The organism is Methylocystis silviterrae, from assembly GCF_013350005.1.
GTDB classification, from domain to species: domain Bacteria; phylum Pseudomonadota; class Alphaproteobacteria; order Rhizobiales; family Beijerinckiaceae; genus Methylocystis; species Methylocystis silviterrae.
This window is the reverse complement of the sequence record NZ_JABVWW010000004.1, coordinates 1-56,996: the sequence shown is the minus strand read 5'-3', so window position 1 is coordinate 56,996 and position 56,996 is coordinate 1. Positions and strand designations below refer to the sequence as shown.

Below are 56,996 nucleotides of genomic sequence, written 5' to 3'. Positions count from 1 at the left end.
CAGCTCGTCAAAAAGATGAACGACGCCGGCGTCTACCACTATTGGCAGCTTGCCGCGATGACTCCGGCGGACGTCGAAAAACTCGACGGCGAATTGAAGCTGAACGGCCGCATTGCGCGCGACGGCTGGGTCGATCAGGCGAAGGCGCTCCTCGCAGCCTGATCAATCCGTCAAGTCCAATGCTTAAGACGCGCGCGCCGGTCCAGTGGGCCGGCGTCGTCGCATGACTCCCTTAAGAAGGAATTTCAGCCATGGCTACGATCACCGCCGCCCTTGTGAAGGAACTGCGCGAGAGCACCGGCGCGGGCATGATGGATTGTAAGGCGGCGCTCACACAGACGGACGGCGAGTTCGAAGCGGCGGTCGACTGGCTGCGCAAGAAGGGCCTCTCCAAGGCCGCGAAGAAAGCCGATCGCGTCGCCGCCGAAGGGCTTGTCGCCGCGCTCGTCTCGGGGAATTCGGGCGTCGTCGTCGAGGTGAATTCGGAAACGGACTTCGTCGCCCGCAACGCCGATTTCCAGACGCTTGTGAAGAACATCGCCGAAGTCGCCTTAAAGAGCGGCGCGAGCAACGTCGAGGCGCTCGGCAAGGAAGCCTATCCCGGCGGCGGAACGGTGAGCGAGGCGATCACCAATGCGATCGCCGGCATCGGCGAGAACCTGACGCTGCGCCGCGCCGCCGCGCTCAGCGTCGGCGAGGGCGTCGTCGGCCGTTACGTGCATGCGCAGGTCGTCGACGGCCAGGGCAAGATCGCGGTGATCGTCGTGCTCGAATCGAAGGGCGACAAGGACGTGCTGGCGACGCTCGCGCGCCAGCTCGCGATGCATGTCGCCTCGGCCAATCCGCTGGCGCTTGACGCCTCGGGCCTCGACCCGGCGACGGTCGAGCGTGAGAAGAAGCTGCTTGCCGAGAAGAACGCCGGCAAGCCGGAAAACGTGCTGCAGAAGATCATCGACTCTGGCATCAAGACCTACGCCAAGGAGGTCTGCATGCTCGATCAGGTCTCGAACCATCCTGACCACGGCGGCAAGAGCGTCGCCCAGGCGGTCAAGGAGATCGAAGGCAAGGCCGGCGCGCCGATCGCCATCAAGGGCTTCGTGCGCTACGCGCTCGGCGAAGGCATTGAGAAACAGACGAGCGACTTCGCCGCCGAGGTCGCGGCCGCCGCGAAGGGCTGACGCCCGCCTCTAACGCAAAGCGTCGCCCGCGCGAAACAATCGCCGGCGGGCGGCGTTTAGGCTCCGGATGTTGGTTTTCGTCGCAGGGCGAAGATCGAGCAGAGGGAGCCGCACATGCGCGCCAAGAAGACCGCCGCCGACGCAACGATTCGCGGACCGCGCGTTGAGCGCGCGATCGACGCCGCGACCTCCGTGCTCGGCTTTGACGATGCGCCATCCGCGCGGGAACTGCGCGATCCGCGCGAGCTCTATCCCAGGCCGCCCTTCGAGAAGCAGACCCAGCCCTGGCCGGGTCTCGCCGGCCTCATGACGCCGCGTCCCGATCATGGCGAGGAAAGCTACCGAGGCTCGGGGCGTCTCCTTGGCCGCAAGGCGCTCATCACCGGCGGCGACAGCGGCATTGGCCGCGCCGCGGCGATCGCTTTTGCGCGCGAAGGCGCCGATGTCGCGATCAATTATCTGCCGGAGGAGGAAGCGGACGCGAAGGAGGTCATGGACCTCATGGGCGAGGCCGACGTCAATGCGGTGGCGCTCCCGGGCGACATTCGCGACGAAGAATTTTGCCGCAAGCTCGTCGACGATGCGGCGCGCGATCTCGGCGGCCTGGATATTCTCGTCAACAACGCCGCGCGCCAGCATGCGTGCAAATCGATCCTCGACCTTACGACCGAGGATCTCGACTGGACGTTTCGAACCAATCTTTACGCGCTGTTCTGGATCACCAAAGCCGCGCTTCCGCATCTCCAGCCGGGATCGTCGATCATCAATACGAGCTCGATCGTCGCTTTCGATCCTTCGCCGCAGCTTCTGGATTATTCCGCGACCAAGGCCGCCATTCTCAATTTCACCAGATGTCTGGCGAAGCAGCTCGCCGACAAAGGCATCAGGGTCAACGCCGTTGCGCCGGGCCCCTTCTGGACGGCGTTGCAGCCGAGCGGCGGACAATTTCCCGATCACCTCGCCGAATTTGGCGCCGACAAGCCGCTGGGGCGCCCGGGACAGCCGGCGGAAATCGCGCCGCTTTATGTTCTGCTCGCCTCCAGCGAAGCGAGTTTCGCGACGGGACAGGTGTTTGGCGCGACGGGCGGCGAAGTCGGGCCGTAATCAAGCGTCGTGAATAATGCCCCGACCGACGCGTGGCGGTTCGATTGCAATCGCGTGCGTCGGCGGCTCCCCTGGCGCGCTCCGGTGGCCTCATCCAAAGCTTGGGTGACGCGCCTCACTTGCCGGCGCCGCGTGGCCTCCGTATGAAGAACGCGCCCCGCCTCAGTCAGCGAGATCCGCCTCATGTCCGACCTCACGTCGACGCGACGATTCAAGCGTGTGGTCGTCAAGCTGTCCGGGGAAGCCCTGCAGGGTTCGGCGCCGCATGGTCTCGACGCCGTCACGATCGCCCGAATCGCCGCCGACCTCGCGACCGCCGCGGCGGCGGGACATGAGATCGCCGTCGTCGTCGGCGGCGGCAATTTCTTTCGCGGCATCAAGGGCGCCGAAACCGGCATCGAGCGCGCGCGCGCCGATTCGATCGGCATGCTGGCGACGGTGATGAACGGTTTGGCGCTGGAGCAGGCGGTCGAAGGGCAGGGGCGGCAGGCGCGCTGCCTGTCAGCGGTCTCGATGCCGTCCATATGCGAATCCTTTTCGCGCCGCGCCGCCCTGCATCATCTGGCCAAGGGCCGCGTCGTCATCGCGGCCGGAGGCACCGGCAATCCCTTCTTCACCACGGACACCGGCGCGGTGTTGCGCGCCGCGGAGCTCTCCGCCGACGCGGTGCTCAAAGCCACTCAGGTCGACGGCGTCTACACCGCCGATCCCAAGCGCGATCCCACCGCGGAGCGCTACGACCGTTTGACCCATGACGAGGCGATCGCCAAAAATCTGGCGGTGATGGATACGGCGGCCTTCGCGCTCGCCCGCGAGAACAAGATCCCGATTCTCGTCTTTTCGATCGCCGAGGCCGGCGCCATCGACGGGGCGCTTTCCGGTCGGGCGCGCGCCACCCTCGTTGCGCCGTAAGACCCTTTCGCGCCCGACGATAAATCGTGCAATAAATCTTGCGCCGCGGAGCCGGAGCGCCGGCGAAGGCGGCGGCGTGCGCCTTTTTGCCACGCCACGTTCGAAATTATAAGAAGCCGAGCCGCGCGAGAGTTCGTGAGAGCGGCGACAGATCAAAGACAGGTTGTGCACATGGCGGAAACTTTTGACCTTGAGGATATGAAGCGCCGCATGCAGGGCGCGGTCGCGACGCTCAAGCACGAATTCGGCGGGCTTCGCACGGGACGCGCCTCGACGAGCTTGCTCGATCCGATTCATGTTGAAGCTTATGGGCAGGTTTCGCCGCTCAATCAGGTCGCCACCGTCAGCGTGCCCGAGCCGCGCCTTCTTTCGGTGCAGGTATGGGACAAGGCGTTGGTCATCGCCGTCGACAAGGCGATCCGCGAGGCCAATCTCGGTCTTCAGCCGACGGTGGAAGGTCAAAATTTGCGCATCCGCATGCCGGAGCTGAACGAGCAGCGCCGCAAGGAACTCGTCAAGGTCGCGCATAAATACGCCGAGGAGGCGCGGGTCTCCGTGCGCCACGTGCGCCGCGACGGCCTCGACATTCTCAAGAAGTTGCTAAAGGATCACGCGATTCCCGAGGACGACGAGAAGCGCCACGAACAAGAGGTGCAGAAGGCGACGGACGAGACGGTGAAGGAGATCGACGCCGCGCTCGCCGCCAAGGAAAAGGAAATTATGCAGGTCTAGGAAGCTGCGGCGTCGTCCGGCGCAGGTCCTATGGCCGTTTGGAACTCGAATATGACCGAAAGCGACATTTTGGAGGCGCAAACGAACGCTCAGCGCGCGCGCACGGCGCCGCGTCATGTCGCGCTGATCATGGACGGCAACGGCCGCTGGGCGGCGAAGCGGGGCCTGCCGCGCTTCGAAGGACACCGGCGCGGCGTCGAGGCGCTGCGCCGCACGGTGCGGGCGGCGATCAAGCTCAATATCGGCTATTTGACCGTCTATTCCTTCTCGGCGGAAAACTGGTCGCGACCGCGCGAGGAGGTGGAAAGCCTTCTTACGCTGCTGCACCGCTTCATCCGCAACGATCTGGCGGAATTGCACGCGAGCAATGTGCGTGTGCGCGTCATCGGCGCGCGCGCCGACCTCGCGCCCGACATTTCGGACTTGCTGCGCGAGGCCGAGCAGATGACGCAGGCGAACTCCGGGCTCACCCTCGTCGTCGCGTTCAACTACGGCGCGCGGCAGGAGATCGCGGCGGCGGCCCGCGCGCTCGCGGAAATGGTGGCGCAAGGCCGACTGAGGCCCGAGGAGATCGACGCCGACGCGATCGCGCGGCGGCTGGACACCGCGGACATTCCCGATCCGGACCTGATTATCCGCACGTCGGGCGAGCAGCGGCTGTCGAACTTCCTGCTCTGGCAGGCGGCTTACGCCGAATTCGTCTTCCTGCCGATTCTCTGGCCGGATTTCGACGAAGCGGCGCTTTCGGCGGCGATCGCCGAATACGCCCATCGGGATCGCCGGTTTGGCGGGCTTGAGGCCGCGGCGCGCAGCGCCAAGACCGCTTCATGACGGCGGATCGAAGCGACCTAAGCCGCGCCGGGCAGTCTCCTGAAAAGCCGTCTGCCGGAGGCTTCGCCGACCTTGGGCCGCGCCTCGCATCCGCCGCGGCGATGGTCATCGCCGCTCTTGGCGCGCTCTATCTTGGCGGCGACGTCTTCGCGCTCTTCTGGCTGGCGGCCGCCTTCGCGGTGAATTGGGAGTGGCAGGGCCTGATCGGCGGCGACGGGCGCGCCGCCAGAATCGCCGTCGGTGGCGCGGCGGTCGCCGCCGCAACGGCGTTCGGACGCGTCTTCATGCCGGGCGCCGCCGCGCTCGCGATTGTGGTTTTTGCCCTTGCGGGCGCAGCGCTGGCGGGAGCCGAGCGTCGCCTCTGGGCGGCGACGGGCGTTGTCTACGCCGGCGCGCTTGCCTTCTCCGTATGCCTTTTGCGCGAGTCGCCCGATTTCGGCGCGGTCGCGATCGCCTTCCTGTTCGCCGTGGTCTGGGGCACCGATGTTTTTGCCTATTTTGGCGGCAGGCTGATCGGCGGACCGAAGCTTTGGCCGCGCGTCTCGGCCGGCAAGACATGGTCGGGCACGATCACAGGCGTTCTTTGCGGCGCATTCCTGGGCCTTGTCGCCGTCTATCTCGGCGCCGGCCCGCAACTTGCGAACTGGCGTGTGTTCCTGGTCGGACTGGCCGCCGCCGCCTTCTCGCAAGTCGGCGATCTTTTCGAATCTTCGGTCAAGCGCCGCTTCGGCGTGAAGGACTCGAGCCAGCTTATTCCCGGCCATGGCGGCGCCATGGATCGGCTCGACGGCTTCATCTTCGCCAGCGCCTTCGCGGCGGCGGTGGGCCTGCTGCGCGGCGCGCCGTCGGTGGCGGCCGGTCTTTTCTTCTGGTAGGGCGGGACCCAATGACATTAGCAAACGGACAGTTTCACGCGCACGCCCCGGCCCAGCCGCCGGCGCCGGTCCCGCGCCGCATCGTGCTGCTGGGCGCGACGGGCTCGATCGGCCGCTCGACGGTCGACCTTCTCGAACGCGATCCGGAAGGATTTTCGGTGTCGGCGGTGGCGGGCGGCCGCGATGTCGAGGCGCTCGCGCGCGTCGCCCGCGCGGTCAGGGCCGAATTCGCCGCCATCCGCGACGAGAGCGCTTATGCGGCGCTCAAGGCGGCGCTCGCCGGGACCAACATTCAGGTCGCCGCGGGTCGCGAGGCGATCATCGAGGCCGCGCTGCGCGACGCCGATCTCGTGATCTCGGCCATTGTCGGCGCCGCCGGCGTGGAGCCGACCTACGCGGCGCTCGCCGCGGGCCGCGACGTGGCGCTCGCCAATAAGGAATGTCTCGTCTGCGCCGGCGTGCCCTTCATGCGGAAGGCGGCGGAAATGGGCGTGCAACTGCTGCCGATGGACAGCGAGCACAACGCCATTTTCCAGGCGCTTGGCGGCGAGGACCCCTCCCGCATCGAACGCATGATCGTCACGGCGTCCGGCGGCCCCTTCCGCACCTGGAGCAAGGAGCGCATCGCCGAGGCGAGCGTCGAGGAGGCGCTCAATCATCCCAATTGGGCGATGGGCCCGAAAATAACCGTCGATTCGGCCGGCATGATGAACAAGGGGCTCGAACTGATCGAGGCTCATCATCTTTTCGGCATTCCGGCCGAAAAGCTCGAAGTCGTGGTCCATCCGCAGTCGATCGTCCACGGCCTCGTCGCCTTTTCCGACGGCTCGGTGACCGCGGGAATCGCCGTGCCGGACATGCGCACGCCGATCGCCCACTGTCTCGGCTATCCTGATCGGCTGACGACCCCGACGCCGCGCCTCGATCTGGCGAAAATCGCCACGCTGACATTCGAGGCGCCTGATTTTGAACGGTTTCCGGCGCTCAAACTGGCGCTCGAGGTCCTGCGCGCCGGCGGCGGCCTGCCGACCGTGCTCAACGCCGCCAATGAAATCGCCGTCGAAGCCTTCCTCGATCGCCGCATTTCCTTCGACGGGATCGCGCGCCATGTGGCCGAGGCCTGCGAGGCCGCGTTGCGCGACGGAACCGCAAATGCGCCCGCAACAGTTGAGGACGCCCTCGCGGTGGACCATATTGTCAGAGAAAGATCACGATCGGCCTTGGCCGGGCGTGCCGCTTCAGGCATGTTGCTTCAGTGATCATGGCGCGCGCCGCCGGCAGGCTTGGCGCAAGCGAGACCTGCGAGACAGCGCTTTGCTAGACCTCCTGACGACCTTCGCCTTTTATCTCATCCCCTTCGTGCTCGTTCTCACGCTGGTCGTGTTTGTGCACGAATTTGGACACTTCATCGTTGGCCGGTGGTGCGGCGTGAAGGTGGACGCCTTTTCCATCGGCTTCGGACCGGAGCTGTGGTCTCGGGTGGATCGTCTCGGCACGCGCTGGCGCATCGCCAGCATTCCGCTCGGCGGTTATGTCAGCTTCCATGGGGACGCCAACGCCGCAAGCGCGCCGGACCCCGAAGCCGTGCGCGCGATGCCCGAGACCGAGCGCGCAGTGACGTTCGCCGCGCAGTCGGTATGGAAGCGCGCCGCCATCGTCTTCGCCGGTCCTTTCGCGAATTTCGTTCTGGCGATCGCGATTTTCGCAGTTCTCTTCGGGGTTTACGGACGCACGATCTATGCGCCGCGCGTCGGCTCGTTGACCCCTGATGGGGCCGGCGCCGCTGCGGGCTTCATGGCCGGCGACCTGGTGCTGACCGTCGACGGCGCGCCGGTCGGCTCCTTTTCGAATCTGCAGGAAATCGTTTCGAGTTCGGCCGACAAGAAACTCATCTTCGTGATTCAACGCGGCGATCAGCAGCTGACGCTTCCGGTCGTTCCCGCCCTGCGCGAGGTCGAAAGCGCGATCGGCAAAATCCGAATCGGCATGCTGGGCATTCAGGCCTCGAAGGCCGCGGCCGACATCCGCCAGGAACGCTACGGGCCCGCCGACGCGGTGGCGATGGGCGTGCAGGAAACATGGACGGTCGTGCGCCGCACGGGAAATTACATCGGCGGACTCGTCACCGGACGGGAGAGCGCCGATCAGCTCTCCGGACCGATTGGCATCGCGCAAGTCTCGGGGCAAATGGCGCAGGCGGTCTCCAAGGTGGGCATCGCGCCGCTGTTGAGCCTCATCGCGATTCTCTCAGTCTCGATCGGTCTGCTCAATCTCATGCCGGTGCCGCTGCTTGACGGCGGACATTTGCTGTTCTTCGCGATTGAGGCGGCGCGCGGCCGCGCGCTCAACGAGCGCGCGCAGGAGGTCGCCTTCCGAGTGGGTCTCGCGATGGTCGGCGCGCTGATGATTTTCTCGACATATAACGACATCGCGCGACTCATTCAAAAGCTCACCGGCTCAGGCTCGTAGCGCAGGTTCCGAAAAAGTGGGCAGACTTTTTCGATGAGAACCTGCTCGCTATTTTGATTTTGAGCTTCCTTATCGATCACATGATTCGATGTGATCGGCAGGCGCTTGAGCGCGCACGCAGCCGATTGTAACTATGCGGCGCGCAGGACGCCGCGTAAGCGCGCCATTCCTGTCGTAATTTGGACATGATGACGCTTGCGGCGCCACGTCTTAACCATGCGCTGACCATGAATCGTGGCTTTAACGTCACGCCTTCGACAAATTGCGGAAACACCATTTATTCTGCATTTGCAGGGTCGGGCAAACCTTGTAGAAAGAATCGCTCAACGCTGGCGAAGCGCCGATCGTCGGCGAATTTACATGAGTTTCGCGCCGCGGCCCGGGCGGCGACGTTGCGACGAGGACCTGCACTATATGCGCTCAATCAGCGGCATTTGGAAATCATCGTTCCTGTTCGCGGTTGTGGCCGCTCTGCTGGCGTTTAGCGTTCCGGCGTTCGCCGCGCCCGACATCAATCGCATCGCATTTGAGGGCAACAGCAAGGTCAAGACTGACATCTTGCAGGAGCAGGTGCGCTCGCGCGCCCACACAGCATTCAACCCGCAGCTGGCCGAGGCCGACGTCGCGCGATTGACGGAAGTCTATCGTCGGTCGGGACGCGCTGCGGCGAAAGTGAGCTATCGGACGGTTGATCTGCCGAACGGACGGGTCGACCTGGTCTTCACCGTCGTTGAAGGCGACAAGACCGGCGTTAAGGAGATTCGATTCATCGGCAATGAGGTCTATTCCACACGCCGTCTCGTCGGCATGATGGAGACGACGGAAATGAACTTCCTGTCGTTCCTCAAGACAAGCGACGTTTATGATCCCGACCGCATCGCGGCGGACCTCGAACTCATTCGTCGATTCTATCTCAAGAACGGCTATGCCGATTTCCGCGTGATCAGCTCCGACGTGCAGTTTGATCCGACGGTCGCCGGCTACATCATCACCATCGTCGTGAACGAAGGTCCGCAGTATCGCGTGTCGTCCGTTGGCGTCGAATCCCATCTGCCCGACGTCGACGGCGCGGCGTTGAACGATTTGCTGCGGCTTGCGCCGGGCGACGTCTACAACGGCGACGCGGTTGAGAAGACCGTCGAAGCTTTGTCGCGCGAAATCGCCAAGCGGGGCTACGCCTTCACCCAGGCGCGCCCGCGCGGCGAACGCAATCCGGCCGATCAGACGGTGGCGATCCAGTTCCTGCTCGAGGAAGGACCCCGGGTCTATATCGAACGCATCAACATTCGCGGCAATACGCGCACGCGCGACTATGTCATTCGCCGCGAGTTCGATATCGGCGAGGGCGACGCCTATAACCGCGTCCTGATCGACCGCGCCGAACGCCGGCTGAATGGCCTCGGCTATTTCAAAAAGGTGAAAATCACCAATGAGCCTGGCTCATCGCCCGACCGCGTGATCCTGAACGTCGACGTTGAAGATCAGCCCACCGGCAACTTCGGCGTCTCTGGCGGCTATTCGACCAACCAGGGCTTCATCGCCGAAGTGTCCGTGTCGGAAAGCAACTTCATGGGTCGCGGCCAGGCGGTTCGCCTTTCGGTGCAGGGCGGCCAGATCGCCCGCGGCGTGACGTTCAGCTTCACCGAGCCTTATTTCCTCGACCAGCGCATCGCCGCCGGCTTCGACGTCTTCGTGCGTCGACAGGACGCTTATAACTACTCGATCTACAGTTCGACGTCCTACGGCGGCACGTTGCGCTTCGGCATACCGATCACCGAAGAGCTCAGCTTCTCGCCGCACTACTCGATCTATCAGACGACGATCTCAATCCCGAACGACAAGAATCGTCCTTACAACGACTGTTTGGTGCCGGTGTTTGGCTACACGCCTGGTTTCAGTCCGTTCTACCCGCAGTCCGCCGGCTATCCGAACCTCCTGGTCAACTGCCAATCGAACGGCGAAGCCTCGCTCGCGATCAAGGAGTCGCAGGGCGGGCTGCTGACGTCGCTCGTCGGCTATTCGCTGAACTACAGCACCATCGACAACTTCAAGAACCCGCATAATGGTTGGCTGGCCTCGCTCAATCAGGACGTGGCGGGTCTCGGCGGCGGCACGCGCTATCTGCGCACGACCGGCGACATTCGCTACTTCCGCGAGATTCCCTATCTCGATGACGTGGTCGGCATCGCCCGCCTGCAGGGCGGCGATCTGTCGACCTTCGGCGGCTACAAGCCGCGCATTCAGGACAACTTCAACCTCGGCCCCAGCCTGGTGCGCGGCTTCGCGCCAGGCGGCATCGGCCCGCGCGATTCGAACATTCTGACGAGCTTCAACAACAACCGCGGCAACTCGCTGGGCGGCTCCAACTATGTCGGCGGATCGCTCGAAGTTCAGTTCCCGTTCTGGTACCTGCCCAAGGATCTCGGGCTGAGAGGCGCGCTCTTCGCCGACGCCGGTTCGCTATGGAATTTCAGCGGTAAGACGAACTTCGCCAACAATATGCCGACGATTCCCGGCGTGACCTGCATCGGCGCCTATACGGCGCAGGCGGGCTTCGGCCAGGGCAATTGCGTGGTGCCGATCGCGAACAAATTCGCGATCCGCTCGTCGGTGGGCGCTTCGGTGCTGTGGAATTCGCCGATGGGACCGATCCGCTTCGATTACGCCGTCGTGACCTCGAAGGTCTATGGCGACATCACGCAGAACTTCCGCTTCAGCGGCGGCACCAACTTCTAATGATCGGAGACGATCGCCGGGCGAACCACGCCCGGCGGACGGCTCGTGGGCCGGCTTGGGCTGCCGCACAGGTCCTTGCAGCGTGAGCGCAGCGGCCTTCTTTCCGTTGGCGCGGCCCGCGCCGTTGAGCGAGATTGCGCAGATCTCCGGCGCAGAAATTCGCGGCGGCCCTGACGGCGCGCCCGGGGCGGGCGAGTTCGCGCCGCCGCCCCTCATCATAAGCGTCGCGCCGCTCGATTGGAGCAGGCCGGGCGACCTCTGCTTCTACGACAACCCGCGCTATCGCAAGGCGCTCTCGGAGTGCCGAGCGACCGCCTGCTTCCTGCGCGAGCGCCATCTTGACCTGCTGCCTAACGCCGTCGTCGCGCTTCTCGTCGACGATCCGCAGCGCGCGATGACGCTCGCGGCCGCGCATCTCTTTCCGGACGCGCTGCGGCCCGGCTCCTTATTCCAATCCAGCGGCGTTTCTCCGGGAGCGGCGGTGCATCCGCAGGCGCGACTCGAACCAGGCGTGGTTGTTGATCCCGGCGCCGTGATCGGGCCGGGCGCCGAGATTGGCGCTGGAACGATTATCGGGCCGCAGGCGGTGATCGGTCCGAATGTGCGCATCGGCCGCGACTGTTCGATTGGCGCACATGCAAGCCTCACGCATGCGCTGATCGGCGACCGCGTCGTCATTTACCCGGGGGCGCGGCTTGGGCAGGATGGCTTCGGCTTCGCGCCGACTCGCGAAGGCTATCTCAAGACGCCGCAGGTCGGTCGCGTGATCGTGCAGGACGATGTTGAGATCGGCGCCAATACGACGATTGATCGAGGCGCGTCGCGCGACACGATTATCGGCGAGGGAACGAAAATCGATAATCTCGTGCAGATCGGCCACAACGTGGTGATCGGCCGTTTTTGCGCCATCGTCGCCCAATCTGGACTCGCCGGCTCCTGTGAGATCGGCGATTTCGTCACGCTTGGCGGACAATCCGCCGTCGCCGGCCACCTCACAATCGGCGAAGGCGCAGCGGTTGCGGCCAAATCCGGGGTGATGCGCGACCTGCCGGCCGGGGCGCGGGTCGGCGGCGCGCCAGCGCGACCGTTGCGGCGGTTCTTGCGCGGCGCGGCGCTGCTCGACCGACTCGCGCGCAAGGACAAGCCGACGTAAGACAATCAAGACACATGGGATGGCGCTCGCCATGCCCTCGATAAGGAGGAAGAAATGCCCGAGGCCGCGGCCGGCGCGACTCTGGAGAGCGCTGACATTTTGCAGATCATGAGCCAACTGCCGCATCGTTATCCGTTCCTGCTCGTCGATCGCATCTTCGACATCCGCGGCGATGAATCATGCATCGGCGTGAAGAACGTCACGGTCAACGAGCCGCAGTTTCAAGGGCACTTTCCCGAGCGTCCAATCATGCCCGGCGTCCTGCTCATCGAGGCGATGGCGCAGACCGCCGGAGTCATCGCCATCCGCGCGCTAAAAGGCGCGGATCGGTCGCGTCTCGTTTATTTCGTCACGATCGACAATGCGAAATTCCGCAAGCCGGTGACGCCCGGCGACCGCGTCGAATTCCACATGGCCAAAACCGCGCAGAAGCGAAACATCTGGTGGTATTCTGGGCGCGCGATGGTCGACGGCGCGCTGGTCTGCGAGGCGCAGATCAGCGTCATGATGGGCGCTTAGCTTCACTGAGGCGAGTGCGACAATGAACCCTTCGGTTCATCCGTCCTGTGTCGTCGAAGACGGCGCGCGGCTCGGCGCCGGCGTCGCCGTCGGCCCCTTCTGTCATATCGGCGCCGGCGTCGAGATCGGCGACGGCGCGACTCTCCTTTCCCATGTCGTCGTCGGCGGGCGGACGCGGATCGGCGCGCGCGCCCGGATTTTCGCCTTCGCCGCCGTGGGACTGCCGTCGCAGGATATGAAGGCTGCGCTCACGGAGGGCGCGCTGACGATCGGCGATGATTGCGTCATTCGCGAAGGCGTGACGATCAATGCAGGCGCGGGGGAGGGCACGCGTATTGGGGCGCGCTGCGTATTTCTTGCCGCTTCGCACGTCGCTCACGACTGTCGGCTGGGCGACGACGTGATACTGTCCAATCAGGTTCTGCTGGGCGGGCACGTCGAGATTGGGGACCATGCGATGATCGGCGGCGCGACGGCGGTGCATCAGAATGTGCGCATCGGCGCGCACGCCTTCGTCGGCGGCCTCTCGGGCGTCGAAGCCGACGTCATTCCCTTCGCGCTTGCGTCGGGCAACCGCGCGCATCTTTTCGGCCTCAACCGCATCGGCCTGCAGCGGCGCGATTTCGCTCCGGAGCGCATCGAGCGTCTACGCCGGGCGTATCGCCTGCTCTTCGTGCGAGAGGCGCGCGCGCTGAGCGAACGCATCGACTGTCTGTCACGGGATTTCGCCGGAGACGCAGACATTGCGGCGATCATAGAATTTCTGCGCGCGCCCTCGACGCGGCCGCTTTGCGCGCCTCGCGCGCGCGCTGGATCGGCATGAGCGCGCCGCGCATCTTCCTTGTCGCCGGCGAAGCCTCTGGCGATCAGCTCGGCGCAGCGCTGATGCGGGCTTTGCGCGCCGCGCGTCCGGAGACCGTTTTCGCCGGCGTCGGTGGCGAGGCGATGGCGCGCGAAGGCCTCGTTTCGCTGTTTCCGCTCGAAGACATCGCGGTGATGGGCCTCATTCCTGTCTTGGCGCGGCTGCCGCGTCTTCTCCGGCGCATCGCGCAGACGGCGCGCGCGGTCATCGATCAGGCGCCGGATTGTCTCGTCATCATCGACGCGCCGGATTTTACCCATCGCGTCGCGCGCCGGGTACGGGCCGCCCGACCTGACCTGCCGATCGTTGATTACGTCAGCCCGACCGTATGGGCGTGGCGGCCCGGCCGTGCGTCCGCGATGCGCAACTATGTCGATTGCCTGCTGGCGCTGCTGCCCTTCGAGCCGCAGGCGCATGTTCGCCTCGGCGGCCCGCGATGCGTCTATGTCGGCCATCCGCTCGTCGAGCGTCTCGACGAGTTGGCGCGGCCCCTTCAGGAGCGCGGCGCGCGCTCGCTGCTTGTTCTGCCCGGGTCGCGCCTGGCGGAAGTGCGACGCATGACGTCGATCTACGGCGACGCGCTCGAACTTCTCTTGCGCGAACGCGCCGACTTCGAGGTCGCCATTCCCGTCGCGCCGAATGTTGAGAAGACCTTGTTGCGTGAGTTGCAGGGATGGCCGTTGACGCCGCGTCTGATTGGCCAGGCGGAGAAATTCGCCGCCTTTCGAAATGCGCGCGCCGCGCTCGTCACGTCCGGCGTCGCGACGCTGGAGCTGGCGCTCGCCGGAGTTCCGATGGTGGTCGCCTATAAGGTCTCGCGCGCCGAATCGCTGCTGCGCTTTCTCGTCAAAGTCGAGTCAATCGTGCTGCCCAATCTCATCATCGGCGAGAATATTGTGCCTGAATTCCTGCAGGAGGCGGCGACGCCGCGCGCGCTCGCCGAGGCGTTGAGGCCGCTCTTGCGCGAGAGCGCCGCGCGCGAAGCGCAGCTCGCGGCCTTCAAGCGCGTCCGCGAGCGCCTGCTCGAGACAGGCCGAACGCCGAGCGCTCGGGCGGCTGACATCATCCTCGAATATGCGTCGCGCGGTCGCTCTTAGAGCGTTCTGGGATCAGAAGGGAATGTCGTCGTCGAGTTGGTCGGAAAGCTTGCCGGCCGAGGCGGGACGCCGTTCGCTAGGACCGCGCTCCATCGGCGAGGAGCGGCCAAAGGTTCCGCCGCTCTGGCTATAGCCGCCTTCGTAGTCGCCCTCGCTGCGTCCGCCCTTGCTGTCGAGCAGAGTCAGCTCGCCGCGAAAACGCTGCAGCACGACATCGGTCGCCTTGCGCTGATTGCCGTCCTTGTCGGTGTATTCGCGAGTCTGCAGCTGGCCCTCGAGATAGATCTTGGAGCCCTTGCGGCAGTATTGCTCGGCGATCTTCCCGAGATTTTCGTTGAAGATCGACACATTGTGCCACTCGGTGCGATCTTTGCGCTCGCCGGTGTTTTTATCGCGCCAGGACTCGGTGGTCGCCACCGAAAAAGAGACGACGCGATCGCCCGACGGCAGCGTCCGCACCTCAGGATCGCGGCCGAGATTGCCGATCAGGATCACCTTGTTGACGCTGCCCGCCATATCGCTCTCCGCTTGTTGACGCGTGGCACTCTAGTGCAAAGGCCGGTCCTCGGGCGCGCCGGCTCGGCTTGTCCACAGCTGATGTGGCGCCAGGAGACCGTTAATGTTCAGTTTTTGTTCTAGAATCGGTCGTAACGTCATGCAAGCATAGCGGAATTTTGTTCTCTTTTCCTAAGCTTAGCGGTTACGCGCGTCTGCGGGCTCCCGGTCTCAATCGGTCGTGACGCCGATCGCGACATCGGAAGGATCAATCTTGCGTGCGAGCCCCGCCGTCAGCCGCGCGCGGTCCAGCTCGCCCTCCCAAGCGGCGACCACGATGGTGGCGACGCCATTGCCGATGAAGTTCGTCAAGGCTCGGCACTCGCTCATGAATTTATCGACGCCGAGCACGAGCGACATGCCTGGCGCCAGCTGCGGATCGACCGCCATCAGCGTCGCCGCCAGGGTGATGAACCCCGCGCCGGAAACGCCGCTCGCGCCCTTCGACGTCAGCATTGCGACGATGAGGATGGTCGCCTGATGGGACAGATCAAGCTCGACGCCCATCGCGCGCGCGATGAACAGCGTCGTCAGCGTCATATAGATGTTGGTGCCGTCGAGATTGAAGGAATAGCCGGTTGGCACGACGAGTCCGACGACCGACTTCGAGCAGCCGAGCCATTGCAGCTTCTCCATCAGAGCGGGCAGGGCGCTTTCCGATGAGGATGTGCCAAGCACGATCAGCAGCTCGTCGCGCAGATAGGCGATAAGGCTGAAGATGTTGAACCCGGCCGCGCGCGCGATGGCGCCCAGCACGAAGACGACGAAGAGCCCGGCCGTGAGATAGAACAGACCAACGAGTCCGGCGAGCGACAGAAGCGCGGCTGAGCCGTATTTCGCGACCGTATAGGCCATGGCGCCGAAGGCGCCGATCGGCGCGGCTTTCATGATGATGGCAATGACGCCGAACATGGCGTGGCCGACGTCGTCGATGATCACCCGCAGCGCGCGGCCGCGCTCGCCGAGCGCTAAGAGCGCGAAGCCGAAGAGCAGCGAGAACAGCAAAACTTGCAGAATGTCGCCCTTGGCGAAGGCGCCGATCGCGCTGTCGGGAATGATGTCGAGAAGAAAATCGACGCCGCCGCGCTTTTCGGCGAGCGCCGTATATTTGGCGATGGCGGAAGGGTCGGGTTTTCCGGCGAAGCCGGCGCCGACCTGCGCAAGATTTCCGATCATCAGGCCAAGCGCGAGGGCGAAGGTGGAGACGATCTCGAAATAGAGGAGCGCCTTCAGTCCGACGCGGCCGACCTTGCGCGCGTCCTCAATATGGGCGACGCCCGACACCACCGTGCAGAAGATGATGGGGGCGATCGCCATCTTGATGAGCTTGACGAAGCCGTCGCCGAGCGCCTTCACCCAGTCCTGCGCGGCGGCGTGCGGCGCCAGCCAGCCGAAGAGCGCGCCAAGGGCAATGGCCGCGAGCACCTGGACATAGAGGTGGCGGTAAAGTGGCTTGCGGGTAGCGGAGGGATTGGCGGTCATGAGGGTATTGGCGCCTGCCGCGCGTAACGGGAGCAACGCATACTTTAGTATCACCTTTCGCGTCGAAACCGCCTGTCATTGCGAGCGAAGCGAAGCAATCCAGCCGTCCGCCGCCGCCTCTGGATTGCTTTGTCGGCTGCGCCTCTTCGCAACGACGGTGGGGGATTTCCAAAGCGTATCGCTAGCGCGCTTCGAACGGATTGACGACGGCGATGTCGAGATCGACGAAATCCGCGACATTGCGCGTCGCGAGCGTCATTGCGTGGGCGGCGGCGATGCTCGCAACTATCGCATCCATGACGGCGAGCGGCTTGCCTCGCATTTTGCGTCTGCCACGCAAACGGGCGAAGGCCTGCGCCGCGCGTTGATCAAACGACAATATGCGGCCAGCGAAAATCTCAGCTTCGATCGCGTCGCAGGCTTTGGTCAAAACATCCTTCTTTCGCCCCTCAGGCAGCAGCGCCAGACCAAAACGAAGCTCCGCGATGACGGGCGTCGCGATGAAGAAATCGAGCTCAGAATAGGAGTCCATCCAGCGCCGCACGTTACCGTCGCCCATCGGCTTCATCATTTCAGAGACGATGTTCGTGTCGAGCAAGATCATTCGAAGTCTGGCGGGGCGCGGTCGCTTTGATCACGAGGCTGAATGAAATCGTCCGTCCAATCTTCTTGCGACACGAGACTTTTGAGTCGCGTTCCAAGTCCTCCGGCCGCTCGGGCGCGCTCTGGCCGGACAGCCTGAGACAAAGCGCGTTCGAGCAACAATTTCGCCTGGCTCGAAATGCTGCGCTTATGCCCGTGCGCCAGATCCTCGATCTGGCGCTTCATTTCCGGGGGAACGTCTCTCAACAGAATGTCAGGCACGCCAGCCTCCACATTTGATATCAATGATATCTCTATGCGGGCGCGATATCAAGGCTGACGTGCAAGCGAGCGGATCGAGCATCGGATGAGCTTCAGATGGATTTATGCTGCGGCGCGTGGCATTTGCCTTGCTCGGCGCCTAAATGACGCTTCCACTCTCCTTCCGGCCTTTGTGAATGGCGATCATCAAGCAAAAGGACGCGCGAGCGGGCGCATCAATAAACTCCAGCGCAGACTCCAAATCCATCTCCATCCGCGGCGCGCGCGAACATAATCTCAAGAACGTCGATCTGACGATTCCGCGCGACAAGCTGGTGGTGTTCACCGGCCTGTCCGGCTCGGGCAAGTCGTCGCTCGCCTTCGACACCATCTATGCCGAAGGCCAGCGCCGCTATGTCGAGTCGCTGTCGGCCTATGCGCGGCAGTTTTTGGAGATCATGCAGAAGCCCGACGTCGATCAGATCGATGGGCTGTCGCCGGCGATCTCCATCGAACAGAAGACGACATCCAAAAATCCGCGCTCGACCGTCGGCACGGTCACCGAGATTCACGACTATATGCGTCTGCTCTGGGCCCGCGTCGGCGTGCCCTATTCGCCGGCGACGGGCCTGCCGATCGAGAGCCAGACCGTCTCGCAGATGGTTGATCGCGTGCTGGCGCTTCCAGAAGGCTCGCGGCTCTATCTGCTCGCGCCGGTCGTGCGCGGCCGCAAAGGCGAATACCGAAAGGAGATCGCCGAATATACCAAGAAAGGCTTCCAGCGCCTCAAGATCGACGGCGCCTATCATGAGATCGCCGACGTGCCGGCGCTCGACAAGAAATTGAAGCACGACATCGATGTCGTGGTTGATCGAATCGTCGTGCGTCCCGACATGAGCGCGAGACTGGCCGACAGTTTTGAGACCGCGCTAGATTTGTCGGGCGGCCTCGCCGTCGTCGAATTCGCCGACGCGCCAAAGGGCCAGAACGTTTTGCTCGGCCCCGTGCAGCCGGCGGCGAACGTCTCGACGCATTACGCGCCGCATCACATTGTGTTTTCCTCGAAATTCGCCTGTCCCGTATCGGGCTTCACCATCCCGGAGATCGAGCCGCGGCTGTTTTCGTTCAACAATCCCTTCGGCGCCTGTCCAGTCTGCGGCGGCATCGGCCATGAGCAGAAGGTCGACGCCGACCTCGTCGCGCCCAATCCAAAGCTGACGCTGCGCAAAGGCGCGATCGCGCCCTGGGCGAAATCGACTTCGCCCTATTATCAGCAGACGCTCGAAGCGCTCGGCAAGCATTACAAGTTTCGGCTCGACGTCCCTTGGGAGACGCTTTCCGACAAGGCGCGAAACGTCATTCTCTACGGCTCGGGGGACGAGGAGATCCGCTTTTCCTATGACGACGGCTTTCGCGCCTATGACGTGAAGAAGCCCTTCGAAGGCGTCGTCATCAATCTCGAGCGGCGCTATCTCGAGACCGAAAGCGAATGGGCGCGCGACGAGATCGGCCGCTATATGTCGGCGACGCCGTGTCTCGCGTGCGAAGGCTTTCGCTTGAAGCCCGAAGCGCTCGCCGTCAAAGTCGCGCGCAAACATATTGGCGAAGTCTCGGAGCTTTCGGTGCGCGCCGCGCTCGACTGGTTTCGCGCGCTGCCCGACGCGCTCGACAAGAAGCGCAACGAAATCGCCTTCCGCATCTTGAAGGAAATTCGCGACCGGCTAAATTTTCTCGTCGACGTCGGCCTCGATTATCTGACGCTGTCGCGCAATTCAGGCTCGCTGTCGGGCGGCGAAAGCCAGCGGATCCGCCTCGCGTCGCAGATCGGCTCGGGACTGACCGGCGTTCTCTATGTGCTGGACGAACCGTCGATCGGGCTGCATCAGCGCGACAATGACCGTCTGCTCGACACGCTGCGGCGGCTGCGCAATCTCGGCAACAGCGTCATCGTCGTCGAGCACGACGAGGACGCGATTCTCGCCGCGGATTATGTCGTCGATGTCGGACCCGGCGCCGGCATTCACGGCGGCAAAATCGTTGCGCAAGGGACGCCGGCGGAGATCATGAACGATCCCGCATCGCTCACCGGGCAATATTTGACCGGCGAGAAGCAGGTGATTCTTCGTCACAAGCTGCGCAAGCCGACGGCCGGCCGTTGGCTCAAGCTCTTTGGCGCGCGCGGCAATAATCTTAAGGACGTCACGGCGGAAGTGCCGCTTGGCCTTTTCACCTGCGTCACTGGCGTCTCGGGCGGCGGCAAGTCGACGCTGATCATCGAAACGCTTTACAAGGCCGTGGCGCGGCGGCTTTCCGGCGCGCATGAGCACCCGGCGCCCTTCGATCGTTTGGAAGGCCTCGAGCAGATCGATAAGATCATCGACATCGACCAGTCGCCGATCGGCCGCACGCCGCGCTCCAATCCGGCGACCTACACCGGCGCCTTCACGCCCATTCGCGAATGGTTCGCGGGTCTTCCGGAGGCGAAGGCGCGCGGCTATGCGCCCGGACGCTTCTCCTTCAACGTCAAGGGCGGCCGCTGCGAAGCCTGCCAGGGCGACGGCGTCATCAAAATCGAGATGCACTTTCTCCCGGACGTGTACGTGACCTGCGACGTGTGCAAGGGCAAGCGTTACGATCGCGAGACGCTCGAAGTGAAATATCGCGAAAAGTCCATCGCCGACGTGCTGGACATGACGGTTGAGGAGGCGGCGAATCTGTTCAAGGCGGTGCCGTCGATCCGCGACAAGATGGAAACCTTAAAACGCGTCGGCCTCGACTACATCCATGTTGGCCAGCAGGCGACGACGCTGTCGGGCGGCGAGGCCCAGCGCGTCAAGCTCTCCAAGGAGCTGTCGCGCCGCTCGACAGGCCGCACGCTCTATATTCTCGACGAGCCGACGACGGGTCTGCATTTCCATGACGTCGCCAAGCTGCTCGAAGTGCTGCATGAACTCGTGGAGCAGGGCAATACGGTGGTCGTGATCGAGCACAATCTCGAAGTCATCAAGACGGCGGACTGGATCATCGACATGGGACCGGAGGGGGGCGACGGCGGCGGCGAGATCGTCGCGACAGGACCGCCGTCAGAGATCATCAAGGAAACGCGCAGCCACACGGGGCGCTATCTCGCTGAAGCGATGGCGCGAAAACCAGCTGCGGCGGCGCCGGCGAAACCCAAGAAAGCGCGAACGGTTTAAAAGCCCCCACCGGCACGTCTTCGCCTCAAAAGTAGGAGCCGCCTCGCAGCGCATGCGATGCGGCTCATGTTTGTTGTGCGGCGCGCTGCGTTGGGCGTTTAGTTCTTCAGCGGCGCCGAACGTTCGTCGCGTTCCGCATCCGCAGCGCGAATCGCCGCGTCATCTCCCGACGCGGCTTCCTCCGCGGCGCGTTTCTTGCCGGCCTCGAAGATGTCGCGCTCAGGCCGCGGCAACACCGGGCCCTCCGGGAAGACGAAGCCCAGCGACTTCGCTCCGGTGTCGTCGCCGACGACGACGACGCGCACAGCGCCGCCGTTCTTCAGGCGGCCGAACAGCACCTCGTCGGCGAGCGGCGTCTTGATGTGCTGGTGAATGACCCGCGACATCGGCCGCGCGCCCATCGATTCGTCATAGCCATGCTCGACGAGCCAGCTGCGCGCTTCGTCGGTGAGCTCGATCGTGACATTGCGGTCGGCAAGCTGCGCTTCGAGCTGCATGATGAATTTGTCGACGACGCGCTTGATGACGTCGACCGGCAGATGACCGAAAGGCACGATGGCGTCGAGACGATTGCGGAACTCCGGCGCGAAAAGCCGATTGATCGCTTCGCTGTCGTCGAGATCGCGGCGCGTGCGCGTGAAGCCGATCGGCGTGCGCGCAAGATCCTGCGCGCCCGCATTCGTCGTCATGATGAGGATGACGTTGCGGAAGTCGATCGTCTTGCCGTTATGGTCCGTCAGCTTCCCGTGATCCATCACCTGCAGCAGGATGTTGTAGAGATCGGGATGCGCCTTCTCGATCTCGTCGAGCAGCAGCACGCAATGCGGATGCTGGTCGATGGCGTCGGTCAGCAGACCGCCCTGATCGAATCCGACATAGCCGGGAGGCGCGCCGATCAGTCGGCTCACCGTATGGCGCTCCATATATTCCGACATGTCGAAGCGCACGAGCTCGATGCCGAGCGATGTCGCCAGCTGGCGCGCGGCTTCCGTCTTGCCGACGCCGGTCGGTCCGGAGAAGAGATAGCAGCCGATCGGCTTCTCTTGATCGCGTAGGCCCGCCCGCGCGAGCTTGATCGCCGACGTCAGCGCCGAGATCGCCTTATCCTGACCGTAGACGACGCGGCGCAGCGTCTCATCGAGATGCGCGAGAACTTCGGCGTCGTCCTTGGAGACGGTCTTCGGCGGCACGCGCGCCATGGTGGCGATCGTCGTTTCGATTTCTTTCAGTCCGATCGTCTTTTTGCGCTTGTTTTCCGCGACCAGCATCTGCGCCGCGCCGGTTTCGTCGATCACGTCAATCGCCTTGTCCGGCAGCTTGCGGTCATGAATGTAACGCGCCGAAAGCTCCACCGCCGCCTTCAGCGCGTCGTTGGTGTAGCGGATCTTATGAAATTCCTCGAAATAGGGCTTGAGCCCCTTCACGATTTCGATCGCGTCGGGGATCGAGGGTTCGTTGACGTCGATCTTCTGGAAGCGGCGAACGAGCGCGCGGTCCTTCTCGAAATACTGGCGGTATTCCTTGTAGGTCGTCGAGCCGATGCAGCGCAGAACGCCCTGCGCGAGCGCGGGCTTCAGAAGGTTCGAGGCGTCCATCGCGCCGCCCGAGGTGGCGCCCGCGCCAATGACTGTGTGGATCTCGTCGATGAAGAGAATCGCATTCTTGTGATTCTCGATTTCTTTCACGACCTGCTTCAGGCGTTCTTCAAAGTCGCCGCGATAGCGTGTGCCGGCGAGCAGCGCGCCCATGTCGAGCGCGAACACCGTCGCCCCGGCGAGAACCTCCGGGACCTCGTTGGAGACGATTTTACGCGCGAGGCCTTCGGCGATCGCCGTCTTGCCGACGCCGGGATCGCCGACCAGCAGGGGATTATTCTTTTGCCGGCGGCACAGAACCTGGATCGTGCGCAGCACTTCCGGCTCGCGGCCGATCAGCGGGTCGATGCGGCCGTCGCGCGCCTTCCTGTTGAGGTTGACGCAATAGGCCTCGAGCGCGCCTTCCTTCTTGCGGCTCTCGCCGTCGCGGCCCTCCCGGCCTTCGCTGCGCTCGCCGTCTTCCTCGACGCCGCGCGGACTCCGGCTGGCGTCCGAAAGCCCCGGACGCTTGGCGATGCCATGGCTGATGAAATTGACGGCGTCATAGCGCGTCATGTCCTGCTCCTGCAGGAAATAGACGGCGTGGCTTTCGCGCTCGGCGAACAGCGCGACAAGTACATTCGCGCCGCTGACGTCTTCGCGGCCGGACGATTGAACGCTGATAATCGCCCGCTGCACGACCCGCTGGAACCCGGCGGTCGGCTTGCATTCGTCCGCGTCTTCGTTGACGAGGTTGTCGAGTTCGCGATCGATGTAGTCGCGCAAATTCTTGGTCAGGACGTCGAGATCCACCGAACAGGCGCGGAGCACCGCCGACGCGTCGACGTCCTCGACGAGACTCAGCAGGAGGTGCTCGAGCGTCGCATATTCATGGCGCCGCTCGCGGGCGGACGCGAGCGCACGGTCGAGGGTCTGCTTGAGATTGCGCGAGAAGGTCGGCATGCGCTCGTCCTATTTCTTTTCCATGATGCATTGCAGAGGATGCTGATGCTTCCTTGCAAAATCCATGACCTGGGTGACTTTGGTCTCAGCGACCTCGTAAGTGTAGACGCCGCATTCGCCGACGCCGTGATTGTGGACGTGGAGCATGATGCGCGTGGCTTCCTCGACGGACTTGTTGAAATACTTACGCAGCACGATCACCACGAACTCCTGCGTCGTGTAGTCGTCATTCAACAAAAGCACCCGATACATATTGGGCTTGCGCGTCTGAGGACGCGTTCGCGTGACGAGCGCTGTTCCGGCCCCGGGACCGACGTCGCCTCCCTTGCGCGGCTCCTTGGCCGCTCGCGGCGCACTAGCCGCCATCGCTAGCGTTAAATCCTCCGCCGCCACGTCTTCACCCTTTCGATCCTTTTCATGTAGGTCGGCTCAGTGGTTCTTTTAGGGTCGCCTCGCAGAATCTGGGCCATTTCCACGGTGAGGGAAATCAAGAACATCGCTAGTTTTGAGCTTTCCCAGCGGCTTGGCAAGGGGTCGCGCGACGCGCCGTCGCCGAGTTTTGTCGAAAGCCGCATCAATAAAAAATTCACCTCCGCTAGATTAGCGTCACACCGCTAACCTTCAGGCATTCAAGTGCGTCGACCCCTCGAGCATCGCCGTTTAAGCAACCCCCGCGCCGGCCTTCCGGCGGGCGTCTGGAGTCTCGCGGCGCTGTCGATCGCCGCTTGTTTGTGCAGCGTGCTCGGCGCCAAGCTGCTCTCAAATATGTTTGAGCCTCCCGAAACGCGAGCGCCGGCGCGCTTTTCGAGGGGCGCAGAAGCCGATCTGCGCGGCCTTGCCAAGGCGGCGCCGCAACACGAGGCGCCGGCGCCGACAGAACAACGCGAGGCCGACGTCGACCGTTTGCCGACAGGCACGATCCCAGACAAGCGCAAAGGGCGGAAGGCGTTGACGCCTTGCGGCGAAGCTGGCGAATTCGCCGATCATTAGTTTTTTTGCGACCAACCCCCGTGTGCGCGGCCCGACGTGCGCATATATTTATTGACAATCTGGCAATTGCCCTTAAAGCATTCCCGTGGCTATCGCCCGCGCTTCTTTGCGGCGGACCGTCGGCGGGCCAGATAGCCGTTGCGGCGTCGACGGCGACTTCTCTCAACATCCACGCGCGCTTCTTTACGGCTAGCGCGCAAGCGGAATTTCCGCACATGCGGGCCGTAATTCAGGATAATTAATGACATTCGAAGAACTGGGCCTTTCCCAAAAGGTTCTCGCAGCCGTCCAAACGTCCGGCTATACGACCCCCACGCCAATTCAGGCGCAGGCCATTCCACCCGCCTTGCAGGGGCGCGATATTCTCGGCATCGCCCAAACGGGCACCGGCAAGACCGCCGCTTTCACCCTGCCGATGCTGAGCCGTCTCGAAAGCGGCCGCGCCCGCGCCAGAATGCCGCGAACGCTCATTCTGGAGCCGACGCGCGAACTTGCCGCGCAGGTCGAAGCAAGCTTCGCAAAATACGGCAAGAACCATCGTCTCAACGTCGCGCTGCTGATCGGCGGCGTCGCCTTCGGCGAGCAGGAAACCAAAATCATGCGCGGGGCCGACGTGCTGATCGCCACGCCGGGTCGCCTTCTCGACTTCTTCGATCGCGGCAAGCTGCTGCTCACCGGCATCGAAATTCTCGTCATCGACGAGGCGGACCGTATGCTCGACATGGGTTTCATTCCCGACATCGAGCGCGTCTGCAAGCTGGTGCCGTTCACGCGGCAGACGCTCTTCTTCTCTGCGACCATGCCGCCTGAGATCACGCGGCTAACGGAAGCCTTTCTGCATAATCCGATCCGTTGCGAAGTCTCGCGCGCCGCGACGACGGCGACCACGATCCGGCAGGTTCTCGTCGCTTCGCGGGGCCACGCCGACAAGCGTGAGACGTTGCGCAACCTCATTCGCGGCGCCGATAACTTCAAGAACGCGATCATCTTCTGCAACCGCAAGCGCGACGTGGCGACCCTTCATCGCTCGCTCGTCAAGCACGGCTTTTCCGCCGGCGCCCTGCACGGCGACATGGATCAGCTCGCGCGGATGGCCTCGCTCGACGCGTTCAAGACTGGCGATGTGTCGCTGATCGTGTGTTCGGATGTGGCGGCGCGCGGCCTCGACATTCCGGACGTGAGCCATGTGCTCAACTTCGACGTCCCGACGCACAGCGAAGATTACGTGCACCGAATCGGCCGCACCGGCCGCGCCGGCCGGTCGGGCGTGGCGATCACGCTCGTCACCGAAGACGACATGAAATATATCGACCAGATCCAGAGCCTCATCGGCAAGGCGATCGAGTGGGAGGGGCCGGGCTTCGACGCCTTGCCGCCGCCGATGGAGACGAGCCGCCCGCAAGAGCGCCGCGGCGAGCGCGCCGAACGCGGGCCGCGCCGGGACCGCGGTCGCCGGTCAGCCGCCGCCGAGCGCGACGCGCCCGTCAGCCGCCGACCAGCCGCCGCCGAACGCGAAACGCCTGTCAGCCGCCGGCCGCCGTCAGCCGCCGCAGATCGCGAGGCCCCCGTCAGCATCGGCCGGTCCCGCGGCGGCCGCGCCAAGGCTGATGGAGAAGGCGTACGGCCTCCGGCCTATGGGGCGCCGGCCGGGCCTCCGGCCGCAGAGCGCCGTGAGCGCCGCCCGCGCCATCATGAAGACGATGGGCCGCCCGTCATTGGACTGGGCGACCACGTGCCGTCCTTCCTGCTGCGCCCGGTGGCGCTGAGGCCGGCGAAGGTCGGCGAAGAATAGGTTTTTCCAGCAAGGCTTGCCCGATCAGGCAAGCCGGCGCCGCAGCGGCCTCACCCTTCGAACGGCGCCATTGCGCTGCGAATTTTCTCCGCCTGTTCAGCGAGCTTAGCGTCGTCCGCCATGGTCCCCGGAGGGCGCAAGGCGACGCCGTCCCAACGCGGCAACAGGTGGAAGTGCAGGTGATAGATCACCTGCCCGCCGGCGCTTTCGTTGAATTGATGCAGCGTCAGGCCGTCGGCGGCAAACGCCTTTTCGATCGCCTTCGCGACATGCTGCACGCGCTTCATCAATTGGCCGAGCGTTTCCGGCGAGACGTCGAGGAGTCCGCGCGCGCCTTCCTTTGGAATGACCAGAGCATGGCCCTCGGCGCGCGGCATGATATCCATAAACGCGAGCGAGACGTCGTCCTCAAAGATCTTATGCGCAGGGATTTCTCCGCGCAGAATCTTGCCGAAAATATTGTTGGGATCATAGGCGACGGCCATGGGCTGTTCCCTTCGAGCGCTTGCTCCTTAAAACCATTTTGGCCGTTCTGACGGGCGCTTGCGTCTCGAAGGACGTCGCTCATGGCGCGAACGAAGCGTCGCTTGAGGCGACAGTCCGTTCCCGCTGAAGAAGGCCGGCAAGGAAAGCAATTGCTCTTGAGGCCTGTCAATCCCCAAAGGCGAAGGCGCGGATATTGGTGAGGCGAAAATCGCTCGCGGGATAAACGCCGAGAATCTCCATTTCCTTGGAGAAGAACTGCAGTTCTTCGAGCGCGCGCGCCATCGCCGGCTGCTCGGGATGTCCGTCGGCGTCGGCGAGAAAGCGCGTCGCGGCGAATTCGCCGTCAACCATGTAGCTTTCGAGCTTGGTCATATTGACGCCATTCGTGGCGAAGCCGCCAAGCGCCTTGTAGAGCGCGGCCGGCACGTTGCGCACGCGAAAGATGAAGGTGGTGATGGTCGACCCCGCGCTCGGGGCCGCCCAATGCTTGGTCTTCGACAGCACGATGAACCGCGTCGTGTTATGCGCCTCGTCCTCAATGTTCTCCGCCAGCACGTCGAGATCGTAGATGTCGGCGGCGAGTCGCGGCGCGATCGCGGCCTTCGTCGGATCGCCCCATTCGGCGACTTCGCGCGCGGCGCCGGCAGTGTCTCCGGCGGTGTGCGCCGCAAGGCCGAGTTGGCGGATGGCGCGGCGGCACTGACCCAGCGCATGGACATGGCTGTAGACGCTTCTGAGCCCCTGCCGCGTCGCGCCCCTGGGCGCCATCAAGTGAAAATGGATCGGCAGGAAGTATTCGCCGACGATATGCAGACCCGAATGCGGCAGGAAATGATGAATATCCGCGACGCGTCCGGCGATGGAATTTTCGATCGGGATCATGCCGAGCGCGGCGCGCCCCTCGGTCACCGACGCGAAGGCGTCCTCGAAGCTTGCGCAAGGAAGCGGCGTCAGTTGCGGATAGGCCTGACGGCAGACGAGGTCGGAGTTCGCGCCGGGCTCTCCCTGATAGGCGATATATTGCGTCACTTTGGGTCCTGTTCGCGCGCCGTGGCGCGCAGCGCGGTCAAATCGCGTTCCGTATCCACCGATGGGGCGCCTTTGTCCAGCACAGCGGCGTCGATGCGCATGCCGGCCTCGAGCGCGCGCAACTGCTCGAGGCGCGCACGCAATTCGAGCGGAGAGGGCGGAAGCGCGACGAATCGTTCCAGAGCGGCGCGGCGAAAGGCGTAAACGCCGATGTGCTTCAATCGCGGCCCCGCGCCATAAGGCGCCGGGGCGCGCGTAAAGTAAAGCGCGCGAACCCGTTCAGGCGCGAGCGAGGCTCCGACGAGCTTGACGGCGTTGGGATCGCTGGCGTCTTCGGCGCGCGCCGGGCAGGCGAGTGTGCCGATGTCGACGGCTGGATCGTCGAGAAGCGCGAGCGCCGCTTCGAGCGCCCCTTCGGGAAGGAAGGGCTGGTCGCCCTGCAGATTGACGGCGGCGCCATGGCGGCCATGTGGGTCGAGCGCCCGCAAGGCTTCGCCGATGCGATCGCTGCCACAAGCGTGAGAACCGCGCGTAAGCGCCGCGTGTCCGCCGACCGACTCGATCGCGCGCGCGATCTCGGGAGAGTCGGTCGCGACCACGACAGGTCCGAGCGCTGCGGCGCATGCGCGCTCCCAGACATGGACGATCATGGGCCGACCGTCGATTTCGGCGAGCGCCTTGCCGGGCAGACGCGTCGAGCGTAGACGCGCCGGAATAATAACGATCGGCGCGAGCGCCTGCACGGCGCTAATAGGCGTTGCTGTCCTCGGCCATCCAGCCCTTTTCGCTCTTCACGAAATGCAGCGTGCCTTCGCTCGTGTGCACTTCGGCCTTGGCGAATGTCCGGTCGTCGTCGAGGCCGAGAAAGGCGCAGGTTCCGCGCTCGCGCTCATCAGCGCATTTGGCTTCGAAACCCTCGGGAAACAGAATTTCAGCCTCATACATCAATTCGTAAGCGTCGACGTTCTCGCGCTTCACTTCGCGGCCCTGCACCTTCTTGAAGGACACGAGCTTGGCGTCCACGCCATTCTTCTCCAGAAGATTGCGCAACACCTTCGCGCCCGTGGCGTCGCCGGGCATATGATCGCCGCAAGCGGAAAGCGTCAGGGCGATCGAGACGCCGGCCACAAGCCCAAGAACAAAGCGGAATCCAGAAGCCATCTACTCCTCCGGCGCCGCGTTCATCGCAGCGCGATGTTATTTGTTTCGATATCGCACAAACGCTTCACAACTCAGCGTCTGTGAAAATTCATATCAGATAGTTGCATTTTTGTGCAGCCGGAGTAACGTGACTGCGCCAAATGAGTTGCGCGTCTGGCGGCGTCGAAGGGCCTGTAAGAAGACCCATGGCGTGCGTAAGCGTTTGATGCGTATTCGGCACAACTTTGAATACCCTGCGGAGTGCTCAGGTCCGCCGCATCTCCTGGGTCCGTGGGGTTGGCCGACTGGCGGTGGTTGGAGTGGCCTCCTTGAAGCCATCGTCAGTCGGCCGCCTTCCCCAAAGCGGTTTATTCTCCAGCCAAAAACTCTCGGAGCGTCCCCCTGCGGCGACGCTCCTCCTGGCTAGACCAGCGGTTGTGACGAACGCCTTGGCAAGGCGCGCGCTTTATCTGCGCGCGCTTACTTGATCTTGGTTTCCTTGAATTCCACGTGCTTGCGCACGACGGGATCGTATTTCTTGAAGACGAGCTTTTCCGTTTTGGTGCGCGCGTTCTTCTTGGTCACGTAGAAATAGCCCGTATCCGCCGTGGACAGGAGCTTGATCTTGATCATGGCGGACTTGGCCATCGCTCATCCCAGTCTATCAGAGAAATGAAATCGTCCCGGTCGCTGAGCGCGCCGGGAGCGAATTGGCCGGCAACATACGTGCGGCGCGAACGATGTCAAGAAGGCGCGCCGGGCCAGTCCTGAGCCCAGAGCGATTCGAGCCTCGTCAAGAGGATGCGGCAAAGAACAGCCATAATTTTGTTGGTTAATCCACAAGAGAAGCGGCGTGTGGCTGGAACGACTCCGGCGAATTGCGCGGCAATACTCGGGCGGGAGGAAATATCTCGTAAGTAGCTGGTGCTCGCGCGCGTCGTCGAAGCGCAGCGCCTGCATGTATCGACGTGAAGAAGTGCTTCCTTCGTCTTCACGCGAACGCGCTTGGAGTGAGTAGTATGAGCGTAACACTCGAAAAGCGGCGCAAAGTCGCGGAGTTGGAGAATTTTGAACGGCGGATACTCCAAGAGAAGCGGCGCCTCTTAAGAGAGCTCGAAAGCTTGGAAAAGCCCTTCCGCAACACGCGCGCGATGGCCTGGATCAAGGATTTTTCGAGCGACGTCGCTGGCGAGTGGCGCGCGGTCCAGGGCGCCGCATCATTTAGAGCGCCGATCTGGTTTTATGTCGTCGCCGGGGCCATCCTGCTCGGAGGCGTCGGCGGCGTCGCGACTCTCGCGCTAAGAGGCGCGCCCGCGCCGCGCGCCGATGGCGCGACGCTGCGTCAGGTCGAAACGCCGACGACGCCTGTGCGGATCGAGCCGCCGCCGGCGCCCGTGACTGAGGCCGCGCAAGCCGTCGACGTCGCGCCATCCTCGGCGCTTACGGTTAGCGCGCCGCCGGACACAATTGCGTCTCCCGCGCCGTCGACGCCCGACTCCAAGGAGCTGAAAGAGCGGCTTCTGGAGGCACAGGCCGCGGCGGAGCCCCTGCCCGAGCCGCTGCCGCCGCCCCAAAAAACCGACGTTCCCGCCGCCGCGCCAGCGCTCGGCGCGGCGACGGTTCCGCCGCTCGGCGCGGCGCTGCCGAAAACCGCCTTCGACGACGCGCCGCCAGTTGATGCGGCCGCGACGGCGGAGCCGGACGAGGAGGCGCCCGCGACGCGCAAAAGTCAGCGCGAGGACGAGCCCGCCGACGAAGGCCGCCGCGCAAAATGCTTTGTAAAGGTCGATGGACGGGTTCTCTTCGAGCGCAGCTGCATGCTCCGCCAGCCCACGCGCTCGACGCTGACGCTCAACGCCGGAGACGACGCCGTTGTTCTGACGCAAGATCATGGACGGACGTGGACGGCGAGCCTTGGCGGCCGCAGCCTCGGCAAGGTCTATCGGACCGGGGCGTGCTGGGGCCGGCGTCGCCAAGTCTTCATCTGCGCGAAGGGCGCCTGAAGCGCGCCGGGCCTATCGGCTTTTCGCTCACGTAGAATAATCGGAGGGCGCGGCGCGCCCGCCGGCAACTTTGGATACAATGGCAGCCCCGCCGAACGTTAGCGGCGGGGCTTTTGCGTTTTCTCAAAGGCGTGAATTCAACTTTTTCAATGGAGGCCAGGTTGAATTTCAAACATCATATCGCGACCGCTTTCGCGCTCGCCGCCATATTGTTTTCAGGCGTCGCTCTGGCGGAGGAGTCAGAGGAGAGGGTTGTGAAGGAGGCGATCGCGCTCTTTCGCGCCTTTGGAGTCATGCACCCTAAAGGGACTCCCAATTCATTGCCGCGCTGCTTCTATGTAGCGAGCTGGAAATCCGGGAGCATTCCCGAAGGTTACTCGCGTAAATATTTCGGGATCAAAGCGCTGGCGGGACTTACGGCAGAGGCTCCTGAAAATGAGGTCAGAAAAATCTTCGATCCCGAAGGTCAGCAGCCTGACGCTTTTTGCACCGAGGAAGAGTTTCAAGAACATTTGAATGCTGTGCGCGACATGTTGAAGGACGAGCATAAGCTCGCGGACAAGAGTTGGATTTTTGAATCATCCCGTGTTGGAGAATATAGGACTCGTGATGTATTGCATAAAGAATTTAGTTTTCCAGTGTTCGACACAAAATTCCGCAGGGCTGCGTTCCTTGTAAACATCTCAGAAAGCTATTTCAGACGTTCGAAGGACGGCGGCATAGGGCGCGGCGCGCCCGAATTCCTTTACGCGGTGGTAATTTTCGAAAAGCGCAACGGCGTTTGGCGAGAAATCGAGACATCGGTTCTCGGGCAAACGTAAGTCTCGACCGTCAGACTATCATTTGCGGCGCGCGGGCTTCCGCTCACGTTCCTTTTTCGCCCGCGGTGGCGGCGCGCGGCGTTCGCCGCCGCTCACGACTTCGAAACGCAAGGCGCCGGCGATCGGCGCCGCCTCGATCAGCTTCACTTCTATAATATCCGCCAGCCGGTAGCTGACGCCGGAGCGCGAGGTGAGCGCATGGGCGGCCTCGTCGTAGGCGTAATATTCGCGGCCCAGCGTCGCCGCCGGCACGAAGCCGTCGGCGCCTGTCTCGGCGAGGCGCACGAAAAGCCCCGATCGCGTCACGCCGGAAATGCGCGCCTGAAAGCGCGCGCCGATCTGGTCGGCGAGATGATGCGCGATGAGCCGATCGACGGTCTCGCGCTCAGCCGCCATCGCGCGCCGTTCGGCGGCCGAGATGCGGGCGGCGATCTCCGCGAGTTCGCCAACCGGCATCTCCGGCAAGGCGCCTTCGCCGAGCTTCAAGGCGCGAATGAGCGCGCGATGCACGATCAAATCGGCGTAGCGGCGAATGGGCGACGTGAAATGCGCGTAGCGACGCAGATTGAGGCCGAAGTGCCCGTAATTCTCATGCGTGTATTCCGCCTGCGCCTGCGTGCGCAGAATGATCTCGTTGACGATGTTCTCATGCTCCAAGCCCTTCACGCGATCGAGGATCACATTGAAATGCGCGGGGCGCAGCGCTTGGCCCTTGGCGAGCTTGACGCCGATCGTCGCGAGAAATTCCGAAAGCGCCGAGACCTTTTCGCGCGAAGGTTCATCATGCACGCGATAGATCAGCTGCTGGCGATGCTGCTCCAAGGTTTCGGCCGCCGCGACGTTGGCCAGAATCATGAATTCTTCGATGAGCCGATGCGCTTCGAGCCGCGGCGGAATGATGACGCGGTCGAAGGAGCCGTCTTTCTTCAACAGGATCTTGCGCTCGGGCAGATCGAGATCGAGCGGCGCGCGCAGATTGCGGGCGTGCTGCAGCGCCTCATGCGCGGCGTAAAGCGTCCGCAGCACCGGGGCGAGCAGCGGCTTCGTGGTTTCATCCGTGCGGCCCTCGATCGCGTCCTGCGCCTGCGCATAGGCGAGCTTGGCGTGCGAGCGCATCATCACGCGATGAAAACTATGGTCGATCTTCCTGCCCTTGCTGGTGACGCGCATGCGCACGGCGAGCGCCGGCCGATCTTCGTTGGGCCGCAATGAGCACAAGTCATTGGAGATGCGCTCGGGCAGCATCGGCACGACGCGATCCGGGAAATAGACCGAATTGCCGCGCTCCAAGGCGTCGCGGTCGAGCGCCGAGCGCGGCGTCACATAATGCGCGACGTCGGCGATCGCGACCGTAAGGACGAAGCCGCCGTCATTGTCCGGCGCAGTGTCGAGCGCGGCGTGAACCGCGTCGTCGTGGTCCTTGGCGTCCGGCGGATCGATGGTGACGAGCGGCAGATCGCGCCAGTCTTCGCGGCCGTGCAGAGACGCGTGCTGCGCGCGCTCGGCCTCCGCCGTCGCCTCGGCGCGAAACACATCCGGAATGTCATGCGCGCGCAGCGCGATGAGGCTCACCGCCTTTTCGCCCGTCACCGAGCCGAGCGTTTCGCGCACGCGGGCGCGCGGCGCGCCAAAGCGCGTCTTGCCGATGAGATCGATCGAGACGAGGTCGCCGTGCTTGCCTGCGCCGATGTCGGCCGCCGCGACGGCGAGTTCGCGTCCCGCCTGCTTCTTGTCGATGGGTTCGATGCGGCCGGCGCCATTCGCCTCGATATGCAGCACCCCGAGCACGCGTTGACGCTGGCGCGAGAGGAGTTTGACGACGCGTCCGACATAGGGCGGCTCGTCCGGTCCGGCATCGCGGTCGGGCTCGGCGCGAACCAGCGCGCGATCGCCGACGCCGGGCAGGGGCTCGCCCGGCCTTGCGCGGCGCGGCGCGTGGATGCGGATGCGCGGCGCCGGCCCCAGCTCGTCCTCGTCCCATTCGACAGGCGCGGCGATCATCTCGCCGTCGCGGTCGCGCGCGATGATGTCGACGAGCGCGACCGGCGGCAGCGTCCCCTTGCGGGTCACGCGCTTGCCGCGCTTTTCCAGAACGCCTTCTTCGGCGAGTTCGGCGAGCATGCGCTTAATCGCGATGCGGTCGTCGCCGGCAACGCCGAAGGCGCGGGCGATTTCGCGCAGGCCGATCTTGCGCGGCCCGCCCGCCTCGGTTTCACGGGCGATGAAGGCGAGAATGTCTTCGCGAGAGGGGGCGTGTTTTTCTCTATCTTTTTTTGCCAAAGGCTCGCTCAAACAGGGCGGAAGTCGTCAGGCTATCGTCGTCACTCTGGATTCCCGATCGCGCGCGCAAGCGCGCGTCGGGAATGACATCCGTCAGTTCGACCGGATTCCTTGTCAAACATATAGGATGCCGGCGCCGAAATCGAAACGCCGCGCCAATCCTACTTCGCTGCGGCCTTCTTCGCCGCGGGCTTTTTTGCAGCCGGCTTTTTCGGCGCCGCCTTCTTCGCGGACGCCTTCGCCGCCTGTCCTACCGGTCGCGAATCCTCGAAGGGCGTCGCGTCGCTCTCTTCGATCGTCTTCCTGGTTTTCGGCGCCGCTTTCCTTGCCGACGCCTTTTTGGCCGGCGCTTTTTTCGCCGATTTCTTCGGCGCGCCGCCCTTGGCTTCGATCAATTGCAGGGCCTCTTCCAGAGTCACGTCCTCGGCCGAAGCGCCCTTGGACAGCGTCGCGTTGATCTTGCCCCAATTGACGTAAGCGCCGAAGCGGCCCGGGCGCACCGTGACCTTGCCGCCCTCGGGATGCTCGCCCAGCAAGCGTCCCCCGCCGCCCGTCGCGCCGCCGCCAGCAGCCTTCTCGGCGAGAAGCTCGAGCGCCTGTTCGAGCGTCAGCGACGCCTGATCGACGGCGCGCGGGATCGTGGCGTTGACCTTGCCCCAGTTCACATAAGGACCGAAACGGCCGGCCTTGACGGTCACCGATCCGCCCTGAGGGTGATCGCCCAGCACGCGCGCCGGCTCCGAGGACCCGCGCGAGAAGCGGGAGCCGCCCGATTCCTTTTGCACGATGAGATCGATGGCGCGGTTGGCGCCGATGCTCAGCACGTCGTCGTCGCGGCCGATATTGGCGTAGGTCTTGCCATGCTGGACATAGGGCCCGAAGCGCCCGATGCCGGCGACGATCGGATCGCCGCTCGTCGGATGTTTCGCGACTTCACGCGGCAGCGCGAGCAGGGCGATGGCCTGCATCAGCGTCAGATCGTCAGGCCTGATGCTCTTGGGGAGCGAAGCGCGTTTGGGCTTTTCGCCGCCTTCTTCCTGCTCGCCTTCCTGCACATAGGCGCCGAAGCGGCCATCCCGCAGCGTGACTTCCGCGCCGGTTTCGGGATTGACGCCTAGGACCTTCACGCCCGGCCTCGCCGCGTCGGCGGCGTCGCCCGTCGGCGGCGATAGCGTGCGCGTGTAGCGGCATTCGGGATAGTTGGAGCAGCCGACGAAGGCGCCGAATTTGCCGACTTTCAGCGAGAGCTGACCGCTATTGCAGGCGGGGCAGAGCCGAGGATCGCTTCCGTCCTCCTTCGGCGGGAAGACGTGGGGACCCAGCAGCTCGTTGAGGCTGTCGAGCACCTCGCTGACGCGTAGATCCTTGGTGCCGTCGACGGCCGCCGAGAAATCTTTCCAGAAGTCCCGCAGCACCTGCTTCCAGTCGATCTCATTATTGGAGACGAGGTCGAGCTTTTCTTCGAGGTCGGCGGTGAAGTCGAATTCGACGTAGCGCGAGAAGAAGCTTTCGAGGAAGGCGACGACGAGGCGTCCCTTGTCCTCGGGCACCAGGCGCTTCTTGTCGATCCGCACATAGTCGCGGTCGCGCAGCACGGCGAGCGTCGAGGCGTAGGTCGAGGGGCGCCCGATGCCGAGCTCCTCCATGCGCTTGACGAGCGTCGCTTCTGTGAAGCGCGGCGGCGGCTCGGTGAAATGCTGGGTGGCGTCGATTTTTTCGCGCGTGCACGGCTCGCCCTGCGCCATCGCCGGCAGGCGACCGCCGTCGTCGTCCTCGCCGTCGTCGCGGCCTTCCTGATAGAGTTCAAGAAAGCCTGGGAAGCGAATGACCTGACCCGTCGCGCGCAGCTCCAACGCGCGGGCTCCGGCTTTGGCGTCAATGTCGACGGTGGTTCGCTCCATCTCGGCCGACTCCATCTGGCTGGCGATGGTGCGCGTCCAGATCAGCTCATAGAGCTTGGCCTGCTCGGGTTCGAGATATTTGGCCACTTCCTTGGGCAGTCGCGTGGGGTCGGTCGGGCGGATCGCCTCATGGGCTTCCTGCGCGTTCTTGGCCTTCGTCGTATATTTACGCGGAACCTTGGGAACGAAACGGTCGCCGTATTCCCGGCCGATGACGCCGCGCACGCTGGCGACCGCCTCGGGCGCCATGTCGACGCCGTCGGTACGCATATAAGTAATGAGACCCGCCGTCTCGCCGCCAATGTCGACGCCTTCATAGAGCCGCTGGGCGATGCGCATGGTGATCGCCGGCGCGAGCCCGAGCTTTCGCGACGCCTCCTGCTGCAAGGTGGAGGTCGTGAAGGGCGCGTAAGGGTGGCGCTTGACGGGTTTCGCCTCGACCGAGCGCACGACGAAGGCGGCGGTCTCCAGCGCCTTCCTGAAGTCCTCGGCTTCCTGGCCCGCGCCAATGTCGAGCCGCGAAATCTTCTTGCCGTCGGCGCCGACCAGTCGCGCCGTGAAGGGTTCGCCCGCCTTGGTCTTCAGATGAGCAACGAGCGACCAATATTCGCGTGCGACGAATTTCTCGATTTCGAGTTCGCGGTCGCAGACGAGGCGAAGCGCGACGGACTGCACGCGGCCGGCCGAACGGGCGCCGGGGAGTTTGCGCCACAGCACCGGCGACAGGGTGAAGCCCACGAGATAGTCGAGCGCGCGGCGCGCGAGATAGGCGTCGACCAGCGCCTGATCGATCTCGCGCGGATGCGCCATCGCCTCTTGGATCGCGGCCTTGGTGACCGCATTGAAGACGACGCGCTCGATTTTCTTGTCCTTGAGCACGCGCTTCTTGTTCAAAATGTCGAGCAAGTGCCAGGAGATGGCCTCTCCCTCACGGTCGGGGTCGGTCGCGAGGATGACTTTGTCGGCGCCCTTCACCGCCTCGGCGATGGCGGCGACGCGCTTTGCGCCCTTGGCGTCCATTTCCCAGACCATGAGAAAATCCTGGTCGGGATCGACCGATCCGTCCTTGGCGGGAAGATCGCGAACATGGCCGTAGCAGGCCAACACATTGAAATTCTTGCCTAAATATTTGTTGATCGTCTGCGCTTTGGCCGCTGATTCGACGATTACGACATTCATTTCGTGATCATTCCAGGAGGCGCGCCGGCTTGGCGAGCGGCGGAAGATGGTCAAAATGGGCGCCCCCTGTCAAATTGGCTAGCCCAGGGGCCTGAAGGAAAGCTGCGCCATGGAAACGCCGATTAGGTCCCTGTCGGCCGCAGTCGTGGCGGCGGATGTCGCCCCTCGAGCCAAGCGCTCGAGCTACCCTGACCCGTTCGCGGCGCGGGTTCGTGGGCGCGAGAAGCGGTCGCTTGGCGACTTTTTTGGCCTGACCAATTTTGGCGTCAATCTCACGACGCTCGCCCCCGGCGCGCAGTCCGCGCTGAAGCATCGCCACAGCCGGCAGGACGAATTCGTCTTTATCCTCGATGGAGAGCCGACGCTGCTGCGCGACGATGAAGAGATCCTCCTGCGCGCTGGCATGTGCGCGGGATTTCCGGCGCGAGGGCCGGCCCACTGCCTCGTCAACAGAACCGATCGCGACGTCGCCTATCTGGAAATTGGCGACCGGTCGGCTGGCGACGCGGCGAGCTATCCCGACGACGACCTCGCCGCGGCGCTCGGCCCGGACGGCCACTGGGTCATGACGCATAAGGACGGCCGCCCCTATTGACGCGCGTAATCGCGCGACTTGGCTTGCTCGCCATGACGCCCTCCTGTATGAGCGAGCCCACGCGGCGCACGCCGTGCTAAGGCCTCGTGGCGGAGTGGCTACGCAGAGGACTGCAAATCCTTGTACGGGGGTTCGATTCCCTCCGAGGCCTCGCCTTTCTCACGCGAGAAATTGGCGCCGTCAATTTGAAGGCGCGCGCTTAGCGATAGCGCAGATGGAGCGGACCGCGCGGCCGACACGCGCTGCACCTGGGTTCGTTTTCTTCGCAGTTGCGGTATAGTTGGGGCGACTTCACATCGAAGAGGGTAATAATGCTGAATGCGTTGATTGCGGATGCGCAGGCGCGGCTGGACCAGGCGCGCCGCGAGTTGAAATCCGCCGTTCTTGATTTCGACGTCTCGGATGACAGGCTCCTGGAACTGCGGGCGTCGGCGCGCCGCGTCTATGACGAACTCAGCGCGCTTGACCGCAAGAAGCTGAAGAGAGGCATTTTCGGCTTTCTGAAAATCTGGTGACCGCTATGCGGCGCGTCGGCTCTTTCGTCGGCCGACGCGCGCTCCATAATTAATTTAGGAGCGCGCGTTCATCGCGCCGCAGAACGAGGTCGCCAGATGATTAGTCCTGAAACGCCTCCCGGCGCCGAGGTGGTTTGCGTAGATGCGACTGCGGGCCCCTATGGTCGTTGCGAGGGCTTGGCCCGTGGCGCCATTTACACGGTCGCGCGGATCGCTCGCGGCATCGATGGCGGTCACGTCGTCATTCTTGGGGAAGTTTCGCCCTGGCGAACCTATGCGCCGCCCTGGGGCGTCGTCGAGGTTGGTTTTGAGCTTCGTCGCTTCCGTTATCTCGATATCCCTGACGAACTGACAAGGCTGCTGCACGAAACGCAGTTGGAGGACGTTTAACCTTCTCGCGTCATTGCGCCGCCGGTCCGTCCTGCGGCGGCGGATCCAGTCGCGGCAGCAGCGGAGCGGCCGCGTCGGAGCGGCGGATGAAGGCTTGCGCGTCCAGCCCCAACGCCAATTCGTCCCAGGGGCCGGCGAGGTCGAGGGCGATGCTTGGCGCCGACTCGGCGGTCAGACCGGCGCTGTCGGCTTTGCGCGCAACGGCTCTGACCGCGAGACTGCGCTCCGGAAGGCGCGCCGAGCCGCCGAAGGCAAGCGTAAAGCCGGGTCCTCGCGCGACGCCCTCGGCGATGTCGGCGACGCCGTTCTCTATCTTTACGGTGGCGCTCGCGGCGTCGAGCGTCGAGCGGCCCGAGCGGATGTCGACGGCGCTCGATAGAGGCCGCGTCTCCAATCGGCGAAGCGCTTTCTCGAGATCGACGCCGGATATCTCGCCGTCGACGAGAGCGACGCTGGCGCGGCCGTTCAGGCTCTGCATCAGCGTGGCCATCCGATCGCCCGTGCCGTCGACCGCGAGAGTCGCGTTAAGCGCTCCCGCCAGAACAGGTTTTCCATAAGCGTCCCAGAGCAGCGGGCCTGCTTCGACCGCCGTAGTTTGCGCATCGGCCCGCAGCGCCAGCCCATCGGGCCCAGGCGCGATCGAGGCCCGAAACTTGAGTCCGCCGCGATAGGCGTGCGCCTGCGTTATCGCGAACTCCGCGGCGCCGTCGCGCAAACTGACTTCGATGGCGGCGTCTTCGACCTTGAGCCGGCCAAGCCTGGCGTGGCCGACGGCGAGATGCAGATCAACGTCCGCGCCGGAGAGGTCCGGGAGATTGAACGGCTGATCACTCCACTGTCCGTTCGCGGCGACAAGCGGCGGCGCGTCGGCGAGAAACGGCCGCAGTGAGAGGAATTCGCTTTGGAGCGCCGCCGTCAGCGTTGGGCGGCCGTCCTCTTTCTGCAGGTCGATATCGCCGCGAAACTCGTTTCCGTCGACAAAGAGACGTGCGCCCTTGAAGTGCGCCTCTCCGGGCGCGAGCGTCGCTTGCGCGGAGAATTGCGCGTCATTGAAGGGGCCGGGCAGGGGCGCGGCGACGCCGAAGAGCTGCAGCGCCTGTTGCGCCGAAGGCGCGCTGGCCGCTGCGCGCCCCTCAAAGCGGGCGTTGGCTCCAAGTTGTCCCACGCCTTGCGCTTCAGCCCGAAGGCTCTTGCCGTCAAGCCGGGTCGTCACAACGGAGGGTTCTCCGCGCAACAACGCTCCCGGACGCGCGACCCATAAGATCGCCTCGAGCCGTTCGCCGTTGAAATCGAACGCGCCGGTCAGGGCCGCCGCCTCGCCGATGCGGCGCCATTCAAAATTCGCGTTGATTCGCTCCAGCGCATAGACGCGGTTGCGGTAGGTGATTCGTGCGTCGCCGTCGACGATCGACACCACCCCAAACCGCACATTATCGGCCGCCGCGGCTTCGAGCGTTGCCGGCTTTGCGGCGGCCGCTCGGGCGGCTGCGCCGGGCGCGCCGGCCGGCTTTCTGTCAAGATCGATGTGGGCGCGCGGCCGTACGAGCTTCACCGACGCGACTCTGAGGCGCCCCGCGATCAGCGGCAGAACGTCGACGTCGCCGCGCAGCTCGCTCGACTCGATGAGCAGCGCGCCATTGCGGTCGGCGAAGGCGACGCCCTCGACCGCGATGCTTGGACGCGGAAAGAGCGAGAAGCTCGTTCGGCCGCGCGCGGCGACATAAAGCCCCGAAGAGCCTTGGAGCTGATCGGCGACGGCGTCCATGAGAGCGCCGGGCGAGAACAGCCACGGCGCAACAACGGCGGCGATCGCCGCCAGGGCTGCCCCCGCCGCCAAGGCCGTCGCCAACAGCCGAAGCGCAGCGCCTGAAGGGCGGCGCGCTCTCAGCGATTCGGAGGGCTTGTCGGTTATGGCGGAGGGCTGCAGCCGCGTGCTCCTGAAGCGAGTCTTGAGACGTCGCTTGTCGCGGCCAAGGGCGGCGATATAGTGGCGAAAGATAGTGACGAAAAGGCTGGGCCTAGCGCTCTTCGGCGCGCGACAGTTCGCTGCGGAGCGCGGTCAGGATTTCCTCGACGTAGAACGGTTTTTCGACCATGGCGTGCTCAAGATGCGCCTCGGGCAGTCCTGCGCGCCCGCACCCCGTCGTGAAAATGAAGGGGCAGCCGCGGGCGGCGAGCGCGTCGGCGACCGGATCAATCTTCTCGTGGCCGATATTGACGTCGAGCAAGGCCAAATCGACTCCGTCCTCGCGGGATAGCCGCACCGCTTCGTCGACGCTGCGCGCCATCCCCGCGATAACTAAGCCGAATTCGGCCAGGGTCTCTTCCAGCGCCAGCGCGATATAGGGATCGTCTTCGACAATCAGCAGCCGTCGCCCGAGCAAAGGATCGCTCGTGCGCTGGGAGTCATCTCTCGGAGCGGCCGAGGACGAAAGGCCGGAGCTTGAAACCGACATGGGTAAATGGTGGGGCGGAATGCCGCAGTTGTCTAGCTTGCGGGCGGCTTTTGCAGTGAATTTGCTGCGAACATGGCGAACGCCGCCCAGACGGCGAGAGCGCACCAGCTCAAGATCGTAAGCCCGCCGCCGATCGGCGCGGCGAGAGGAAACAACTTCCCCGATAAAAAGACCCGGGCGGCAAGGTCGCCCGCGAACAGCGTGACCCCCGCCTGGAGCGCCAGCGCGATAGCCGCGAGCCAATTCGCCTTTGGCCGCGGCGTCGTGCGTATAAGCGCCGCGAGGCCGACGCCGGCGGCGGCGTGGATCATGAGAAATTGGCTTGCGGTCGCGAGAAAAGGACTCGCGTCGGCATGGGCCGCGGCGGCGGCGAGAGACACGCCGGCCGCTCCTTGAAGAGCGGCGATAGTCGCGATGGCGAACGACAGTCTCAAAGGCAAACTCCGTTTCGCGGCTCCGCTGGATGGCGCTCTCAGCCTTAAGGAGAGTCGCAGGCGTCATCGCCAAATTATAGACATCGAGCAGACTCGACCAGCGTTCTTCATGGCGGTTCGACGCGTTCGTCGCATCGCAGATGGGTTCGCTTGTCGCGCGCGTCTCCGCGCCGAGATCGAAGTCGCGCACCCGCCGCGGGTCGAGATCGCGCTTTCAAACAGCGCGCCGACGTCGTGGTCAAGCCGAAGCGCCGACGACATCAACTGTGTCCAGGCTTTCGTCCATACAACCGGTCAGGAGAAGGCCTCGTCTGCATGAAACGTGAGATGCGCGTTATCGACGGCGCGCGCGCACAGCGGCCCAACTCGGCGGCGACATAAGGCGGCGCTCTCGCAAAGCAGGCCGCGCTTTCCTATATTGCCGCATGAAAGTTTGCGGGAGAGAAGAATGAGCGCAATGGGCGTCGTGATTTGTCTGGCGATCGCCGCCTCGGCCGGCCTTGGCTTGTATCTGCGCATGCGGCAGACGGCGACGGTAAACGCCCATCGCGATCAGGTGCCGGCGGATTTCGCGCACGAAGTCACGCTCGACGATCATCGCCGCGCCGCCGAATATACGATCGCAAAAACAGAATTTTCCGTCGCCGAAACGATTTTCGACGCCGTGATTTCTATCGCGTGGCTAGCGCTGGGGCTCGCGCCGCTTTATGCGGCGATCGCCGCCTTCGTCGAACCTGGCCTCGTTCGCAGCGTTCTTTTCGTTCTCGTCTTCGGCGTGATCGGCAGTTTGATCGACATGCCCTTCGCCGCAGCGCGCGCCTTCTGGCTCGAAGAAAAGTTTGGATTCAACCGACTGACGCCGCAAAAGTTTCTCGTCGACCAAGCAAAGTCCGGCGCGCTGGAACTCGCCATTTCGACGCCCTTGCTCTTCGGCATGTTCTGGCTTCTGGGCGCCGCCCCCGACACATGGTGGCTTATCGCCTATGTCGTCTTCATCGCCATCGCGATTGCGATGACAGTGATCTATCCGACCGTCATCGCGCCGCTGTTTAATAAATTTTCGCCGCTTGAAGACGGCGCCATGAAGCGGCGCATGGAGGCGCTGCTCGCCAGATGCGGCTTCGAGTCGAAAGGCCTTTTTGTGATGGACGCCTCAACGCGCTCCACGCATGGCAACGCTTATTTCAGCGGCTTCGGCAAGGCCAAGCGCATCGTCTTTTTCGACACGCTGCTCGAGAAACATTCGCCCGACGAGATCGAATCGATTCTTGCTCATGAACTTGGCCACTTTAAATTCGGCCATGTGCGGCAGATGCTGGCGCTGGCGGCCGCGATCGCCTTCGTCGGTTTCGCTGTGCTGTGGTGGGCCTTCGGCTCGGATGTCTTCGCCGGCTGGTTCGGCCTGCCGAACGACCCCGGCGTGGTGCTCGTCGCGCTGCTGCTTGCGCGAGAGCCGATCTCGCATGTCCTGTCGCCCTTGCTGGCGTGGCGGTCGCGCCGGGCGGAGTTCGAAGCGGACGCCTTCGCCCGCGATATCGTCGGCAAGGAGCCGATGATCTCGGCCCTGACCCGGCTGACGCGCGACAATCTCGCAACGCTGACGCCCGACCCGCTCTACGCCACTTTCTATTTCTCGCATCCGCCCGTGCCGGTGCGGGTCGCGCAATTGCGCGCGACGGCGTAGCGAGCGCGACGCCCGTTGGCCGCGACTTCGTCACGGCGGCGATCCCTTCGCTGTGATCGACGACTGCGATAACGCCGTCGCAGTGAACGACGACCGACTTGTCGGGCGGCTAAACGCGATGGCGTTGCGATGCGGTTGGTGAGAAGCCAATCGCGCAAAGCGCTTACGGCGGTGCATCGTCAATTTGGTCGGTTGGTCTCCGGCGGATCTGCGCTTGTAAAGACCAAGGCCCGGAGCGTCGAGCTTGCCGGCGGTCTATGCCCGTGCGAATGAAAGCATCGCCGATGGCGGTCGCCGAGGTGGAACCAAGAGGTCGGAGCGTGAAAGCTTCTCGACGCGAGTTCGCCAAATTTGTCACCGCGAGCGGCATTGCGCTCAGCCTGTCGCGTCTCGCCCTAGCGAATGAACCCGGTTTCGCCGCACGCGAGACGCTGCCCGGAAGACAACGCTGGAATCCGGCCGCCACGGGCGCAGGTCGGATTGATGGAGTCGCCAAAGTCACAGGGGCGAAGCTGTACGCGTCCGATTTCCGCGCCGCGGATCTCCCGGGATGGCCGACGCATGCCGCGCACGCCATGCGCGCAGATCTTCAAGAAAAACATCCTCGCCAAGCATCCAATTATTCTGGGACTGTTTTCCGGCGCCGGCGGGCGATTTATCCTTTATCGCCCCGGCATGGCGCCGATCGTCTATCAGTTGCTGAAATCGGTTGGCCACAGCACCATGGCGTTGGCCGAAGTCGTCGTTCCGTATCTGAACAGTCCCAAGGACACGACATGGCGCGGCGCGTTGGCGGCGTATAGGAGCCGCATGCAATCCGCGCTCGACACGCTTGACGCGAGCGGAATGCAAAAAGACTGGCGAACAAACAATCGAAGCATTCTGCGAAACAATATCGCGTTCATGGACGAGTGCCTGAAGAACAACGCGATCTCAGCGGAAGGCCTGCAAAAATTCGCCAAGACGCAGTCGCCGCTGCTGAAGAAAAATATTGCTTGGGCGGCGCAAACCCAGGTCGCCCATTGGATGGATGTCATCGGCGGATGGAAAGAGACGTTTGGCGCCGACTGGGACAAAACCTATGCGGCCAGCAATACGATCTATGTCGCCCGCCAGAACAACGTCCTGTTTAGCGTGCTCGCGCAGTTCTTCGGCCCCGAGGCCATCAATGATCGCTTGATGCTGATCGAGACGATATCCTTCACCACGACGCCCGACGATATGCTGGACTCGCTGACGCGCATCATCGCCGACCGCTCGGTGGGCGCCGCATTCTTCGGCAACTACCACCTCATGGATTTCGAATTGATCGGCGGAGACGCGCGGCAAGCGATCATCGAGGAAGACGCGAAGCGCAAGATGAATGTGGTCCTGCCGCCGCAAGCGCCGTTCGGCTCGCGTCAATGGCCGACGCTGATCACGCCGGGGCCCGGCGCTAAGAGCTTGAGCGATCTTCCGTGAATTCGAATCCTGTAGCCGCGATCACGGCTCGAAAGGCTCCTGAACCTCGTTTTGTCGCAGGAGTTGCGCTCCTTTTTGCCGCTCTGCTTCCCCTCGAGAGCGGCGCGCAAGATCGCATTGATCGCGTCACGGGTTTCGAGCGCGAAGCGATTCACACCGCCGCCTGGCCTGGCGGCAAAAAGGTCGCAGTCAGCTTTGCGTTCTTCGTGGAGGAGTTCGGCTTCGGCAAAGGTCCGATCTTCCGTCCAGATCTTGCGTCGCGAAAGCCTGACCTCGTGAACGAGGCGTTCCGTCAATATGCGATCGACTGGGGCGTTGTCCGCGTCGGCCGGCTATTTCAAGAACTGAATGTGCCGCTCACCATCGTGGTGAATGCGGAGTTTTTCGGCAGGCGCCCATCGGTCTGGAAGGAGTTCCGTTCGATGCTGCCGAATGCGCCGATCATCGCGCACGGCATGAAAAACACAAGCCGCATGTTGTCGCTCCGGAGTGGGATTGCTGCGCAGAAGGCCTACATTCGCCGCACATTGGATCTCATCGCCGAAGCGGACGGCGTCAGGCCGACGGGCTGGTCGAGTCCGAGCGTCTACGCCAATCGCGACACGATGCGGGCGATGGCCGCCGAAGGCGTCGCCTACACGCTCGACCAGATGGATTCGGATGTCATCTCACGTTTGAAGACGCCGGAAGGCCCGCTCATCCTGCTGCCCTATCCGGCCGTAACTGTCGACATGGGGCAATATCTGGCGCGGATGAAAACGACCAGAGAGATCGAGACGCTCTGGTTAGACTATGTATCGGAACTGGTCATTGAGGCTCGCGCCAACCCCGCGCGAGGCGCCACGACTGGGGTCATCGGAATTCATCCCTTTGTCGTCGGCACGCCTGACGGAGCCTTCGCGCTGCGGCGCGTTCTTTTGCGCCTCAAGGCCGACGACGCTGTATGGCTGGCGGACGCCGACGCCATTTTGAAGGCGGCTGGCCTGAGATGAGCGAGGGCCGTGGAATCGACGGCCTTCACGCGCATTCTCTCGCGTGATCCCGACCAATCGCCTGGAACAGGCCGATACGCCGTTTGGCGCGCCCAAGGGGAATCGAACCCCTGTTTTCGCCGTGAAAGGGCGACGTCCTAGGCCTCTAGACGATGGGCGCGGCTGCGCGGCCGCATTGCGGCGGCGCGAGGGCGTGTATAGAGGCGCGGGCGGCGCAAGACAAGGCCGTCCGGCGGCGCCAGATCGCCGCGCATGGCCTCGCGTTTGCACCCCTTCGGGCGAGGCCCTAAAGCATCGCAGCAATGCTCACGATCAACGATCTCGTCTACCGGCTTGGCGGCCGGCTGCTGTTCGACCACGCCGGGGTGTTCCTCCCGGGACGCTCCCGCGCGGGCTTTGTCGGCCGTAACGGCACCGGCAAGACCACGCTGTTCCGGCTGATCAGCGGCGAAATCGCCCCCGAAAGCGGCGCGATCTCGATCCCCGCCCGCACAAGGCTCGGGCGCGTCGAGCAGGAGGCGCCGGGCGGTCCGACGGCGCTGATCGACTTCGTGCTGGCGGCGGACCTTGAGCGCGCCGACCTGCTGGCGCGGGCCGAGGCCGCGCATGATCCGCACGACATCGCCGACATTCAGACGCGGCTCGCCGACATCGACGCCCATTCGGCGCCCGCCCGCGCCGCCGCCATCCTGCACGGGCTGGGCTTCGACGCCGCGGCGCAGCGCCGGCCGCTGTCGGAATTCTCCGGCGGCTGGCGCATGCGCGTCGCCCTGGCGGCGGTGCTGTTCGCGCAGCCCGACCTGCTGCTCCTCGACGAGCCGACCAATTATCTCGATCTCGAAGGCACGCTGTGGCTGGTCGATTACCTGTCGCGCTATCCGGCGAGCGTGATCGTCATCAGCCACGACCGCGATCTGCTCGACGACGTCGCCACTCATATTCTGCATCTCGAGCGGGGAAAGCTGACGCTCTATAAGGGCGACTACTCCTCCTTCGAAAAACAGCGGCGCGAGGCGCAGCTCCTCGCCGTCAAGGGCGCCAAGAAGCAGGAAGAGCAGCGCAAGCATCTGCAGGCCTTCGTCGACCGCTTCCGCTCCAAGGCGACGAAGGCGCGCCAGGCGCAGTCGCGCCTGAAACTCCTCGCCAAAATGCAGCCCATCGCGGCGATCGTCGACGATTCGGTCCTGCCGATTCATCTGCCCTCGCCCGAGAAGCCGCTGTCGCCGCCGATCATCGCGCTGGAGAAAGCGGCGGTCGGCTATGGCGATCGAATCGTGCTGTCGCGGCTTACGCTGTCGATTTCCAACGACGATCGCATCGGCCTGCTCGGCGCCAATGGCAATGGCAAGTCGACCTTCGCCAAATTGCTCGGCGGGCGGCTTTCGGCCTGCGCCGGCGAGATGGTGCGCGCGCCAAAGCTCGAGGCGGGATTTTTCGCGCAGCATCAGGTCGACGATCTGAATGAGGACGAGACGCCTTACGCCGTCTTCGCGCGGCTGATGCCGGGCGCCCCCGAGGCGCGTATTCGCGGTCGCGCGGCGCAGACCGGATTTTCCGGCGCGCGCGCCGAAACCCTCATCGCCAAGCTTTCGGGAGGCGAAAAGGCGCGGCTGCTGCTCGGCGTCGCCACCTTCAACGCGCCGCATCTCCTCATCCTCGACGAGCCGACGAACCATCTCGACATCGACAGCCGCGCCGCGCTGATTGAGGCGATCAACGATTACGAGGGCGCCGTCGTTCTGGTCTCGCATGACCGCTATCTGCTCGAGGCCTGCGCCGATCGCCTGTGGCTGGTCGACGACGGAACCGTGCGCGCGTTTGACGGCGACATGGACGACTATGCGCGGCAGGTGCTCTCGAAATCGCGCGACGATGAGCCAAGGCGCGCGCCGGCTCAGGAGGCGGCGAAGCAAGAGGCGGCAAAGCAGCAGGCGCCAAGGCGTCGCGACGCCGGGCAGGCGCGGCGCAAGCTCGCCGCCGCCGAGGAACGCGTCGAGAAATTCACGCAGCTGATCGCCCGCGTCGACGAGGCGCTCGCCGCGCCCGACGCCTTCGCGCGCAATCCGCAGGAAGCGGCGCGGCTGGCATCACAGCGCGAGGAATTGGCGCAGGCGCTCGCCGCCGCTGAGGAACAGTGGCTGGAACTCGCCGCCGAGGTTCAAGCTTAGGGGCTCTTGGCCGTCGCGTCGCCGAATTCTTGCGCCTGTCGTCGGTGGAGCGGGCGGGGAGGAGTAGGGAAGCGCTCAACTTTCGCAACAAACTTGTGCACGCCGCAAGCGAGCGAAAAACAAGGGGTCAGCGAATGTTGTCTTGAGATATGCACTGCCCGGCTCCAGTGGAGAAGCGAAGCTATGTCTCGACTTCTCGTAGCCGAGGCCAAGTGACGGCCCAGCCTTTCGTCCTCACACGTTCCTCGTAGACGCTGCGCTTCTCATCAGAGAACCTTGGTGTTGGTCGCAGAACAAGGTTGAGCAGATCATCCATGCCAAACGGAGCGGCTATTTCGCAGCCACTAAGTCCGTGCCGACGAGCGGCGATTGCCGTCGCCGTCTCTGGCCAGTAGCGCATGGCGTCAACTGCGGAAGCGTAGGGATCATCGCCGTTGCGGGTATGCATCCGCGCTTGGTTCTTCACTGACCACGAGACTGATGGTTCTGCATCGCACAACGCCGCCTCATAAACCCGGTCTTCGGTAGGGTCGGCTCGTTCAGGATCAAACCAGATGACGTCAACATCGCCGGTCAGCGCAGACGCGGGGCGTTGATGTAAATGATCCCAGATGACGTTTCTGACGAAGCCAGCACCTATCCAGCTATCGGGCAAATCAAGGCCGCGAACTACTTCCAGAAGCCGCCAACGCAGCGGATCAGAGCGAAGTATGGAAGCAACATCGACTACTACCATAATCACGAACTTAGCATCCCAGAGCGCACAGGGGAACGCCCGGTTCGGCGTCGTCTAAAGCCCGAAGCGGCGATCATTCGGGTGGTTCAAAAATCTTGAATTCTGTAACAGCCCCACCCCGGCAATGAAGCTGCAGGGTAACCAGCTCCGCGAGCTTGGCTGCGACGTTTGCCATCGGCTCTTCTGCAGTGCTCAGGCCGCTACGCGAGCCGAGCAGGGGGCTGACTTCGCGTAGAGCTCTTTCACAGCGCTTCCGCCTCAGCGGCGAATTCCAGCCACTGTTCCTCGGCGGCGGCCAGCGCACGCGCCAATTCCTCACGCTGCGACGCAAGGCCCGCCCCTCCTGCGGATTGCGCCACTAGGCCTGAAGGTCCGCCAGCGGCATCATGAAATTGAACGAGCGGCGGAGGTCGGAACGACCACCAATATGTTTCCGCCGGAGATGCTGCATCGCGTCGCTTCGTTGAAGTTGCGGTCCGTCACGGTCTAAGGCCGAAATCTCGCCGCGCCATCCCTTCTCCCGCTTGCGGGAGAAGGTGGCCCTCGCGTTAGCGAGGGTCGGATGAGGGCGGTGGCCGCAGCGCCGCCATGATATCCAGCAACGCCGCGCCGCAGATGACGCGTTCGTTCGTCAATCTCAGCACGCGCCACCCATGGGCCGCGAGAAATTCGTCGCGATGGCGGTCGCGCTTGCCTTTCGGGCGCTTCGTGCGGTCGGCCGTCGAGTTCGACGATCAAACGCCTTTCGAGACAAGCGAAGTCCGCAATGAAAGGTCCGATCGGAACCTGTCGGCGAAATTTTTCTCCACCGAGGCCGCGTCCGCGAAGATGCCGCCAAAGCAATTCTTCGGAGGTTGTCATGACGCGGCGAAGCGCGCGGGCCTGTCGGAACCGTTCTATTGGCGTATCATCACGCATAATCCGCCCTCATCCGACCCGGCTTCGCCGGGCCACCTTCTCCCGCAAGCGGGAGAAGGGAGAACCCCGAAATCAATAATCATGGGGCTCGGGGAGGATATTTGTCATCGAACAGGAATGGTAATTTGCTCACAAGCGCGGGCGCTAGGTCAATGTGCCAAGTCCGCAAACTCGGGATGGCGCCGCAAGTAATCCGCGACGAAGGCGCACTCGCCCTGGACCTTCAGGCCGCGAGTCCGCGCGAATTGCAGCGCGTTGCGGATGAGTTCGGAGGCGACGCCCTGACCGCGCAGCTTTGGCGGCGTCTGCGTTGAGGTGAAGACCATCACGTCATTGTCGATGCGGTAATAGGCGAGCGCCGTCTCTCCATCGATGTCGAGTTCGAAGCGACTGAACTCGGGATTGTCGCGGACGCTTCCCCAGGGATGTCTGGTCGCAGGCTCTCCTTTAGCCTCGCCCATAGCCTCGCCCATAGCCTCGCCCACAGCCTTGCCCACAGCCTTGCCCATGTCGGCCTCCTCAAGAGTTCATGCTCCCGAAATGGGCGCGCGCCGCCCGGAAGAGAAGGGCGCCTGCCGCTTGCGTTTTCGGCCGCGCCGGGGTTCAACAGCCTCGCCCGCGCCGTTTGCTCGGGCGGCGGACAGGCTATGCTCGCCGCTCCCCGATTCGCCCAACCGGATTCGACATGCGCCTTTCCCGCTATTTCCTGCCCATTTTGCGCGAGACCCCGAAAGAGGCCGAGATCGTCTCGCACCGGCTGATGCTGCGGGCGGGCATGATCCGACAGGAGTCGGCCGGCATTTACGCCTGGCTGCCGCTCGGATTGCGGGTCTTGAACAAGATCAACGCCATCATCCGCGAGGAGCAGACCCGCGCCGGCGCCATCGAATGTCTGATGCCGACCATTCAGTCCGCCGATCTGTGGCGCGAGTCGGGCCGCTATGACGCCTATGGCAAGGAAATGCTCCGCATCGCCGACCGCCATGACCGCGAGATGCTTTACGGCCCGACCAACGAGGAGATGATCACCGAGATCTTTCGAGCCTATGTGCGCTCATACAAGGATCTGCCGCTCAATCTCTTTCATATCCAGTGGAAGTTCCGCGACGAGGTGCGGCCGCGTTTCGGCGTGATGCGCTCGCGCGAATTCTTGATGAAGGACGCCTATTCCTTCGATCTCACGGCCGAGGCCGGCCAGCATTCCTACAACAAGATGTTCGTCGCCTATCTGCGCACCTTCGCGCGCCTGGGCCTGACCGCCATTCCAATGGCGGCGGAGTCGGGCCCGATCGGCGGCAACAGCCATGAGTTCATCATTCTCGCGTCGACCGGCGAGAGCGAAGTCTTTTGCCACAAAGATTTTCTATCCTTCGCGCCGCCGCCCCCTTCGATCGACTTCGACGATGCGGCGGCGTTGCAGGCGGTGGTCGACAAATGGACCAGCCGCTATGCGGCGACGAGCGAGATGCATGACGCCGCCGCCTTCGACGCCGTTCCCGAGGACGCCCGGGTCGCGGCGCGCGGCATCGAGGTCGGCCATATTTTCTACTTCGGAACCAAATATTCCGAGCCGATGAGGGCCGTCGTCAACGGACCGGACGGCAAGGAGGTCGTCGTGCAAATGGGTTCCTACGGCATCGGGCCGTCGCGCCTCGCCGCCGCCATTATTGAGGCGGGACATGACGACAACGGCGTGATCTGGCCAGAATCCGTCGCGCCGTTCCATGTCGGGGTCGCCGATCTGAAAGTCGGAGACCCGGCGACGGGCAAGGTCTGCGCCGATCTCGTGGCGCAGCTCGAGAACGCGGGACTGGACGTGCTGCATGACGATCGCGACGAACGCCCCGGCGCGAAATTCGCGACCCTCGATCTCATCGGCCTGCCCTGGCAGGTTCTGGTCGGGCCAAAGGGCCTGGCTGAGGGCAGGGTGGAGGTGAAGCAGCGCAGCACCGGAGAGCGGGAGCTTCTCGCGCCTCAGGACGCCGTCACCCGCATCGTCGCCGCAATGAGACAGGCTCAGGCATGACCGAAGCGGCGCAACCGGCAAGAGGCGCCGGCGCGGCGCAACCGGCAAGAGGCGCCGGCGCCTTTTCGGCCTTTGAGCGGATGGTGGCGCTGCGCTATCTGCGCGCCCGTCGCGCCGACGGCTTCGTCTCGGTCATCGCCGGCTTTTCGTTCCTCGGCATCATGCTGGGCGTCGCGACGCTCATCGTCGTCACTTCGGTGATGAACGGATTCCATCGCGAGCTGATGGACAAGATCATCGGCATCAACGGCCACGCTTTTTTGCAGGCGGTGGAGACGCCGTTCACCGACTGGGATCGGGTCTCCGCGAAGACGGCGAAGCTGCCCGGCGTCCAGCTTGCAATTCCCATGGTCGAGGGCGCGGCCGGCATATCGACTCAGTTCGGCCAATCGGGCGTGCTTGTGCGCGGCGTGCGCGAGAAGGACCTGACGCGGCTCCCCGGCGTGGCGGGCAACGTCAAGAGCGGCGCGCTTGCCGGATTCGATAAGGCCGGCGGCGTCGCCATCGGACAGCGGCTGGCGGAGACGCTCGGCGTCGGCGTCGGCGACCCGGTCAGCCTGCTCATCGCCAAGGGGGTGCAGACGCCCTTCGGGGTGGCCCCGCGCATCAAAGCCTACAAAGTCGTTGCGATCTTCTCGATCGGCATGTCCGAATTCGATAGCGTCTTCGTCTATATGCCGCTCACCGAGGCGCAGCTCTTCTTCAACAGGGAGAATGAGGCGACGGTCGTCGAAGCTTTCGTCGCTGATCCCGAGAAGATGGACGATTTTCGCATCAACGTCGAAAAGTCCATCGACCGGCCGCTGATCGTCACCGACTGGCGCCAGCGCAACAAAACGTTCTTCGACACGCTGCAGGTCGAGAAGAACATCCTTTTCATCATTCTCGCTTTGATCGTCGTGGTCGCGGCCTTCAACATCATCTCCGGGTTGACGATGCTGGTGAAGGACAAGACGCAGGACATCGCCATACTGCGCACGATGGGCGCGACGCGGGGCGCGGTCCTGCGCGTGTTCCTGATCATCGGAGCTTCGATCGGCGTCGTCGGCACGCTGGCCGGCTTTGCGCTAGGTCTGGCGCTGGCGAAAAATCTCGACACTATCCGCGTCGGGGTCAATAAGCTGTTCGACGCCAATCTCTTCCCCGCGGAGTTCTATTTTCTCTCGCGGCTGCCGGCGATCGTCGACCCGCGCGAGGTGACGGCGATTGTGGTCATGACGCTCACGCTCGCCGTTCTCGCCTCGATCTATCCAGCCTGGAAAGCCGCATCGCTCGATCCGATCGAAGCGCTGCGGCACGAGTAGTCGCGATGAGCGAGGCCGTTCTCGAACTCCGCAGCATCGCGCGCCACTATCGCGAGGGCGAGGCGCGGCTCGACATTCTGATGGACGTCAATCTGTCCATCTACCCGGGCGAGACGGTCGCGCTGCTGGCGCCGTCTGGCGCCGGCAAGTCGACGCTCCTCCATATCGCCGGACTCTTGGAGCGCCAGGACGGCGGCGAAGTGCTGATTGCAAATGCGCCGACGTCGCGCATGTCCGACGCCGAGCGCACGCGGCTGCGGCGCGCCACCGTCGGCTTCATCTATCAGTTCCATCATCTGCTGCCGGAGTTCTCGGCGCTCGAGAACGTGGCGCTGCCGCAGATGATCAATGGCCTGAGCGGGAACGAAGCGCGCCTGCGGGCGCAACAGCTGCTCGACTATTTGCGGCTGGGACCGCGCGCGTCGCACCGGCCGTCGGAGCTTTCCGGCGGCGAACAGCAGCGCGTCGCCATCGCCCGCGCCGTCGCGAACGCGCCGCATCTTCTGCTTGCCGATGAACCGACCGGCAATCTCGATCCGCGCACCGCGGAGCATGTTTTCGGGACGTTGTTGGCGCTCGCCCGCAGCACCGGACTGGCGGCGCTCATCGCGACTCACAATATGGAGCTCGCGAAACAAATGGACCGCCGCGTAACCTTACGCGACGGTCGAGTGGAGCTCTTAAGCTGAAGCCGTTTTAAGCCTTCGTTGTGGGCTTCTTGCCCATGAACTGGTGCCTGTACCAGAGGCCGAAGCCGACTAGCGCCAGGGCCCCGAAGAACACGGCGATCGTGATTTCCCTGGTTTGGGTCAAGCCGACGGAGAAGGGGAAGCGCGCGACATATTCTTTCGCGCCATCGTCGCTTCTCGCCTTCACCAGTCCGATGAACTTGCCTTCCTGCGGAAAGACGTGCTCGAAGGTGAGCGTGCCGGACTTATACTTCTTGGGGGGAGAGTAATACTCTGTATTCGCCTCGAGATTTTCGGAGTCGTCCTTCTGGCCGACGTCACGGACGACGCGCATCTCGAGATTCATGTCACGCAGTTCGTCCTGCTGCGCATCCAGGGTGATAATGGTGGGCCCGGCGTCTGGAATATCGTCGCAGAACTGCTCACGCGACTTTTGCGGCTGATACCCCGTGAATGTCATCGTATCCGGGCCGAGTTTCATCAGGCATTGGCCCTGGTTAACGCCGACGTCGCCATGCGCGTGCGCTTGCGTGATCCAGCCGGCCGCCGCGAACAGCATGGCGGCGAAAAATCGCATGATCATCTGGTTTTCTCCCTTCTGAACTGGCCGCTCTGCGATGAGCAGTCTCTTATTGGCGCGCAGTCCGGTTCCGACGCGCCAGTTTTCGCACACCCTTTGAGCGAAGGCGAGCTGCGACGGGCGAGATTCCGGAACCTCCAGCGGCGCTCTAGTTAATATAAATCAGCTGCGCCCACTTGTCCCGCGACCAAGGGCCACACGCGCTCGAAAAAGTCTGCGCGGCCCGCTTATTGTACAATCCCGTCGCCTGACGATGATTTTTTCGTAAGGTTCGCGTGTTAGAGAAGTTGCTTAAATGTCATGCACTTGGCGTAACTTCGGCGCAATTTCGGGGCAATCATCAGCGCCAGGGTTGGCGAAGTTAAATTTTCATTTAACTTAATCGAGCCTTCACAAACTATGGCGGGAAACATGTTGAACTTTCCTTATCTGCGTGACCAAGCTGAACTTTCTGTCACCGGCGGCTGTCTTTCGACCATTTGGTTGAAAGACCACCAGACTCTAGTATTGCGCAAGACTCGTCCGGGTTTTGACGCGCCCACGATCCGTACAATTACAGACATATTATCGGCGATCGACCGAGGCGAGCTGAACGAGCTCCGCTACATCGTCTACGATTTCGCGCATGGCGTGCGAGAGGCGCCAAGGCCGGCGGAGGGTTTTGGAGAGATGGCCGCCGAAAATTCCGAGCTGATCGTCGATACACCGGTGATCACGCTCGCCTGGGCGCGCGGCCTCATGACCGGCTCCGATTTCGACTTCGCTATGCATTGCTCCGGCATCGTCGCCGAAAGGGACGCGCAATTCTCCTTCTCGGGAGATCCCTCCGACCTCTTGGGGCTTTACGCCGCAGTCGGTCGGACATTGGGCTTCGTGAAGGCCGAGCGTCTGATGGACAGCAATACGGCGCTCACTGCGGAAGACGCGCACGAACTGCTGATCGTCAGAGACGTCGTCGAACCGCAGCCTGGCGCCGCGGCGATAGAGCGTTACTTGGCCCGGTTCGGCCGGCGCTATAACGCGTCGCACGCGATATTTCGCGCGCAACGTATGGTGCAACCTGGGGTTGATCGGCGTAGCCTGGTGGCGCTCGAGCGCAACTGAGGCCTGCTCGCGAAATCTCACGCCGCGCTGACGAGGCGCGGCGCGTCCCGCCAATACTCGAGGAGCGGTCTCAGCTCCTCGATTGGCCGCGGTCGCGTGTAGAGGAAGCCCTGAATGAGAAAAATATTCTTGCTCGCCATGAAGGCGAGTTGAGCGTCAGTTTCGACGCCTTCGGCGACGAGATCGATGGATAGATCCTGTGCGAGCGCAGAGATCGCCGAGATGATCGCCTGCGTTTTGGGCGACTCGATCGCCTGCCGCGCGAAGGCGCGATCAATCTTGACCTTCTTGACAGGGAAACGATTGAGATAGCCGAGGCTGCTGTAGCCGGTTCCGAAATCGTCGAGTGAGAGACGGACGCCGAGCGCTTCGATCTCGCGCAATTTGCTTTCGACGTCATCTGACACCATGAGCGTCGTTTCGGTGATTTCGAGCTCCAAACGATCGGGCTCCAATCCAGATTCGCGGAGCGTCGCCGCGACCATTTCGGCGAGATCCTTCTGTTGGAATTGCCTTGGCGCGATATTGACGGCGACACGGACGTTCGAGGGCCACGATTTCGCGTCATTGCACGCCTGCCGCAGCGCCCAGGCGCCGAGTTCGATGATCATGCCGGTTTCTTCGGCGATAGGAATGAATTCGCTTGGCGAGATCATTCCTCGGGTCGGGTGGCGCCATCGCAGCAGCGCCTCCAGGGAAACGATCGTCGCGGTGCGGGAATCGACGACCGGCTGGTAGTAGACGATCAATTCATTCGCCAGGAACGCATGACGCAATTCGGTGTCGATTGCGCGCTTTCGGGTCAGCGCGTCCTGCATCTCCTGGGAATACCAGATCGCTTTGCCGCGCCCTTTCGTTTTCGACCGGTAAAGCGCGAGATCGCTGCATTTGAGCAGGCCGCCGGAGGTCTCCGAGTCTTTTGGCGCGGCGGCCATGCCGATGCTCGCGCCGATGTTGATGACGTGGTTTTCGACGATGAAGGTGCGGTGCATCTCGGTGAGTATATTGGCGGCGAGTTCATCCACGTCAGGCAGGCGTTCGCCGGCGCGCAGCAGCACGCAGAACTCGTCGCCGCCGAGCCTCGCCACCACATGCGGACGCGGCACGCAGGCGGCAAGACGCGCTCCGACCGCAGACAGCAGCTGATCGCCGATGGAATGGCCCAGCGTGTCATTGACCTCTTTGAACCGATCGAGATCAATGTTGAGCAGCGCGGCGTGAAACCCGCGTTGCCTGAGCTGAACCATTTCCTCCTCAAGCGTCTCCTGAAACTGATAGCGGTTCGGCAGATTGGTCAGATCATCGAAATGCGCGATGCGCTCGATCTCGCGGAGCGCGCGCTTTTGTATCGTCACGTCCTCGATGACGGTAATGAAGGATCCCGCTTCGGCGCGTTCGCAGTGAAATTCAAAAAAGCGTTCGCCGAGCTTGTGCGTGAAGATGTTGGCGCGCGGCATTGTGACGTGCCGCCTCCATCGCTCAAAAAAGATTTTGCCTTCCTGCGACGACATGCCGACGCTCTTGCCGATCGCATGCGCCAGCGCTTCGAGCCGGATCGGCGTCGCCGCCGCCACGATGCCGAAGAAATCGATGACGCGCCGATTGACGACCGTGACGGAGAGGTCGGCGTCGCCCATGCACAGGCCATGCGTCATCGAGTTCAGCGCGAGGCTGAATTTCTGCCGCTGGCGGGTGGCGTCCAAGCCGTTGCGCAGCGCCGACTCCAAATTGCTGTGCAGAAATTTCGTCGTTGAATGAATGGAGACGATCAGCAGCACGACAATCAGCGCGAGGCCGAGGTAGCGCCGTTCTTCATGCATCATCGCGGCGATCGCAAGGGGAAGCGCGAGGCCGAGCGATTGCGCAAGAACGATCCAGGGACGGCCGGCGTTGCGACCCGCAAGTCCGCTCAGGCCGCTCATCATAATCACGATGCTGTAAATGCCGAGAACGTCGTTGTAATGGTTGTAGAACAAGATGGCGACGGAAGCGCCGACCGCCGTCATGAAGCCGACCGCGCCGATCGCGTAGAGCCTCTCCCATTCCCGCGAATCGCGTCGTCGAAGCGAGACGGGCGCGCTCGCATGCGCCAAGAAAACGTAAAGACGAAAGGCGCCGAGAACGGCGATCAGCGCCACGAAGTAGAGATAGACTCGCTCGCCCATGCGTAATCCACGCGATCGTGAGCACTGATTCCAGACGATCATGAGCGCTCAGTCCACGGGATCGTGAGCGCTCAGT

At 63.6% G+C, this 56,996-nt stretch carries 49 protein-coding genes, 2 tRNA genes and 3 pseudogenes (1 of these 54 running past the window's edge); 32 read left to right on the top strand and 22 right to left on the bottom strand.

What is annotated here, in order from left to right:
• From HUN39_RS05610 to lpxB, 14 genes are all read left to right on the top strand, one after another.
• Positions 1-162: the 3' portion of a 30S ribosomal protein S2 gene (locus tag HUN39_RS05610; protein ID WP_175093494.1), read on the top strand. Its footprint begins 891 nt before the window's first position; only the last 162 of its 1,053 coding nucleotides appear in the window; its start codon lies beyond the left edge, outside the window; its stop codon occupies positions 160-162.
• Positions 163-251: 89 nt separating this feature from the next.
• Entirely contained in the window at positions 252-1,178 is a 927-nt protein-coding gene (gene tsf, locus HUN39_RS05605; protein ID WP_175093493.1) for a translation elongation factor Ts, read from the top strand.
• A gap of 114 nt (positions 1,179-1,292) precedes the next feature.
• Positions 1,293-2,282 (top strand): SDR family oxidoreductase, encoded by a 990-nt coding sequence (locus HUN39_RS05600; protein WP_232365935.1) that lies wholly within the window; start codon positions 1,293-1,295, stop codon positions 2,280-2,282.
• 183 nt (positions 2,283-2,465) lie between these two features.
• Positions 2,466-3,194 carry a UMP kinase gene (gene pyrH / locus HUN39_RS05595; protein WP_175093492.1) on the top strand — a complete coding sequence of 243 codons (729 nt, stop codon included), beginning with the start codon at positions 2,466-2,468 and terminating at the stop codon, positions 3,192-3,194.
• 171 nt (positions 3,195-3,365) lie between these two features.
• Positions 3,366-3,926: a ribosome recycling factor gene (frr, locus tag HUN39_RS05590; RefSeq protein WP_175093491.1), complete on the top strand. Its 561-nt coding sequence runs from the start codon at positions 3,366-3,368 to the stop codon at positions 3,924-3,926.
• 51 nt (positions 3,927-3,977) lie between these two features.
• Positions 3,978-4,757, top strand: coding sequence for an isoprenyl transferase (locus HUN39_RS05585; protein WP_123177459.1), 780 nt, complete (start codon positions 3,978-3,980; stop codon positions 4,755-4,757).
• Positions 4,754-5,632 (top strand): phosphatidate cytidylyltransferase, encoded by an 879-nt coding sequence (locus HUN39_RS05580; RefSeq protein WP_175093490.1) that lies wholly within the window; start codon positions 4,754-4,756, stop codon positions 5,630-5,632. The genes HUN39_RS05585 and HUN39_RS05580 overlap by 4 nt, the downstream gene beginning before the upstream one ends.
• A gap of 11 nt (positions 5,633-5,643) precedes the next feature.
• Positions 5,644-6,891: a 1-deoxy-D-xylulose-5-phosphate reductoisomerase gene (gene dxr / locus HUN39_RS05575; protein WP_175093489.1), complete on the top strand. Its 1,248-nt coding sequence runs from the start codon at positions 5,644-5,646 to the stop codon at positions 6,889-6,891.
• 55 nt (positions 6,892-6,946) lie between these two features.
• Entirely contained in the window at positions 6,947-8,101 is a 1,155-nt protein-coding gene (locus HUN39_RS05570; RefSeq protein WP_175093488.1) for a M50 family metallopeptidase, read from the top strand.
• Between the two features lie 360 nt (positions 8,102-8,461).
• Positions 8,462-10,837, top strand: a complete 2,376-nt coding sequence (gene bamA / locus HUN39_RS05565) for an outer membrane protein assembly factor BamA (RefSeq protein WP_408631390.1) — start codon at positions 8,462-8,464, stop codon at positions 10,835-10,837.
• Between the two features lie 82 nt (positions 10,838-10,919).
• Positions 10,920-11,990 carry a UDP-3-O-(3-hydroxymyristoyl)glucosamine N-acyltransferase gene (lpxD, locus tag HUN39_RS05560; RefSeq protein ID WP_175093487.1) on the top strand — a complete coding sequence of 357 codons (1,071 nt, stop codon included), beginning with the start codon at positions 10,920-10,922 and terminating at the stop codon, positions 11,988-11,990.
• A 54-nt stretch (positions 11,991-12,044) separates the two neighbouring features.
• On the top strand, positions 12,045-12,509 hold the full coding sequence (gene fabZ, locus HUN39_RS05555; protein WP_175093486.1) for a 3-hydroxyacyl-ACP dehydratase FabZ: 465 nt from the start codon (positions 12,045-12,047) through the stop codon (positions 12,507-12,509).
• A gap of 22 nt (positions 12,510-12,531) precedes the next feature.
• Positions 12,532-13,332, top strand: a complete 801-nt coding sequence (lpxA, locus tag HUN39_RS05550) for an acyl-ACP--UDP-N-acetylglucosamine O-acyltransferase (protein ID WP_175093485.1) — start codon at positions 12,532-12,534, stop codon at positions 13,330-13,332.
• On the top strand, positions 13,329-14,468 hold the full coding sequence (gene lpxB, locus HUN39_RS05545) for a lipid-A-disaccharide synthase (RefSeq protein ID WP_175093484.1): 1,140 nt from the start codon (positions 13,329-13,331) through the stop codon (positions 14,466-14,468). The genes lpxA and lpxB overlap by 4 nt, the downstream gene beginning before the upstream one ends.
• 12 nt (positions 14,469-14,480) lie before the next feature.
• On the opposite strand, the gene ssb is transcribed toward lpxB, so the two are convergent.
• The 3 genes from ssb to HUN39_RS05530 form a co-directional block, all read right to left on the bottom strand.
• The gene (gene ssb, locus HUN39_RS05540) at positions 14,481-14,984 is read right to left on the bottom strand and encodes a single-stranded DNA-binding protein (protein WP_175093483.1); all 504 of its coding nucleotides are present in this window, start codon (positions 14,982-14,984) and stop codon (positions 14,481-14,483) included.
• Between the two features lie 210 nt (positions 14,985-15,194).
• Positions 15,195-16,505, bottom strand: coding sequence for a C4-dicarboxylate transporter DctA (gene dctA, locus HUN39_RS05535; RefSeq protein ID WP_175093482.1), 1,311 nt, complete (start codon positions 16,503-16,505; stop codon positions 15,195-15,197).
• Positions 16,506-16,686: 181 nt separating this feature from the next.
• Positions 16,687-17,109, bottom strand: coding sequence for a type II toxin-antitoxin system VapC family toxin (locus HUN39_RS05530; RefSeq protein ID WP_175093481.1), 423 nt, complete (start codon positions 17,107-17,109; stop codon positions 16,687-16,689).
• Positions 17,110-17,545: 436 nt separating this feature from the next.
• On the opposite strand from HUN39_RS05530, the gene uvrA reads away from it, so the two are divergent.
• A complete protein-coding gene (gene uvrA / locus HUN39_RS05525; protein ID WP_175093480.1) occupies positions 17,546-20,545 on the top strand; it encodes an excinuclease ABC subunit UvrA in 3,000 nt (999 codons plus the stop codon).
• Positions 20,546-20,643: 98 nt separating this feature from the next.
• Here uvrA and clpA read toward each other — a convergent pair whose 3' ends face one another.
• Both clpA and clpS read right to left on the bottom strand, forming a co-directional pair.
• On the bottom strand, positions 20,644-23,082 hold the full coding sequence (gene clpA / locus HUN39_RS05520; RefSeq protein ID WP_175093479.1) for an ATP-dependent Clp protease ATP-binding subunit ClpA: 2,439 nt from the start codon (positions 23,080-23,082) through the stop codon (positions 20,644-20,646).
• Between the two features lie 9 nt (positions 23,083-23,091).
• Positions 23,092-23,448: an ATP-dependent Clp protease adapter ClpS gene (gene clpS, locus HUN39_RS05515; protein ID WP_123175299.1), complete on the bottom strand. Its 357-nt coding sequence runs from the start codon at positions 23,446-23,448 to the stop codon at positions 23,092-23,094.
• 267 nt (positions 23,449-23,715) lie between these two features.
• Here clpS and HUN39_RS05510 point away from each other — a divergent pair, with 267 nt between their 5' ends.
• Both HUN39_RS05510 and HUN39_RS05505 read left to right on the top strand, forming a co-directional pair.
• A complete protein-coding gene (locus tag HUN39_RS05510) occupies positions 23,716-24,072 on the top strand; it encodes a hypothetical protein (RefSeq protein ID WP_175093478.1) in 357 nt (118 codons plus the stop codon).
• 241 nt (positions 24,073-24,313) lie between these two features.
• Complete coding sequence (locus tag HUN39_RS05505) at positions 24,314-25,864, top strand: DEAD/DEAH box helicase (RefSeq protein ID WP_175093477.1); 1,551 nt, start codon at positions 24,314-24,316, stop codon at positions 25,862-25,864.
• Positions 25,865-25,914: 50 nt separating this feature from the next.
• On the opposite strand, the gene HUN39_RS05500 is transcribed toward HUN39_RS05505, so the two are convergent.
• The 5 genes from HUN39_RS05500 to rpmG all read right to left on the bottom strand — a co-directional run bounded on the left by HUN39_RS05500 (position 25,915) and on the right by rpmG (position 29,167).
• Positions 25,915-26,349 carry an HIT family protein gene (locus HUN39_RS05500; RefSeq protein ID WP_175093476.1) on the bottom strand — a complete coding sequence of 145 codons (435 nt, stop codon included), beginning with the start codon at positions 26,347-26,349 and terminating at the stop codon, positions 25,915-25,917.
• Between the two features lie 166 nt (positions 26,350-26,515).
• A complete protein-coding gene (locus HUN39_RS05495) occupies positions 26,516-27,379 on the bottom strand; it encodes a prephenate dehydratase (RefSeq protein WP_175093475.1) in 864 nt (287 codons plus the stop codon).
• Positions 27,376-28,122, bottom strand: a complete 747-nt coding sequence (locus HUN39_RS05490; RefSeq protein ID WP_175093474.1) for a 3-deoxy-manno-octulosonate cytidylyltransferase — start codon at positions 28,120-28,122, stop codon at positions 27,376-27,378. The genes HUN39_RS05495 and HUN39_RS05490 overlap by 4 nt, the downstream gene beginning before the upstream one ends.
• Positions 28,123-28,126: 4 nt before the next feature.
• Positions 28,127-28,540 (bottom strand): hypothetical protein, encoded by a 414-nt coding sequence (locus HUN39_RS05485; RefSeq protein WP_175093473.1) that lies wholly within the window; start codon positions 28,538-28,540, stop codon positions 28,127-28,129.
• 459 nt (positions 28,541-28,999) lie between these two features.
• Positions 29,000-29,167, bottom strand: a complete 168-nt coding sequence (gene rpmG, locus HUN39_RS05480; protein WP_014892635.1) for a 50S ribosomal protein L33 — start codon at positions 29,165-29,167, stop codon at positions 29,000-29,002.
• A gap of 371 nt (positions 29,168-29,538) precedes the next feature.
• On the opposite strand from rpmG, the gene HUN39_RS05475 reads away from it, so the two are divergent.
• On the top strand, positions 29,539-30,522 hold the full coding sequence (locus HUN39_RS05475) for a hypothetical protein (RefSeq protein WP_175093472.1): 984 nt from the start codon (positions 29,539-29,541) through the stop codon (positions 30,520-30,522).
• A 161-nt stretch (positions 30,523-30,683) separates the two neighbouring features.
• Positions 30,684-31,343, top strand: a complete 660-nt coding sequence (locus HUN39_RS05470) for a hypothetical protein (RefSeq protein WP_175093471.1) — start codon at positions 30,684-30,686, stop codon at positions 31,341-31,343.
• A gap of 18 nt (positions 31,344-31,361) precedes the next feature.
• Here HUN39_RS05470 and rnr read toward each other — a convergent pair whose 3' ends face one another.
• Together rnr and topA are read right to left on the bottom strand one after the other, a co-directional pair.
• Positions 31,362-33,623 (bottom strand): ribonuclease R, encoded by a 2,262-nt coding sequence (gene rnr / locus HUN39_RS05465; protein WP_175093470.1) that lies wholly within the window; start codon positions 33,621-33,623, stop codon positions 31,362-31,364.
• A gap of 161 nt (positions 33,624-33,784) precedes the next feature.
• Positions 33,785-36,703, bottom strand: coding sequence for a type I DNA topoisomerase (gene topA, locus HUN39_RS05460; RefSeq protein ID WP_175093469.1), 2,919 nt, complete (start codon positions 36,701-36,703; stop codon positions 33,785-33,787).
• Positions 36,704-36,812: 109 nt separating this feature from the next.
• On the opposite strand from topA, the gene HUN39_RS05455 reads away from it, so the two are divergent.
• The 4 genes from HUN39_RS05455 (at position 36,813) to HUN39_RS05440 (ending at position 38,203) form a co-directional block, all read left to right on the top strand.
• A complete protein-coding gene (locus tag HUN39_RS05455; RefSeq protein WP_175093468.1) occupies positions 36,813-37,298 on the top strand; it encodes a cupin domain-containing protein in 486 nt (161 codons plus the stop codon).
• A gap of 80 nt (positions 37,299-37,378) precedes the next feature.
• Positions 37,379-37,449 (top strand) — tRNA-Cys (locus HUN39_RS05450).
• A gap of 160 nt (positions 37,450-37,609) precedes the next feature.
• Positions 37,610-37,813 (top strand): hypothetical protein, encoded by a 204-nt coding sequence (locus HUN39_RS05445; RefSeq protein ID WP_014892641.1) that lies wholly within the window; start codon positions 37,610-37,612, stop codon positions 37,811-37,813.
• A 96-nt stretch (positions 37,814-37,909) separates the two neighbouring features.
• Positions 37,910-38,203, top strand: a complete 294-nt coding sequence (locus HUN39_RS05440; RefSeq protein WP_014892642.1) for a hypothetical protein — start codon at positions 37,910-37,912, stop codon at positions 38,201-38,203.
• A 10-nt stretch (positions 38,204-38,213) separates the two neighbouring features.
• Here HUN39_RS05440 and HUN39_RS05435 read toward each other — a convergent pair whose 3' ends face one another.
• The 3 genes from HUN39_RS05435 to HUN39_RS05425 all read right to left on the bottom strand — a co-directional run bounded on the left by HUN39_RS05435 (position 38,214) and on the right by HUN39_RS05425 (position 41,093).
• Positions 38,214-40,040, bottom strand: a complete 1,827-nt coding sequence (locus HUN39_RS05435; RefSeq protein ID WP_175093467.1) for an AsmA family protein — start codon at positions 40,038-40,040, stop codon at positions 38,214-38,216.
• Positions 40,041-40,221: 181 nt separating this feature from the next.
• Complete coding sequence (locus HUN39_RS05430; RefSeq protein ID WP_232365934.1) at positions 40,222-40,587, bottom strand: response regulator; 366 nt, start codon at positions 40,585-40,587, stop codon at positions 40,222-40,224.
• 104 nt (positions 40,588-40,691) lie between these two features.
• The gene (locus tag HUN39_RS05425) at positions 40,692-41,093 is read right to left on the bottom strand and encodes a DUF423 domain-containing protein (protein WP_175093465.1); all 402 of its coding nucleotides are present in this window, start codon (positions 41,091-41,093) and stop codon (positions 40,692-40,694) included.
• Between the two features lie 448 nt (positions 41,094-41,541).
• Here HUN39_RS05425 and HUN39_RS05420 point away from each other — a divergent pair, with 448 nt between their 5' ends.
• The 4 genes and pseudogenes from HUN39_RS05420 to HUN39_RS05410 all read left to right on the top strand — a co-directional run bounded on the left by HUN39_RS05420 (position 41,542) and on the right by HUN39_RS05410 (position 45,230).
• The gene (locus tag HUN39_RS05420; RefSeq protein WP_175093464.1) at positions 41,542-42,777 is read left to right on the top strand and encodes a M48 family metallopeptidase; all 1,236 of its coding nucleotides are present in this window, start codon (positions 41,542-41,544) and stop codon (positions 42,775-42,777) included.
• 269 nt (positions 42,778-43,046) lie between these two features.
• Positions 43,047-43,355: pseudogene (locus HUN39_RS19190) on the top strand (xanthine dehydrogenase family protein molybdopterin-binding subunit); the annotation flags it as partial.
• A complete protein-coding gene (locus HUN39_RS05415) occupies positions 43,339-44,238 on the top strand; it encodes a hypothetical protein (protein WP_232365933.1) in 900 nt (299 codons plus the stop codon). The pseudogene HUN39_RS19190 and the gene HUN39_RS05415, both read left to right, overlap by 17 nt.
• Positions 44,235-45,230 (top strand): polysaccharide deacetylase family protein, encoded by a 996-nt coding sequence (locus tag HUN39_RS05410; protein WP_175093463.1) that lies wholly within the window; start codon positions 44,235-44,237, stop codon positions 45,228-45,230. The genes HUN39_RS05415 and HUN39_RS05410 overlap by 4 nt, the downstream gene beginning before the upstream one ends.
• 84 nt (positions 45,231-45,314) lie before the next feature.
• Here the strand turns inward: HUN39_RS05410 and HUN39_RS05405 are convergent.
• A tRNA-Glu gene (locus HUN39_RS05405) sits at positions 45,315-45,390 on the bottom strand.
• Between the two features lie 142 nt (positions 45,391-45,532).
• Between HUN39_RS05405 and HUN39_RS05400 the strand changes: the two genes are divergently transcribed.
• Entirely contained in the window at positions 45,533-47,398 is a 1,866-nt protein-coding gene (locus HUN39_RS05400; RefSeq protein WP_175093462.1) for an ABC-F family ATP-binding cassette domain-containing protein, read from the top strand.
• Positions 47,399-47,579: 181 nt separating this feature from the next.
• Here HUN39_RS05400 and HUN39_RS05395 read toward each other — a convergent pair whose 3' ends face one another.
• The 4 genes and pseudogenes from HUN39_RS05395 to HUN39_RS05385 form a co-directional block, all read right to left on the bottom strand.
• Positions 47,580-48,134 carry a nucleotidyltransferase family protein gene (locus tag HUN39_RS05395; protein ID WP_175093727.1) on the bottom strand — a complete coding sequence of 185 codons (555 nt, stop codon included), beginning with the start codon at positions 48,132-48,134 and terminating at the stop codon, positions 47,580-47,582.
• A gap of 548 nt (positions 48,135-48,682) precedes the next feature.
• Positions 48,683-48,787 (bottom strand): annotated as a pseudogene (locus HUN39_RS19455) (hypothetical protein); the annotation flags it as partial.
• Between the two features lie 106 nt (positions 48,788-48,893).
• Positions 48,894-48,995: pseudogene (locus HUN39_RS19450) on the bottom strand (DUF559 domain-containing protein); the annotation flags it as partial.
• A gap of 206 nt (positions 48,996-49,201) precedes the next feature.
• Positions 49,202-49,561: a GNAT family N-acetyltransferase gene (locus HUN39_RS05385; RefSeq protein WP_408631389.1), complete on the bottom strand. Its 360-nt coding sequence runs from the start codon at positions 49,559-49,561 to the stop codon at positions 49,202-49,204.
• A gap of 176 nt (positions 49,562-49,737) precedes the next feature.
• Here HUN39_RS05385 and proS point away from each other — a divergent pair, with 176 nt between their 5' ends.
• From proS to HUN39_RS05370, 3 genes are read left to right on the top strand one after another with little or no spacing between them, the layout of a single operon-like run.
• Positions 49,738-51,078 carry a proline--tRNA ligase gene (gene proS, locus HUN39_RS05380; protein ID WP_175093461.1) on the top strand — a complete coding sequence of 447 codons (1,341 nt, stop codon included), beginning with the start codon at positions 49,738-49,740 and terminating at the stop codon, positions 51,076-51,078.
• Positions 51,075-52,382, top strand: coding sequence for a lipoprotein-releasing ABC transporter permease subunit (locus HUN39_RS05375; protein ID WP_175093460.1), 1,308 nt, complete (start codon positions 51,075-51,077; stop codon positions 52,380-52,382). The genes proS and HUN39_RS05375 overlap by 4 nt, the downstream gene beginning before the upstream one ends.
• 5 nt (positions 52,383-52,387) lie before the next feature.
• Positions 52,388-53,071 carry an ABC transporter ATP-binding protein gene (locus HUN39_RS05370; protein WP_175093459.1) on the top strand — a complete coding sequence of 228 codons (684 nt, stop codon included), beginning with the start codon at positions 52,388-52,390 and terminating at the stop codon, positions 53,069-53,071.
• A gap of 7 nt (positions 53,072-53,078) precedes the next feature.
• Here the strand turns inward: HUN39_RS05370 and HUN39_RS05365 are convergent, their stop codons facing one another.
• The gene (locus tag HUN39_RS05365) at positions 53,079-53,654 is read right to left on the bottom strand and encodes a hypothetical protein (RefSeq protein WP_175093458.1); all 576 of its coding nucleotides are present in this window, start codon (positions 53,652-53,654) and stop codon (positions 53,079-53,081) included.
• 408 nt (positions 53,655-54,062) lie between these two features.
• On the opposite strand from HUN39_RS05365, the gene HUN39_RS05360 reads away from it, so the two are divergent.
• Positions 54,063-54,755: an enoyl-CoA hydratase-related protein gene (locus tag HUN39_RS05360; RefSeq protein ID WP_232365932.1), complete on the top strand. Its 693-nt coding sequence runs from the start codon at positions 54,063-54,065 to the stop codon at positions 54,753-54,755.
• Positions 54,756-54,772: 17 nt separating this feature from the next.
• Here the strand turns inward: HUN39_RS05360 and HUN39_RS05355 are convergent, their stop codons facing one another.
• Positions 54,773-56,920 (bottom strand): putative bifunctional diguanylate cyclase/phosphodiesterase, encoded by a 2,148-nt coding sequence (locus HUN39_RS05355; RefSeq protein ID WP_175093456.1) that lies wholly within the window; start codon positions 56,918-56,920, stop codon positions 54,773-54,775.
• Between the last annotated feature and the right edge of the window lie 76 nt (positions 56,921-56,996).

What these genes read in the sequence shown, in the direction of transcription:
- tsf (WP_175093493.1), top strand. Translation starts at nt 252, where the DNA reads ATGGCTACGATCACCGCCGCCCTTGTGAAGGAACTGCGCGAGAGCACC.
- HUN39_RS05600 (WP_232365935.1), top strand. Translation starts at nt 1,293, where the DNA reads ATGCGCGCCAAGAAGACCGCCGCCGACGCAACGATTCGCGGACCGCGC.
- pyrH (WP_175093492.1), top strand. Translation starts at nt 2,466, where the DNA reads ATGTCCGACCTCACGTCGACGCGACGATTCAAGCGTGTGGTCGTCAAG.
- frr (WP_175093491.1), top strand. Translation starts at nt 3,366, where the DNA reads ATGGCGGAAACTTTTGACCTTGAGGATATGAAGCGCCGCATGCAGGGC.
- HUN39_RS05585 (WP_123177459.1), top strand. Translation starts at nt 3,978, where the DNA reads ATGACCGAAAGCGACATTTTGGAGGCGCAAACGAACGCTCAGCGCGCG.
- HUN39_RS05580 (WP_175093490.1), top strand. Translation starts at nt 4,754, where the DNA reads ATGACGGCGGATCGAAGCGACCTAAGCCGCGCCGGGCAGTCTCCTGAA.
- dxr (WP_175093489.1), top strand. Translation starts at nt 5,644, where the DNA reads ATGACATTAGCAAACGGACAGTTTCACGCGCACGCCCCGGCCCAGCCG.
- bamA (WP_408631390.1), top strand. Translation starts at nt 8,462, where the DNA reads ATGAGTTTCGCGCCGCGGCCCGGGCGGCGACGTTGCGACGAGGACCTG.
- fabZ (WP_175093486.1), top strand. Translation starts at nt 12,045, where the DNA reads ATGCCCGAGGCCGCGGCCGGCGCGACTCTGGAGAGCGCTGACATTTTG.
- lpxA (WP_175093485.1), top strand. Translation starts at nt 12,532, where the DNA reads ATGAACCCTTCGGTTCATCCGTCCTGTGTCGTCGAAGACGGCGCGCGG.
- lpxB (WP_175093484.1), top strand. Translation starts at nt 13,329, where the DNA reads ATGAGCGCGCCGCGCATCTTCCTTGTCGCCGGCGAAGCCTCTGGCGAT.
- ssb (WP_175093483.1), bottom strand. Translation starts at nt 14,984, where the DNA reads ATGGCGGGCAGCGTCAACAAGGTGATCCTGATCGGCAATCTCGGCCGC.
- dctA (WP_175093482.1), bottom strand. Translation starts at nt 16,505, where the DNA reads ATGACCGCCAATCCCTCCGCTACCCGCAAGCCACTTTACCGCCACCTC.
- HUN39_RS05530 (WP_175093481.1), bottom strand. Translation starts at nt 17,109, where the DNA reads ATGATCTTGCTCGACACGAACATCGTCTCTGAAATGATGAAGCCGATG.
- uvrA (WP_175093480.1), top strand. Translation starts at nt 17,546, where the DNA reads ATGGCGATCATCAAGCAAAAGGACGCGCGAGCGGGCGCATCAATAAAC.
- clpA (WP_175093479.1), bottom strand. Translation starts at nt 23,082, where the DNA reads ATGCCGACCTTCTCGCGCAATCTCAAGCAGACCCTCGACCGTGCGCTC.
- clpS (WP_123175299.1), bottom strand. Translation starts at nt 23,448, where the DNA reads ATGGCGGCTAGTGCGCCGCGAGCGGCCAAGGAGCCGCGCAAGGGAGGC.
- HUN39_RS05505 (WP_175093477.1), top strand. Translation starts at nt 24,314, where the DNA reads ATGACATTCGAAGAACTGGGCCTTTCCCAAAAGGTTCTCGCAGCCGTC.
- HUN39_RS05500 (WP_175093476.1), bottom strand. Translation starts at nt 26,349, where the DNA reads ATGGCCGTCGCCTATGATCCCAACAATATTTTCGGCAAGATTCTGCGC.
- HUN39_RS05485 (WP_175093473.1), bottom strand. Translation starts at nt 28,540, where the DNA reads ATGGCTTCTGGATTCCGCTTTGTTCTTGGGCTTGTGGCCGGCGTCTCG.
- rpmG (WP_014892635.1), bottom strand. Translation starts at nt 29,167, where the DNA reads ATGGCCAAGTCCGCCATGATCAAGATCAAGCTCCTGTCCACGGCGGAT.
- HUN39_RS05475 (WP_175093472.1), top strand. Translation starts at nt 29,539, where the DNA reads ATGAGCGTAACACTCGAAAAGCGGCGCAAAGTCGCGGAGTTGGAGAAT.
- topA (WP_175093469.1), bottom strand. Translation starts at nt 36,703, where the DNA reads ATGAATGTCGTAATCGTCGAATCAGCGGCCAAAGCGCAGACGATCAAC.
- HUN39_RS05455 (WP_175093468.1), top strand. Translation starts at nt 36,813, where the DNA reads ATGGAAACGCCGATTAGGTCCCTGTCGGCCGCAGTCGTGGCGGCGGAT.
- HUN39_RS05445 (WP_014892641.1), top strand. Translation starts at nt 37,610, where the DNA reads ATGCTGAATGCGTTGATTGCGGATGCGCAGGCGCGGCTGGACCAGGCG.
- HUN39_RS05440 (WP_014892642.1), top strand. Translation starts at nt 37,910, where the DNA reads ATGATTAGTCCTGAAACGCCTCCCGGCGCCGAGGTGGTTTGCGTAGAT.
- HUN39_RS05420 (WP_175093464.1), top strand. Translation starts at nt 41,542, where the DNA reads ATGAGCGCAATGGGCGTCGTGATTTGTCTGGCGATCGCCGCCTCGGCC.
- HUN39_RS05415 (WP_232365933.1), top strand. Translation starts at nt 43,339, where the DNA reads ATGCCGCGCACGCCATGCGCGCAGATCTTCAAGAAAAACATCCTCGCC.
- HUN39_RS05400 (WP_175093462.1), top strand. Translation starts at nt 45,533, where the DNA reads ATGCTCACGATCAACGATCTCGTCTACCGGCTTGGCGGCCGGCTGCTG.
- HUN39_RS05395 (WP_175093727.1), bottom strand. Translation starts at nt 48,134, where the DNA reads ATGGTAGTAGTCGATGTTGCTTCCATACTTCGCTCTGATCCGCTGCGT.
- HUN39_RS05385 (WP_408631389.1), bottom strand. Translation starts at nt 49,561, where the DNA reads ATGGGCAAGGCTGTGGGCAAGGCTGTGGGCGAGGCTATGGGCGAGGCT.
- proS (WP_175093461.1), top strand. Translation starts at nt 49,738, where the DNA reads ATGCGCCTTTCCCGCTATTTCCTGCCCATTTTGCGCGAGACCCCGAAA.
- HUN39_RS05375 (WP_175093460.1), top strand. Translation starts at nt 51,075, where the DNA reads ATGACCGAAGCGGCGCAACCGGCAAGAGGCGCCGGCGCGGCGCAACCG.
- HUN39_RS05370 (WP_175093459.1), top strand. Translation starts at nt 52,388, where the DNA reads ATGAGCGAGGCCGTTCTCGAACTCCGCAGCATCGCGCGCCACTATCGC.
- HUN39_RS05365 (WP_175093458.1), bottom strand. Translation starts at nt 53,654, where the DNA reads ATGATCATGCGATTTTTCGCCGCCATGCTGTTCGCGGCGGCCGGCTGG.
- HUN39_RS05360 (WP_232365932.1), top strand. Translation starts at nt 54,063, where the DNA reads ATGTTGAACTTTCCTTATCTGCGTGACCAAGCTGAACTTTCTGTCACC.
- HUN39_RS05355 (WP_175093456.1), bottom strand. Translation starts at nt 56,920, where the DNA reads ATGGGCGAGCGAGTCTATCTCTACTTCGTGGCGCTGATCGCCGTTCTC.